The organism is Nitrobacter sp. CN101 (assembly GCF_055390255.1).
The window spans coordinates 3,141,542-3,199,212 of record NZ_AP038833.1; the positions used below are offsets into that span (position 1 = coordinate 3,141,542).

Sequence of the window (57,671 nt, forward strand, 5' to 3'; positions counted from 1 at the left end):
ACTGAACGTCTGTCTCAGGCAAGGTGAATGCACGGTTAATTCTTAGGTCAAAAACAAGTGTAACGGCCAACGCATTCTTTCGAATATTCCAAATAATCTCCACCTCCATGAACACCAAGGCGCCGCTGCGCGCTCACCTCATGGCCACCGCGAACGGGGATTGCGTACATGGTCGATATTGTTAACTGGGCTCCTGCTCGTGGTTTATCGAGGCGCGGGTTCACGGCACGTCCGTCTGCAAGCGCAACACGCCGCGGGGCCGCGGCCCTTGCAACGCTCGATCCCAGCCGTTGGCGATCACTTGCCGACCGTGCTGTCGAGCCCAACGGCTACTATCTCGCGGATTGGGAGCTGGCGCTCGACGCCTCGGCGCGCGACAGGACCAACGCGTCGGCGCTGACGGCGCGTTCGGACCTTTTATCTGGCAAATCGGGCTCGGAGACTCTCATCGGCCTGATCCCTGTTATCTCCGCCTGGCGAGCCTACCGGATTCCACTTCCCGTTCTGGTCAGCGCCGATCCTTACGGAACGCTTTGCACACCGCTGCTCGACCACGGCCTCGCGAATCAAGCCGCAGCAGCGCTGCTGCGCGAGGCACGTGCCCTCGGCCAACGCGCGCTGATTCTGCGCAACATCGCGCTCGACGGCGCCGCCATGAAAGCCATCACGACAGCCCTCGAACACGACGGCCTCAAGCCGCATAGGCTGCATGGCCATGTGCGCGCCTGCCTCGACGCCACCCGCGAGGCGGAAGAACTGCTGCGCGAGGCGCTGGGCGTCAAGAAGCTCAAGGAGCTGCGGCGCCAGCGCAATCGTCTTGCGGAGCATGGCCAAGTGTCATTTCAGGTCGCACGCTCTACCGCCGACGTCGCGCGAGCGCTTGAGACCTTCCTCGCGCTGGAGGCCAGCGGCTGGAAGGCACAGCGAGGGACCGCATTGATCCAGCATAGCGGCGATGCAGCCTTCATCCGCCGCGCCGCGCCGGCACTCGCCAAGCGAGGCCAGTGTGAAATCGTAACCCTGCACGCCGGTCCGACGCCTGTGGCAGCGGCGGTCGTGCTGCGCCACCAGGACCGCGCATTCTATTTCAAGCTCGGCGTTGACGAACGTTTCGCGAAATTTTCACCCGGCGTGCAGTTGACGCTCGATCTCACGCGCCATCTCTGCGCCGACCCCGCGATCACCCTGGCGGATTCCACCGCAAATCCGGGTCATCCGATGATCGACCCAATCTGGCGCGGGCGGCTTGCGATCGGCGATGTGCTGATCCCGCTTCGCCGCGGCGATCCCGCCGTTCCGCTCACAAAAGCGGCGATCTCGCTGCGCCGGCTACTACGCGAGCCCGCACGCCGCGTCGTCAACATCCTCCGCGAACGTCAAGAGAAAAAAGCATGAATGCTTCCGCACATGTGCCGGTCATCACCGCGGCCAACGATGCGCTTCGACGCGACTTCCCACTCAAGCCCTTCGCGATCCGGCACAAGCTTGTGGGACATCCGCTATTGACGCTACCGCGCATCGCGCAACTGGCTGCCGAGCTGCCGCGTGACCTGATCGAATACAATTCCGGCAACGTCGCAATCAGCCAGGATCCCGATGCGATCCCGACGGTAGACCTCGATCCGGTCGATGTGGTGAAGCGGATCGAAACCGCCGGTGCCTGGATGGTATTGAAACGCGTGGAAAACGCGCCGGAGTATCGCCGCTTGATCGAGGACGCACTGCTATCGGTCGCGCGCGCGCGCGGCTTCGACAGCTTGAGCGACGCCGGATTTGAACAGATCGAGGGCTTTCTGTTCGTCTCATCACCGAATTCGACGACGCCGTTTCATCTCGACAGCGAGGACAACTTCTTCGTCCAAATCCACGGCGAAAAATTCTTCACGATTTACGACAACACGGACCGCTGCCTCGTATCGGATGACGAGATCGAGCGTTCAATGACGAAACACCGCAATCTGAAATATGATGAGAGCTTCGCACCGCGCGGGATCGAATTCCACATGTTCGGCGGTGACGGCTGTTTCGTGCCTTATCAATGGCCGCATTGGGTACGCACCGCGGGATCGCACTCGATTTCGATGGCCATTACCTGGAAAACGCGCGAGGTCCGCCGCGCCAACGACCTGCACTTCCTCAATTCGATGCTGCGCGGTCTCGGCTGGCCACAAAAACCGCCGGGCATTCAGCCTGCATTCGATGGCGTGAAGTTGGCGTTCTATCGAGCGGGGACGACGGCGGTCCGCCCGTTGCGAACCTCGATGACGATGCGGCGAATCCTGCGTCGCATCGCGCTCGGCAAGCAAGCGAATTACTATCTGAAAGACGCTTAGGTGTTGTGATTAAACGTTGCTTCATTGCCCGGCAAAGCCGCCAAGCGAGCGCTTGAACCAGTCACTCTTCACAGACATATCCCGTTTGGTCGGAGAGATACACCCCTCCATGCCCCCTGACCTCTCTGTCATAGCCCTGGCGACCTATGATAGGGTTCGTTCCAGTCGCACCCGAACGAGGTCGTCGATTGTCGGGCATTTCACTCTACACGCTGTCGGTCTGGGTGCTGCCGCTGGTTATCGCCATCACCTTTCACGAGGCGGCGCACGGATTCGTCGCGTACCGGCTCGGCGATAACACCGCCTGGAAGCTCGGCCGCGTCAGCTTTAACCCGCTCAGGCACATTGATCCCTTCGGTACCGTGATATTGCCGGGCATTCTGTTGCTGTCGCACGCGCCTTTCCTGTTCGGCTACGCAAAACCGGTTCCGGTAAATTTCCGAAACTTGAACCACCCCCGCATGGACATGGTCTGGGTGGCGCTTGCCGGACCCGCCACCAACATCCTGCTGGCTCTCGTCGCGGCATCGGCATTTCACGGGCTCGGCCTGGTTCCCGGCAACAGCGCACAATGGGTGGCCGACAATCTGAAGAATGCGTTGATCATCAACGTCGTTCTCGCGGTCTTCAACATGCTGCCGATCCCACCACTCGACGGCGGACGGGTCGCGGTCGGCCTGCTGCCAAACGTTCTGGCTGCCCCGCTCTCCCGCCTGGAACCCTACGGGATGCTGATACTGATTGGGGCCCTCCTGCTGCTTCCGGTGCTCGGCAACCAGCTCGGTCTCAATCTTGACCTGATCTCCACCATCGTGAAAACAGTCACCGGTTATGTGATACAGCTTCTTTTGCTGGTCACCGGGAATATATAATAAAAGAGCGTTGCAAGGGGCGTAGTCAATTGATCAAAGCACAGGACAAAATGATTGCAAGACGTGCCGACACCAAGGCACGCGCCGACTTCGCAACCTGGAAAATGATGGTGAAGCTGAATGGCTCTTCGTCACTTCCGGCCGAAGCCCTGACATTCCTTTCGAGCTACAAGGGTTTGGTCGAAACGATGCCGGAGGCAGAGGCGAGCGAGGCAACCATCGACCTGATTTACAAGGCTTATTATGTCGACATGGGCGGCACCGGAACGGCGCCCGACATCAAGTCGATGCCAAAAGACCCGATCATCGATACCAGCAATGTCATGGCCTTCAAACGGCCCGCTCCGCAACCACTGCCGGCGGCCAATTCCGCGGCGAACACACGGCCGCGCGTGCCGGTTGCGCTGATCTTCATCTGTCTTGCGCTGATTTACGTCGGTATCCGGTATTTTCTTCTGCAATGATAGCGACTGTGCATCGCGATCCGGCTGGCTGTGACGCAGACGCCAGCGATCGCCGCCTTATCCTTTTCCTTTGAAGCGGAAGACGACGGGCAGCGTGAAGCTCAATCCTTCGTCCGCTATCAGCGGCGGGGGTGGCGGCACCGGATCGGACCGGTGCATCATGGCAAGTGCGGCGTTGTCGAAGACCGGATCACCCGATCCCTTCACGATGGTGGCCGACACGACATGGCCGAGGCGATCGAGCACGAAGTTGACGAGAATCTCGACGTTTTTCTGGATGTGTTCAGGCGGATAGCGCTTGTGCTTGTCGAGATGAGCCACCAATTCCTTCTGCCAGGTGGCCAGGATTCGGCGCGCGCTTGCGCCGGTGCCTTGCTGCGGCGCGACCGAACGCTCCGATTCCTGGGCATTCTCAACGCTCGGCATCGCGGTCGCTTCAGAGGCCGCCGATTCCTGCGAGGCCGTCGTCGGCTTCGCAGCCTTTTCGGGGTCGTCATCGACCGGCTTTTTTGAGTCGGTCTCGGTGACGATCCGATCCGGTTCAGCGGTCTCCGTCGGCGTGTCCTTGGGCAGATCGGTTTCCTTCTCGACCGCCTTCTGCTCGGCAAGCGCGGGCGAGGCGACGGATGCGTCGGTGTCCGGTCCGGGCGGAAGGTCGGTCGCCTCCCGATGCGGCGAGGACAGATCGAGTCCGATCTCGATCGCCGGCGCGCCGAGATCATCGTCCGACTCATCGGTTTGCATGTGAGCCACCGCCAGCGCCACGCAACCGAGATGGATCACGAGCGCGGCAGCCGCTGACAAAGCCCAAAGACGGCGGGACGGCGGTGGCTCTGCGATGATCTCAGACATGGTCAGGGCTTTGCGCTAGCCGCGGCCGGAACGGACTGGGCGTCCGGAACACCCTCGAGCGCAACCAGCTTGATTTTCGTGAAGCCGCCCACGCGCAGGATCTCCAGCACGTCCATCAGGTCGCCGTAAGGCACCGCGCGGTCTGCCCGCAGAAAGATGAAACTGTCCTTGGTTATGTTCGGCGTGCTGTCCAGCGTCCGCACCAGATCGACGCGCTTGACCATGGTCTCGCCGATGGCGACGGCAAGATCGGCCTTGATGCTGACATAGGTCGGCTTGTCAGGCTTCTTCTGCGGTGTCGCACTCGACGTCGGCAGGTTGACCGGAAGATCGACGGTCGACAGCGGCGCCGCCACCATGAAGATGATCAGAAGAACCAGAATGACGTCGATGAACGGCGTGACGTTGATCTCGTGCGCTTCAGCGTAATCCTCGTCGTCGTCGAGGCCGCCTTCTGCAATCGATGCGCCCATCGCCTACTCCGCCGCGCGCGACCGCGCCCCGCCGATCGAACCGACATGCGTGCGATCAAGATCGCGCGACAGCAACCGGCCGGCCGATCCCGATGCGCGGCTGACCAGCTCGACGTAGCCTTTCGTCAAGCGTGCGAAGTGATTGTAGATGATGACCGCGGGAATCGCCGCGACCAGACCGAGCGCCGTCGCGAGCAGGGCCTCGGCGATACCAGGCGCCACCACCGCGAGGTTCGTGGTCTGCGACTTCGAAATCCCGATGAAGCTGTTCATGATGCCCCATACGGTGCCGAACAGACCAACGAACGGGGACGTCGCGCCGATCGTCGCAAGCAGCCCCATGCCGAGCCGGATGTGGCGGGATTCAGCGCGGACGATTTCAGCGAAGTTCGACGCCGCTCTCTCCTTGATGCCGGCGTCGCTGGAAATTCCGGCCGACAGCCGCGCCTCGTGCATCGCCGACGCCAGCAACGACGCCAGCACGCCATCCTTTGCGCCAAGCGCCAGCTGCGCTTCCGCCAGCGAGCGTGACTCGCTGACCTCCGTCAGCGCCGCGCCCAGTTTGCGCCGCGCCAGCGACAGCTCCACCATTTTCGCGATGCAGATCGTCCACGTCACCAGCGAGGCAAACGCAAGACCGATCATCACCAGCTTGACCACAATATCGGCCGACATAAACATCGACCACGGAGACAGGTCGTGAGGTGACGCCTGCTCCAGCAGGTTAGCGCCGGCGTCACCGGCGGGGGACGGCGCGGCCTCAATGGAAGACGGTCCCGATGCGCTGGAGACCGACGAGGGCGCATGAACCGTCGTTGCCGGCGCAGACAATGCCGGCGTCTGCGCGGATGGTGCCGTCGGATGCGGCGCACTGGTCTGCTGCGCAATCGCGGGGGAAACCAGCGACAAGACAGTCAGCGTGACCGCAAGCGAAATCGTCCTCAGCGACGCTCTAAACATCACTGCGTTCACATCTCGGCTCAACAGAAAACAAGATCATAGATGCCGACCAATTTACCATTTCAGGGATCATCAGCCCAAAGCGTTCGACAAGGCTCTGTAGCGCCGTCCAGATCGAAAAAACAGGCTGCGTGTACGGGCACTCCTACCATGCTCCGCTATCAGAAAAAAGACGGAACACGGGCGCCACCACCTTCAAGGTTGGCGCGCCCTCGCGTAGGTCGACAGCGTCCAAAGCGTTCTGATTGCTCAGAACTTCAAGGGATGGTGTGTTTACACGCAATACGCATGGATATACCACGGCGGCGCGAGTATTTTTGAAAGCCTCTAAACTCCAAGGCGCGAGCATCATGTCCCGGTCGCGAATTGTCGGTTGGACGTCCCTCGTCGCGGTGATCGCTGTGATGGGCGGCTACGCGCTGTGGCACCACGGCGTGGGAAAGCACAACGAGCCTACCAGCAACGCTGCACAGGTTCCGCCGGTTCCGGTCAGGATCGCAACCGTACGCAAAGGTGATTTTCCAATCTATCTGACCGGACTTGGAACCGTGCAGGGATTCAACACCGTCGTGGTCCGCACGCGTGTCGATGGTCAGATCGACCGGATCGCCTTCAAGGAGGGCGAGCTGGTCGAAAAGAACGACCTGCTCGCCATGGTCGATCCGCGGTCGTACCGGGCCGCGCTCGACCAGGCCAAGGCCAAGAAAGCGCAAGATGAAGCCAATCTGGCCAATGCCGAACTCGACCTGCAGCGCTATACCAAGCTCGGCGAATTCGCGACGCGGAAGCAGACCGACACTCAGCGTTCGATGGTGCAGCAACTCACCGCACAGATCGCTGCGGACGAAGCCGCGATTGCCAATGCACAGACCCAGCTTGACTACACCGGCATCCGTGCGCCGATTGCGGGCGTCACCGGTTTCCGTCTTGTCGATCGGGGCAACATCGTCAATGCCTCAACCCAGACCGGCATCGTCACCATCGCGCAGATCGAGCCGATCGCCGTGATTTTTACCGCGCCGGAAGATCAACTGCCGCAAATCAAGGATGCCATCGCGGCCGGTTCGCCGAAGACGGTCGCGTACTCACCCGACGGCAAGAGGATGCTTTCCGAAGGAACGCTGACGCTAATTAACAATCAGGTCGACACCGCGAGCGGGACTATCCGCCTCAAGGCGGTTTTCGAGAACAAGGATCATATCCTGTGGCCCGGGCAATCGGTCTCGACCCGTCTGCTAGTGTCCACTACGAAGGATGCCGTCGTGGCTCCCGATGACGCGGTCAAGCATGGAACCGACGGACTTTATGCTTACGTAGTCAAGGAAGACAACAAAGCTGAGTTTCGCAAGATCAAGGTTGGCAAGTCGATCGACGGCGAAACCATCATCGAAAAAGGGCTCGCTCCGGGAGAGCGTGTTATTGTCGCCGGACAGTATCGGGTTCAACCAGGATCGGTCGTGACGGCGACACTCGCGAGCTCCGAGTCATCGGGCGACTAGGATGAACGACAGCATTTCTGCGCCGTTTATTCGCTATCCCATCGGAACATCGTTGCTGATGGCGGGCATTCTGTTTGTCGGTCTGGTAGCCTTCCCGCTGCTTCCGGTCGCGCCGTTGCCGCAGGTCGATTTCCCCACGATCCAGGTCCAGGCGAACCTGCCCGGCGCAAGTCCCGAAACCATGGCGTCGTCGGTGGCGCAGCCGCTCGAGCGGCAAATGGCGCAGATTCCCGGCATCGCGCAGATGACATCGACCAGTTCGATCGGGTCGACGTCGATCACGATCCAGTTCGATCTCAACCGCAACATCGACGGCGCGGCCAACGACATTCAGGGCGCAATCAACGCCACCAGCGGCCAGTTGCCGAAGAACCTTCCGAGTCCGCCGACCTACCGCAAGGTCAATCCCGCCGACTCGCCCATCATGTTGCTGTCGGCGACATCCGACACCCTGCCCCTGACGACGGTGAGCGACGACACAGACGCCCAGATGGCGCAGCAGATCAGCCAGATTTCCGGCGTCGCGCAGGTCTTCGTTGGCGGCCAGCAGAAACCGGCGATCCGCATCCAGATCGATCCGGCGAAGCTCGTGGCCAAGGGCCTGTCGCTCGAGGACATCCGCAGCCAGATCACCCTGACGACTGTCAACGCTCCCAAAGGCAGCATCGACGGCGGAACGCGCAGCTACACCATCTATGCCAACGATCAGCTGACCGCGTCGAAGGATTGGAACGACGTGATCATCGCCTATCGCAATGGAGCGCCGCTGCGCGTGCGCGACATCGGCCGGGCGGTGACAGGCCCCGAGGACAACAAGCAGGCAGCGTGGGCGAACGGCAAGCGCGGCGTATTCCTCATCATTTTCAAGCAACCGGGCGCCAACGTCATCGACACCGTCGACAGGATCAAAGCGGAGTTGCCCAGACTGATCGCGGCGATCCCGCCTGCGATCAAGATCAAGATCATCAGCGACCGCACCACCACCATTCGCGCCGCAATCGAAGACGTTCAGATCACCCTGCTCATCACCATCTGCCTCGTCATCATGGTGATCTTCCTTTTCTTGCGCAACTTCTGGGCGACCATCATCCCGAGCGTCACCGTTCCGCTGGCGCTGCTCGGCGCATGCGCCCTGATGTGGCCATTCGGCTATTCGCTCGACAACCTGTCGCTGATGGCGCTGACGATCTCGGTCGGCTTTGTCGTCGACGACGCTATCGTCGTGCTGGAAAACATCAGCCGCTATATCGAACAGGGCGAAAAGTCGATGGCGGCGGCGTTGAAAGGCGCGGGCGAGATCGGCTTCACCATCATGTCGATCAGCATTTCGCTGATTGCCGTGCTGATTCCGCTGCTGCTGATGGGCGGCATCATCGGGCGGCTGTTTCGTGAATTCGCGGTGACGCTGGCAATGGCGATTTTCGTGTCGCTCGTCGTATCGCTGACGCTGACCCCAATGATGGCGTCGCGTTTCCTGCGCAGTCATGACAGCGTGAAGCACGGTCGGCTCTACCAATTCAGCGAGCGCGGTTTCGATGCGCTGCTCAATGCCTATCGCCGCGGTCTCGATCTCGTGCTGCGCTGGCGACGCACCACGCTTCTCGTGTTCTTCGTGACGCTCGGCCTCTCGATCTACCTGTTCGTGATCATCCCGAAGGGGTTTTTCCCGCAGCAGGACAACGGCATGATCCTCGGCACCTCCGAGGCCGCGCAGGACATCTCGTTCGCGGAAATGAAGAAGAAGCAGGAGGAGCTCGGCGGGATCGTGCTGGCCGATCCCGCCGTGCACAGCATCGCCATGTTCATCGGCGGCGGCGGCAGCGCACTCAACAACGGCCGCATGTACGTCACGCTGAAGCCGCGGGAGGAGCGCGATGCGTCGGCGCAGCAAGTGATCGAGCGGCTACGGCCGAAGCTCGAGCAGGTGGAAGGCGCGCGACAGTTTCTTCAGGCCTCGCAGGACGTCCGGCTCGGCGGCCGCGCGACCCGCACCCAATTCGAATATACGCTTCAGGACGCCGATCTCGACGAGCTGAATGCCTGGGCGCCGAAGGTTCTGAAGAAGCTGCAGACGCTGCCGCAACTGCGCGATGTCGCCACCGACCAACAGACCAACGGCACCACGCTAACGTTCACAATCGACCGCGACGCGGCGTCCCGCTACGGTGTCACACCGCAGCTCATCGACGATACGCTCTACGACGCCTTCGGACAGCGGCAGGTCGCGCAATACTTCACGCAGCTCAACACCTATCGCGTGATTCTCGAAATCCTTCCCGACTTGCAGGGCAAGGTCGACACGCTGGACAAGATTTACGTCAAGTCGCCGCTCACCGGCGAACAGGTCCCACTCTCGGTTTTCGCCAAGTGGACGACAGTGCCGGTGCGGCCACTATCGATCAGCCATCAGGGCCAGTTCCCCGCCATCACCATCAGCTTCAACCTCGCGCAAGGCGTGGCGCTGGGACAAGCAACCGACGCGATACAGAATGCAATGCGAGAACTCGGTACGCCCGCCACCCTCAACGGCAGCTTCCAGGGCACCGCGCAAGCGTTTCAGCAGTCGCTCGGCACCGTTCCGCTGCTCATCCTGGCCGCGCTCATCGTCGTATATTTGATCCTTGGCATTCTTTACGAAAGCTACATCCATCCGATCACGATCCTGTCGACGCTGCCGTCGGCGGGTGTCGGCGCGCTCGCGACGCTGATGCTGTTCGGCTACGACTTCAGCCTGATCGCACTGATCGGGATCATCCTGCTGATCGGCATCGTCAAGAAGAACGGCATCATGATGGTTGACTTCGCGATCGCGGCCGAGCGCGAGGAGCATTTGTCACCGGAAGAGTCCATCCGCAAGGCCGCTCTGCTCCGCTTCCGGCCCATCATGATGACGACCATGGCCGCGATGCTCGGCGGCGTGCCGCTGATGTTGGGCACCGGAACTGGATCGGAGATTCGTCAACCGCTCGGCTATGCGATGGTCGGCGGGCTTCTGGTCAGTCAGGCGTTGACGCTTTTCACCACGCCGGTCGTCTATCTCTATCTTGATCAGTTCTCCAACTGGCTGTCCCGCTGGAGCCGTGGCGGTCGTAACCTATCGGGACACAACTCGATCAAGGAAGCGGCCGAATAGCGCGCGGGCCATGGCCGCAACCCCGTGCCGGCCGACCGAAATCCATTCCGGCCCCGGACCCGTTTGCCGAGAGTTGGCCTTGCCGGATCGAGACGCCACATTCCTAGCCTTAAGATCGGCCGATCAGTCTTCCGGCAACTCAGTTCGCTTTTGCTCGAAAACAGCCCGGTTTATCGCCATAAACCCCTGTTCAATGCAGGATCGTCCAATATCCAGCCAACGCTTATCCGTCTCTGGCGATGCCCCGTATCGATCAAGCAATCTGAGAAGACGTTCCTCGATTTTACGATGATCCTTGACCCGTAAGATTCCGAGCTTTTCTCGATCTCTGCAAGGTTTAGCCTTGGTTACGCGCTTCGACATCAAGTTACCCTTTGGACGAAAATAAACACTCTATCCCGCCAAAGCTTGACCAAAGATCGGCAGACTCCATCCCGCTTGCCCGGTGTTATTTGGGTGATCGAGCTTCGATAAATCAGCATTCACTGTGTTGTCCCAACAAAAAACCGCCCGCGGATTTCTCCGGAGCGGTGGATGCATAATTTCACTGTACACGTCTGTCTTTATGTCTGTCAGACAGTCAAGCTCCAGCCGCCAGCGTGCGACGCGTGGATGCGTTAGCGAAGGGCGGCGGCGAGAATATCAAATACGCCAAGCCGGGAACGAGCAATATTGTGCCGTAAAGAGGTTGGTAGAGAGAGAGAGAGAGAGCCGTCAGCGTCCGCGAGGGCCGTGCGGCTCAAGCTCATCTGTGCAGCTGAAAGTGAACAGCGGCATGCTGCTCGTGCCCGTGAGGCGTCGCATGGCCGCTGCGCCCGTTCGTGAGATACACGAGGCTCGCCATCAGCACGACGACCGCGGATGCCATAGCCCAACCGGCCGGGCTGTTATTCAGTCTCTTCGGAAAATTGTTGTCATTCGCGATTGACATGTGCGCTCCGTAGCGGCCTTTGTTTTACCAGCTAACCTTGACTGTCTGTTACCAGTCCGAAGGCGGCCGATCACAGGCACGTGATAGCTTCTAGAAAAAGAGCTGGAATCTCGTCGCCTTTCGGCTAAAGCCCGGCAAACGCATAACAGGAGTTCGAAGTCCTGCGCAGTGCAAAATCGGCATACCTGCAATACGGTGTCGACATGATGGCCCCGAAAACGTGACATTTGCGAGTCGATGAAATGGCGGTGCGCCCCGATTGGCTCGACCGTCCGCGCGAGGATTCACGAACACGCGCTGACTAAAGCCAATCGAGCGTTTCCAGGATGATCTCTACCTCTACTCGCCGAAGGGCTCGACCATACACGCCTGACCCGACGACGCCGACCATCCGACGATTCACGGCCTGCGTGGCACCGGCATCCTGGCGCGCACCGAGCAAGGCGATCGCCAACGGCATGTCACGGCAGAACGTCGAGCATTACATGTACTTCCGCGATCAAATGGGGGTCGGTGCCGACGGTCAGAAACGGCTGCAATTAATCGTAAATAGAGAGCCCATCTGAAGGGTGTCCCTACCCCTCTCGTGCTGTGGTAATAGTGGCGTCTCTTTCCGCCCTATGGGCTAGACCACGAACATTGAGGCGGCTATATCACGCGAGCAAATAGTCGGGCTTGCAAAACTTTTAAGCGACACTGCAAAACTTTCCGAAAAAAGAAAGTTAAAACAATCGCTTAATTGGGGAATGGTGTAACGGTAGCACAACAGACTCTGACTCTGTTTGTCTAGGTTCGAATCCTAGTTCCCCAGCCAGTTACCCAACCGGGATTGAATCCCGTTCGTCGCGGCGCGATAGCTCCGAGCGGCACAGATCGATCCGCGCGGCGAGGATGTGCCCGCGCTGGGATTCTATCGGCACCACCTTCAAGGTAAACGAACCTTTAAGTCCCAGAGCCCAGGGCGCCGCCTGCCGCCCTCACTGCCGAATTTCGCAATAAAAACAGCAAGAAGAAAAACAGGTCGCGCCCGATTGAGACAGTCGCCGCGCATGGCAGATCTGGGGACGTGATCGATACCTTCGGCTTAACAGTTTTTTGCAATAACCCATGCGAGCATTGAAGCTGCAGCAGCACACGACACAAGAAATGTGATCAGAAAAATGCTTCATTCGACTACCGCAAGCTCCTTCGGACGTGTCATTTCCGTACGGGGATCACAGGCGCGCGTGGGTATTTTGAGGACCGGCCGCATGTCGCCGGCAGCGACCCGCGCGACCGTCGGCCGGTTCATCAGCCTGCGCAGCATGACCTCCACGATCGTTGCGATGATTACGGAGGTCTCCTGCGAGAATCTGCCCTCTGATGAGTTCATGGCAAGCGCCTCGGTCGATCTGCTTGGCGAAATCCTTGACAGCTCCGGTCCCCGCCCGCGTTTCCAGCGCGGCGTCACCAACTATCCGGCGATCGATGATCTAGCGGACCTGATCACCAATCAGGAGCTCCGGACCATTTACGCGCCCAACGGAGCGGATCAGATCGATGTCGGTACGTTGCAGCAAGATCAATCCGTCAAAGCCTTTGTCGACGTCGAAGAAATGCTCAGCAAGCACTTCGCCGTGCTTGGCTCGACCGGCGTCGGCAAGTCGAGCGGCGTTTCGCTGCTCATCAACGAGATCGTGAGATCGCGCCCCGATCTCCGCATCTTCCTGCTCGACGTACACAATGAGTACGGCCGCTGTTTCGGCGATCACGCCCTCGTGCTGAACCCGCGCAATCTGAAATTGCCGTTCTGGCTGTTCAACTTCGAGGAAATCGTCGACGTTCTGTTTGGAGGCCGACCCGGCGTGCCGGAAGAGCTCGATGTTCTTGCGGAGGTGATCCCGATTGCGAAGGGAATCTATACGCAGTATCAGCACGCAGATCGTGCCAGCCTCAAACGTATCGATCCCAAGAGCGTCGGCTTCACGGCCGACACGCCGGTGCCTTATCGACTGGTCGACATGATGTCGTTGATCGACGAGCGCATGGGCAGACTGGAAAATCGCTCGTCGCGTATCGTCTACCACAAGCTCATCTCGCGCATCGAAACCGTACGCAACGATCCTCGCTATGCCTTCATGTTCGACAACGCCAACGTCGGCGGCGACACCATGGCCGAGGTTGTCAGCCTGTTGTTCCGTCTGCCTGCCAACGGCAAGCAAATGACGATCATGCAGCTTGCCGGCTTTCCCGCCGAGGTCGTTGACTCCGTGGTGTCGGTTCTCTGCCGCATGGCGTTTGACTTCGGTCTATGGAGCGATGGCGTCTCGCCGCTGCTGTTCGTTTGCGAGGAAGCGCACCGCTATGCGTCGGCCGACCGAAGTATCGGCTTCGGCCCCACGCGCAAGGCGATCTCCCGTATCGCCAAGGAAGGCCGCAAATACGGCGTTTATCTTGGTCTGGTCACGCAGCGCCCGGCCGAACTCGACGCCACCATCATTTCCCAGTGCAACACGCTATTCACGATGCGTCTTGCCAACGACCGCGACCAGTCGCTCTTGCGTTCGGCGGTCTCGGATGCGGCTGCTAACCTGCTCTCGTTCGTGCCGTCGCTCGGAACCCGCGAGGTGCTGGCTTTCGGCGAAGGCGTCGCGCTTCCCACCCGGCTGCGCTTCAAGGAAGTCCCGGCGCACCAGTTGCCCCGCAGCGAAGCCAAGATCTCGACGGTGCCGTCGGCCAGTCGCGGCCAGGATATGCAGTTCGTGGATGCCGTTCTGGAGCGCTGGCGCGGCGCGACCTCGCATCGCGATGCGCCCCATGATCCCGCCCCCATGGAACGACCCGCGTTACGCCCGCTGGACGCGCCGATGCTGCAACCGTCTCTCAGCCATGATCCCGACCGCTTCTCGCTACTGAAAAGGCCGTTGCGGTAGAACGTGTAGCGACATCGCCGCGCCCTTCGCGACGCCGTCACCAACATGCACCCGAACGACGGGCTTTTTCTGATGGGAGGTTGCCTAAACAGGAGCAGCCAGCGGCTACAGCGGGAGCGTCTGGTTCCTTGGTTTTCAGCCGCGGCCAAGACGACTTTCTGTGTCAGGATCGGACGCGACGTGATAAAATATATCGGAGCTTGTGGACCAAGCACCGATGAGAAAACAGCGGCCCAGGGTGTCGGAGGAAGAGCACGTGGTGCTCCAGTTCCGGCCGCGTGGCCGTGCAGGATTGCCGAGGCACCGCCCCCCGGCGGGGAATGCCGCAGACGCCCGCTCGCCGGACAAGGCTGACGATGCGTCGCCGCGTCGACCTTCTCGCGACCAACCCGACGACTTCAGCCACCGGATGCTGGCAAACGCGGCCGCAATGGCTTTCACGATTGCCTTGATCGCCATCGGGCTGTGGTTGGCCAAGAACATCGCCGATCTGCGCAACATTCAGGATTGCGCCCAGATGGGGCTCCGGGGTTGTGCACACATCTCAACACCCCCACCGTAGACACGGCAACGATAGGAAACATACTGATTCGGCTATGGAATACGGCGTCATCCAATGCCCGCCACCATTGAACTCGGGACAGCGCTCCGATATATGGGCTCGGCACGAAGGACCGGACCTTGCGGGGACGGCGTCGGCGTCGTACGCCTATGTGGCGTACCTACTCTTCAATGTATCAAAGGCTTAGCGATGTCTTCCACATTCGATCAGGTCGCCACCATTATTGCGGAAACCTGCGACATCCCACGCGATACAATTACGCCCGAGAGCCATGCCATTGATGATTTGGGGATCGACAGTCTGGACTTCCTCGATATTGCTTTTGCGATCGACAAGGCTTTCGGAATCAAGCTCCCGTTGGAGAAATGGACCCAGGAAGTCAACGACGGTAAGGCGACTACCGAACAATACTTCGTCCTGAAAAACCTCAGCGCGCGCATCGACGAGTTGGTCGCCGCCAAGGGCGCGTAATCACGCGGTCATGCACCTCGAATATTTCCATTTGATCGATCGCATCACCGACCTAAGGACGGAAGAGCGATCGATAACCGTCGAAGCGCAGGTTCCCCGGGAAAGCACCATCTTCGAGGGACACTTTCCGGGGCATCCCCTGATGCCCGGCGTGCTTCTGATCGAGTCGATGGCGCAAGCCTCCGGCTGGCTGTTGATCGCGCTGACCAAATTCGAGCGAATGCCCTTTCTGGCCGCGGTTAAGGAAGCCAAGATGAGGACGTTCGTGACACCTGGCGAATTGTTGACGATCGAGGCAGCCGTCGTTCACGAAGGCTCCGGTTTCACCATCACCAGTGCGAAAGTCAGCGTCGGCGGAAAGCCGAAATGCAATGCGACGCTGACGTTCCGTCAGGTGCCTTTTCCCAATGACGACTTGCGTGGCTACATGGAGACCATGGCCGGCCGCATCGGATTCCCGCAACAGATGATTGCGCATGGCTGAGATATCATCGCGTTCAGCACCGATTGAAGCCTGGATCACCGGCATCGGGCTTGCCACGTCACTCGGCGAGGGCCTTGATGCGCATTGGGACGCGCTGAATCAACGGCGTATCAACGCCGATGAGAAGAGCTTCGCGCCCCACATCGTTCATCCGCTGGCGCCCGTCAGCTTCGACGCGCAGATTCCAAAAAAAGGCGACCAGCGCCAGATGGAAGCCTGGCAGCGCATCGGCACATACGCCGCTGGACTGGCGCTCGATTCCGCCGGTGTCAAAGGCAACACGGATATACTGGGGCGGATGGACATGATCGTCGCCGCGGGTGGCGGCGAACGCGACCTTGTCGTCGACTCCGGAATTCTGAACGCCGAGGCAAAGGGCAACTCCGCTCCCGGCTTTCTCAACGAACGGCTGATGAACGACCTGCGGCCGACACTTTTCCTGGCGCAACTATCCAATCTTCTCGCCGGCAACATTGCCATCGTCCACGGCGTTACCGGCTCGTCGCGCACATTCATGGGCGAAGAGGCTGCCGGCGTCGATGCGGTGCGCATCGCGCTCGCACGAATTGCAGCCGGTCAAAGCGACATCGTTCTGGTCGGCGCTGCCCATAACGGCGAGCGCAAGGATATGCTGCTGCTCTACGAGTTCGGCGACTTCAACCTGAAAAACGAATACGCGCCGGTATGGGCGCGCGAGCACAACAGCGGTTTCGCGCTCGGGTCAGGCGGCGCTTTTCTGGTGATTGAATCCCGCCCCCATGCCGAGGCCCGCGGCGCCAAGCCGTTTGCGCGCCTGACCAATGTCGTCGCCGATCATTCACGGCGCAAAAGCTCCGGCGACACCGCATCAACGTTGGAATCGCTGTGGTCGAAACTTGGCGGCCGCACGAATGCCACCGCGATCATCACGGGCGCCACCGGCGCCGAGCCGGTCACGTCGGAAGAGCGTGCGTTCCTCCGTGCTCATCCGGACATCCCGGTCCGCGCGACCGGAACAATGTTCGGTCACACCATGGAAGCGCAGTTTCCGCTGGGTCTCGCCATCGCCGCGTTATCGCTGTCGCGCGGCGCGTTGTTCGCACCTGCCCATCCATCGGGCGAGGAGATTGATATGTCCAGGCCGCCGACCCAGATTGTCGTGATCGGAGCCGGACACTGGCGCGGCGAAGGCATGGCGCTGGTCGAGGCGATCGGCTGAGCCGACTTAAGGATTCGACGGGGGAACCATGACCGCAATGCGCGACAAATCCGGCAGGCCCGTCGTCGTGGTTACCGGCATGGGCGTCGTGACGTCTCTCGGCTCCGGCAAAACCGACAACTGGGCCAGACTTTGCGCGGGTGAATCCGGTATCAGGACAATCACACGTTTTCCGACCGACGGCCTGAGAACCACGATGGCGGGGACCATCGATTTCGTCCCGGTCGAGCCGTTCACGTCGACCGATCTCTCGGAACGGCTTGCGGATATCGCGACCGAAGAAGCCATCGCCCAGGCTGATATCGGCAGCGCCGGCGATTTTCCGGGCCCGCTGTTTCTCGCGGTCGCCCCGGTCGAACTCGAATGGCCGCAGCGTCACGAACTCGGCCGCCTCATCGGCTCGGATACCGAGATCGACTACGATCAAATACTGCGGGTCAGCGGCGGCGGCGCGTTCAAGCGGTATCACCGCCGCTTCCTGTTCGGCTCCGTTGCCGATCATCTCGCCGACACCTTCGGCACCAAGGGCTCGCCCATCTCGCTATCGACGGCCTGCGCATCGGGAGCAACCGCAATTCAACTCGGCGTCGAAGCGATCCGCCGCGGCGAGGCCGAGGCAGCGCTGTGCGTCGCGACCGATGGCTCGGTCAATCCCGAAGCGCTGATCCGGTTCTCACTGCTGTCGGCGCTCTCGACCCAGAACGATCCTCCGCAGGCCGCGGTACGGCCGTTTTCCAAGAACCGCGACGGCTTCGTGATGGCCGAGGGGGCAGGCGCGCTGGTACTCGAAAGCTTCGAGGCGGCGACCGCGCGAGGCGCGAGAATCCTCGGCATCGTGGCGGGATGCGGCGAGCTCGCCGATTCCTTCCACCGCACGCGTTCGAGCCCCGACGGCAAACCGATCATCGGATGCGTTCGCAACGCGCTGGCAGACGCCGGCGTGACCACCGAGCAGATCGATTACATCAATGCACACGGCACCGGCACGCCCGAAAACGACAAGATGGAATATCTCGGCATCTCAAGCGTTTTCGGCGAGCGCGCCAGGCAGATCCCGGTATCGTCAAACAAATCCATGGTCGGTCATACCCTCTCGGCGGCGGGGGCCGTCGAGGCGGTGTTTTCGCTCCTGACGCTCGAGCACCAACGCATACCGCCGACCATCAACTATGACGTACCGGACCCGGCGATCCCGTTCGATGTCGTTCCCAATACAGCTCGCGATGCGCGCATTACCACCGTGATGTCGAACTCGTTCGGATTCGGGGGTCAGAACGCGTCGCTAATCCTGGCGCGCGAACCGGTGTGACGGCCAGTTCTGATGCCCCCCCTCCTCCTTCAAACCCGCGCCCGACTGCGCGACGTGGTCAAACCCGTGAGTGGAGCCGCTATCGGCGCATTGACGATCGGATTGTTGCGAGCGACGCGCTATTTCGATCCGATCAAAACCGCAAATCTGTTCGGCCGGATCACGCAGAAGATCGGACCGATGCTGCGCGAACAGAAGATCGGTCGCGCTAACCTCACCGCGGCCTTTCCCGAAAAGTCATCAGACGAAATCGAGAGGATTCTGACCGGAGTATGGGACAACCTTGGCCGGATCGGCGCGGAGTTCGCTCATCTCGATCACGTCTGGGATCTTGATCCTGACTGTCTTGGAAACGGCCGCGTTGAAATCGAGCCAAAGAGCAGAAAGCTATTTGAGCGACTACGCGACGACGGCAAGCCGGCGCTGATTTTCGCAAGCCACCTCGGCAACTGGGAGCTACCCGCGGTCGCCGCCGTCGCGCATGGGCTCAATGCGGCAATTTTATATCGCCGGCCGAACATCGCATCGGCCGATCGCGCAATCGAACAATTGCGTTCTGTCAATATGGGGACGCTGATCCCGGCAGGTCGCGAGGCCCCGTTCAGATTAGCGCAAGCGCTGGAAAACGGTCAGCATGTCGCCATGCTGGTAGACCAGTATTTCACCAACGGCGTCGACGTCACGTTCTTCGGGCGAAAGACCAAGGCCAATCCCACGCTAGCGCGTCTCTTGCGGCAGATCGAATGCCCGATCCATGGCGTGCGGATCATCCGCCTGCCGGACCATCGCTTCCGTGCCGAATTGTCGGACGAGATTACACCGGCGCGGGATGCAAACGGGCAAATCGACGTGCAGGGAACGATGCAGGTCATCACCTCGGTGATCGAAGGCTGGATCCGCGAATACCCCGATCAATGGCTGTGGCTGCACCGCCGCTGGCGCTAGAGCATTTTCCGGCAAGGTGGAATCCGGTTAGCCGCAAGAAAGTGTCCTGCTACCACCCTGTCTTTGCGTGCGACCAGAGTCTGTTGATCGAACGTTGGGTTGCAGGATCGCGCGAAGTGATGACGAACAGCCGTTTCATCACGGCCTTGTCCGGATAGATCGTTTTGTCATTGAAGATTTTCGAATCGATCAGCTTCTGGCTGGCCAAATTGCCATTGGCGTAAGATAGGAAGTCGGAATTCTTCGCCGCGACGTCAGGTCGATAGAGATAATTGATCAATTCATAGGCTTCAGCGACGTTCTTGGCATCCGTGGGAATGGCCAGATTGTCGAAGAACATCTGCGCGCCTTCTTTCGGAATCGCATAGCCGATCTCGACACCGTTATGGCTCTCCGCCGCGCGGCTTCGGGCCTGCTTGATATCGCCGGACCAGCCGACGACCAGGCAGATCTCGCCAGTGGCAAGACCGTTCAAATACTCCGAGGAATGAAATTTTCGGACATAGGGCTTGATCTTACTAACGAGAGCCGCCGCCTGTTCGAGATCGTTCTTTTTTGTCGAATTCGGATCGAGGCCCAGAAAGTTGAGCGCCGCAGGCAAGATATCATCCGCGGAATCGAGCATCTGAATGCCGCAGTCCTTGAACTTTGCGAGCTTGTTCGGATCGAAGATGATATTCCAACTATCGATCTTGCCGTCGGGTCCAAGAATGCGCTGCACCGCTTTGACGTTGTAGCCGATGCCGGTCGTACCCCACATGTAGTTCGCGGCATACCGATTGTCGGGATCGTACACTGCGAGCTTCTTCGCCACCTCCGGCCAAGCGGAGGCCAGATTCGGCAGCTTCGACTTGTCTAATTTCCGAAAGGTATTCGCGCCGATCTGACGCTGTAGGAAGTATGCCGTTGGCACCACGACATCATATCCCGACTTGCCGGCAAGGAGCCGCGTTTCGAGCGTCTCATTGGCGTCGAAGGTGTCGTAGACCACCTCGATTCCGGTTTCCTTAGTAAAGGCCTCGAGCACGCCCGGCGCGATGTAGTTCGACCAATTGTAGAAATTGACGACTCGCGCGGCGGCATCGGCGCGCGGTGTCGACAACACGCCCAGGCCTAGCGCGAACGCGCCGATAACAGATATCCATGTGTATCGATTTTGAATCATCGCTTGCATCGTCCTAAAGAGCATGCATCGCGTCGGACAAGCGCTGCAGCGCGCTGTCGAGCGTGGCATCCTTCTTTGCGAAACAGAAACGCACGACCGAGGTGATCGCATCCCGTTCATAAAACGCGGAAACCGGGATCGCCGCGACCTTATAGTCCGTCACGATACGCCTGCAGAACGCCTGGTCGGTTTCATTGAGGCCGAGCGGCGCAAGGTCCACCGTCAAAAAATAGGTTCCCTGTGAGGGCAGTACGGGAAATCCAATGTCTTCAAGACCACGAGTGAGACGGTCCCGGCGTCGCGTCAGCTCGCGGCGCATCTCGAAAAAGAAATCGTCGGGCCTGGTGAGGCCGTAGGCAACCGCAGCCTGAAGATTGGGTGCCGTCGTGAAGGTGAGAAACTGATGCACCTTCGCGGTGACCCGCAGCAGCGGCGGCGCAGCGCAGACGAAGCCGATCTTCCAGCCGGTGAGCGAAAATATCTTCCCGGCCGAGCCAATCTTGATAGTGCGTTCGCGCATACCGGGAATGGTGATCAGCGGAATATGCTCGCGGCCATCGAAGACGACATGTTCCCAGACCTCATCGCAGATCGCGACCACATCGAACTCCTGGCAAAACCGCGCCAGCAACTCCAGATCCTCGCGCGGATAGACCACCGCGGCTGGATTGAGCGGATTGTTGAAAAGCACCGCCTTGGTCTTGCGCGTGAAAGCGCCGCGCAGCGCATCTTCCGTGATCCGCCAGTGCGGCGGCTCCAGACGAACCAAGCGCGGAATGCCGCCGGCCTGTCTGATGATCGGGAGATAGGAGTCGTAGACCGGCTGAAAAACAATGACCTCGTCGCCAGGCTCGACCATGGCAAGAATGGCGCTGGTCAACGCTTCCGTGCCGCCAGAGGTGACCATAACCTCGGTCGCCGGATCGACCGAGAGGCCATGCCAGTGGTGGTAGTGAGCGGCGATCGCCTGCCGCAACTCCGGAATTCCCATCATCGATGGATATTGATTGTAGCCCTCGAGAACGGCGTCTGCCGCCGCGCGCCGGATATCCTCCGGACCCGGATCGTCGGGGAAACCCTGCCCGAGATTGATGGCATCGTTATCACGCGCAAGCTGCGACATGGTCTCGAAAATGGTAACCGGCAGGTCGGCGAAGACCTTGTTCATCGAGAGCATCAACTCTCAGCCGCCAGGCCGCGTCGGCAATCCTGCCGCCTTCCATCCAAGAATCCCGCCGGCGAGATGCTTGTCGTAAGCAAGGCCTCCCTCCTGCGCCGCCAGCGAAGCAGTCACCGAGCGCTTGCCGGAGCGGCAGGCAAACACGACCTGCTTGCCTTGCGGGTCGGGAATCGCCGCAGGATCAAAGGCCGACAGAGCGACAACGACCGCGTCCGGAAAAGCCTCCGCCGCGATCTCGTTCGGCTCGCGCACGTCGACCAGCAGGTAGCGGCCGTCGGCAATGCCTTTCGACACCTCTTCCGGCGACAAATCGTGAACGACAAAACTCTGATCCGCCAACGCAGTCTCCCTTGCACTTTGCATTGGGCGTTCGCCCGCTGCTCGTCCGCTCTCCGGCAGCGCAAGGTCGCCCCTTGCGCCCATAAAATCAAGCGCCGCCAGACTCTAAATGATGACTTGTCTAAATGATGACTTGCGTTCCCACTTCGACAACGCGCCCGGTCGGAATCTGGAAATAATCCGTCGCATCGTTGGCCGATCGGCTCAGCGCGATGAACAGGCGATCCTGCCAGCGCGGCATTCCGGACTGCGCGGATGGTTTCAGCGACCGTCGCGACAGAAAAAACGACGTCGCCATGATATCGAACTGCCAACCGAGCTTTCGCGCGATGGCGAGCGATTTCGGGACGTTGGGACTTTCCATGAAACCGAACCGGAGCGTCACGCGCGAAAATGTAGCGCTGATCTCCTTCAGCCGCACCCGGTCGCCAGTCTCGATCCGCGGCGTCGGCGCGGTCTCGATGGTGAGAATAACGTTCTTCTCGTGAAGCACCTTGTAATGTTTCAGACTATGCATCAGCGCGGTCGGAGCGCAGTTCGGGTCGCTGGTCAGAAACACAGCGGTCCCAGGCACACGCTGCGGCGGCCGTTTTTCCAGCATCGTCACCAGATCGAGCAGCGGAAATTCGAGCTTGCGGGATTTTTCGAACAAAAGCCGGCTACCGCGACGCCACGTATACATCAGCAGCATCACGATCGCGCCAAGCGCCAGCGGCACCCAGCCGCCATCGAAGACCTTCAACAAATTTGCCGCGAGGAAAGTGAGATCAAGCAGCAGGAAGGGCGCAATCAGAGCGGCAGCTGCGACCGCCGGCCAGCGCCAAACCTTCCAGATGACGACAAATCCCATCATCGCGGTGACGACCATCGTTCCCGTAACGGAGATGCCGTATGCGGACGCCAGCGCGCTGGACGAACGGAACATCAGCACTAACAGCACAACGCTGATGACGAGCATCATATTGACGCGGGGCATGTAGATCTGGCCGGAATGCGCCTCCGAGGTGTGACGAATTTCAAATCGCGGCAGCAGTCCTAGCTGGATTGCCTGACGCGTCAGCGAATAGGCGCCGGTAATGACGGCTTGGCTTGCAATCACCGAGGCGACGGTCGCCATGACCACGACCGGAACGAGCGACCATGCAGGGAACAAGAGGAAGAACGGATTCTCGATCGCCTCCGGATGGGCAATCAGAAGCGCGCCTTGTCCGAGATAATTCAGCACAAGCGACGGCAGCACGATCGCGAGCCACGCGGTCTGAATCGGCCGCTTGCCGAAGTGACCGAGGTCGGCATAGAGCGCCTCGGCACCGGTCACCGCCAGAAACACGGCGCCAAGCGTGATGAATCCGACAACGCCGTGATGCATCATGAATGTGGTTGCGTAGAGCGGATTGAACGCCAGCCAGACTTCAGGATGCTGCATGATTTGTGGAATGCCCGCAGCGGCGATGACCGCAAACCAGACACACATCATAGGTCCGAAGAAAGTGGCGACGCGCGCCGTCCCGCGTGACTGGACTGCGAACAAGGCCAGCAGAATAATCACCGTGATCGGCACTACATACGGATCCAGTGCCGAGGTGGCCAGCTTGATACCTTCGATCGCCGACAGCACCGTCAGCGCCGGCGTGATGACGGCATCCCCATAGAACAGCGCACCGCCGATGATGCCGAGCAGCACGACAGTTGCCCCGCGCCGGCTCGCGGCGCGCTGCGCCAGCGCCATCAGCGCCAGGATTCCGCCCTCGCCGTGGTTGTCCGCCCGCAGCAGGATCAGGACGTATTTCAGCGTCACCACGACAATGAGCGCCCACAAGATCAGCGAGAGGACACCCAGCACCACTTGCGGACCCGCCGCGCTTCCTGTCGCGCCGGAGGCAACGACCGCCTCACGGAGCGCGTAAAGCGGGCTGGTGCCAATATCACCATAGACCACCCCGATGCTGCCGAGCGTCAACGCCTTGAAGCCGGCCGTGGAATGGGTTTCGCCAAATCCGTTCGCTGCCGGCGTCGCCGCGGCAGAAACTGCACTGTCACTCGTCATAGGATAAAAGCCTCGAAACGCTTCACCGCATAAGCAAAGCGCCGGGCTTATAGTCCCGCGCTTAACGCATGGCACGTCCTGATTTCAGGCCACAGTTATGCAAAATTGCATAACGACGGGGGCGAACCGTTAAATTATGACCTGCGTTCCTACCTCGACAACGCGCCCGGTCGGAATCTGGAAATAGTCGATGGCATCGTTGGCCGACCGGCTCAGCGCAATGAATAGCCGATCCTGCCAAGCAGGCATTCCCGAGTGCGCGGACGCCTTTAGCGACCGGCGCGAGACAAAAAACGAAGTCGACATGATATCGAACTGCCAACCAAGCTTGCGCGCGATCACCAAAGCTTTCGGAACATTCGGCGATTCCATGAAGCCGAAGCGGAGGGTGACGACCGAGAATTTTTCGCTGATGTTTTCCATGCGCACGCGCTCGGCGGGATCGACGCGGGGTGTTTGCGCGGTTTCGATCGTCAGGATGACGTTGTGCTCGTGAAGAACCTTGTTGTGCTTCAGATTGTGTAGAAGCGCAGTGGGCACGAAGTCGGGATCGCTGGTCAGAAACACCGCCGTGCCCTTGACGATGTGCGGCGGCCGCTTTTCGAGGCCTTGAATGAGATCCTGAAGCGGCACCTCAATGCGCCTGGTTTTTTTGATGAGAATCGCCACGCCACGGCGCCATGTCCATATCAGCACCACCATGGCGATGCCGAACAAAAGCGGCACCCATGCCCCATCAAACAGCTTGAGCAGATTGGCGCTGAAAAACATCATGTCGACAACGACAAGCGGGGCAACCAGCGCCGTCGCCGTCGCTGCCTGCCAGTTCCACAGCTTCCGGACAACAACAAAGCCCATGATGCCGTCGGCGACCATTGTGGTGGATACAGCTATCCCGTAGGCGGACGCGAGGCCGCTGGAGGTGCGGAATAACAGCACCAGCATCAGCACGCCGATCAGCAACAGCATGTTGACGCGCGGCAGGTAAATCTGACCAGCATGGGTCTCGGATGTGTAGCGCACCTCGAAGCGTGGCAGCAGGCCGAGTTGCACAGCCTGACGGATCAGCGAATAGGCGCCTGTAATGACTGCCTGACTGGCGATCACCGTGGCAGCGGTTGCCAGAATGACGAGCGGCAGGATCAACGGCGCGGGTGCCAGACGGTAGAAGGTGTTGTCGATGGCGTCGGGATGGGCGAGGACCAGCGCCCCCTGTCCGAAATAGTTCAGCAGCAGCGATGGCAACACCAGACAGAACCAGGCCACCTGAATTGGTTTGCGGCCGAAGTGGCCGAGATCGGCGTACAACGCCTCGCCGCCCGTGACCGACAGAAAAACCAGGCCCATGATGACGAGGCCGAGCACACCGTGATTAAGCAGGAAGTGAATGGCGTACCAGGGATTCACCGCCAACAGCACATTCGGATCCTCGTGAATGTGCAGAACGCCGAGGACTGCAATCGTCACGAACCACAGCGCCATCACCGGAGCAAACGCCGAAGCAACCCGCGCGGTGCCGTGACTCTGCACCGCGAACAGCATAATCAGAATCACCACTGTCAGTGGAACGACGTAATCCTGGAGCCCCGGCGCGGCGAGTTTTAATCCTTCGACAGCGGACAACACCGAGATAGCCGGCGTAATCATGGAATCGCCGATGAACATTGAGGCGCCGACCACGCCGAGCGCCAGCAGAAGCAAACTCCGCCGCCCCAGCGCTCGCTGCCCGAGTGCCATCAGCGACAGCGTTCCGCCCTCCCCGTTGTTGTCGGCACGCAGCAGCAGGAGAACGTATTTCGCAGTCACGACGATAAAGAGCGACCACAGGATCAGCGACAGCACACCGAGCACGATCGCAGGCGTCACCGCGCCTTGTTGCGCGGCGTGATCGACAGCCTCGCGGAAAGCGTACAGGGGCGACGTTCCGATATCGCCGAAGACCACGCCGATGCTTCCGAGCGTTAACGACCAAAGGCCGCTCGTCTTCGCCGGAGCTTCGCCTTTGGCTCCGGCAGTTGGATCGCTGACGGCCATGGTATCGTGCCAACGCTCTGATGATGGTTTTGATCCGGGCTATCGCGCACAAGCACCGGTCCGTCAATCATCGAATAACATTGACAGTCTGCCACCAACCTGCCCGGAGCCGACAACTTCGTCCGGTAACATAGTACTTGCGGCAAATCAGGGTTTCAAATTCGGCGGCAACGGAGGAGGCTCGCGCATCAAGGTAATGGTCACGCGCCGATTTGCCGCCAGTGACGGATCGTCCGGAAACAAAGGCATGCTGTCCGACTTGCCCGATACTGCGAAGACATGACTCGGAGGTAGCCCTTCCCGCTCAAGGATCTGACGAACAACGTTGGCGCGGTCCGCCGACAGGTCGAAGCCGTCATAATCGCTGCGCATTGCGATGAAGTTCGCAGCCGTATGGCCGGTAACTGAGATCCGAAACGGCGTCGCCGCGAGCGGAGCCGCAAGCTTACTGACCAGCATCCGCGTCCGCTCATAAGGTTGTTTTGAACCCTCCGCGAACATGGACCGACCATCCTGGTCAACGATTTCCAGGTTGAGGCCTTCCTTGGTTTCCTCGAACATGATGTGTTTGGAGAGCTCGGTCAGTTCCGGCATATCCTGCAGCGCCTGTCGCAGCGACGCGGACGCAAGCGCGAACTCGCGATCCGTCTTGAGGCGAGCGCCGGCAGTCTTGGAACGCTCCTGTTCATCGGGGGTCGGGGTCGTGGAGGTTTCATCCGGCGGGACGCGCGCGGCATTCTTCAGCTTGGGCCGCGTCGGCAGCCCATCCGATTCGATGATGCCGGAATATCGCACCTGGGTCTGGGAGCCGAAGGCATCGCGCATCGAGCCCGCGACGATCTTGAGCTTTTGATTATCCATCGTGGAGAATGCGACAAGCATCACAAAGAAGCTCATCATAAGGCCCATCAGATCCGCGAACGTGACGAACCAGCCGTGCCCTCCGCCATGCGCATCGCCGCGCTTCTTTTTGGCCATCGCTGGTTTCCCGACTAGAGCCTTGCCGCTTCTGAAAGAATCAGAGGCGTGGCTCTATGATTTTTGATCTGACGCGTTGTCTTCACGCGAACCGGTATCCATTCTTGAAAACGCCTAGGCCGGAACCGGCTCGCCTTCTTCGTGGCGATGCTTTTCCGGCAAATAGGCCAGCAGCATTTCGCGCACCAGCGCCGGGCTCTTCGAATCCCGGATCATCAGGATGCCGTCTATGATCAAGGTACGATTGGTTTCCTCGTCCAGCAGCTTGCCGTGGAGCTTATCCGCGATCGGCAGGCAGAACAGGTTGGCGACGAGCGCGCCGTAAAGCGTCGCGAGCAGCGCGGTCGCCATGAACGGCCCCAGCTTGGAAGGATCGGTCATGTTGGCGAACATCTGCACCATGCCGATCAGAGTGCCGATCATGCCGAACGCCGGCGCGCAATCGCCGATTGCGCGGTAGATCTTGCTTCCCTCATCGAGGTGCATGAGAAAATTGTCGCGGTCGCGCTCGAGATTGTCGCGGATGAATTCGAGGTCGTAGCCGTCGGCGACGAAGCGGATTCCCTTGGCGAGGAACGGCTCGTTGGTCTCGACTTTCTCCAGACCTACCGGTCCCTGCTTGCGGGCGATCTCCGCAATCCGCGCCAGTTCATCGACAAGGTCGCGCGCCGACAGCCTGCTCATGGTGAAGGCGAACTTGGCGCCGAGCGGCAGGCCGTGCAGAATCGCACCGAGCGGGAAGCGGATCATCGTCGCGGCGATCGAACCGCCGAAAATGATGATCATCGCATGTTCGCTGACGAACATGTGCAGATCGCCACCCATGAAGATCATCATAGCGACTACGATCATGCCGAAAGCAAGTCCGGCACCGGTCATGATATCCATGATGAACCCCACGCGTACTCGACCGGCCATCCTGGACGGCGGCGCGAACCGTTCTGAGTCACGCCTGAATACCCTAGCTTTTGCGCCATTAAAGACCCGTTACCGGAAAGGTAACTGTTGCCAATGTGTTAACGTCGAACCACAGCAGCTTTAGACAAGAGATCAACGATGCTGTGGTGTCTTGTGCGGTGGCGCGCAGCCGGTCGGGGAATAGCGCTGGGGACCTCTAGCGTTTTCGAGCGAAGCATGTCCTGGGGCTTGACCCGAGGATGGGCACCGGTTCGCGTGAAGTAAACGCGCTAGAGTTCCCGCATCCCATCTTCGATGGATAGATTGCCCGGTCGCCGCCGGCGACCAACGATCACTGAATATTTCCGCTCAAGCGCACAATGGTCCGGCTGCCCGGTTGCTTTCCGCAGGGGTCTCAATGCGGACGGGAAGACCGGTTGTCTGGCTTGCGCTGCCGGACCGGAATGGTGGGCGAGCCAGCCTCGGCGGATGGCGAGGCTGCTCCCGCGGATGACGGCGCATCGGGAAACGTTTCCTGCACGGCCGCCTTGAGATCCTGATCACGATAGGATTTCCAACCGATCGGAAGGGTCAACAGAAAAATAATCGAGCCGAAGGAAAGGACAACCCAAGGGTAACTGATCAAGAGCGCGATGAAGAATACCACCGACACGAATACCGGCAGCACGAGCTCCGGCTGCACGCGCATCCCGACCGCTTTGCCGGAAAAGACCGGCAGCCGCGACACCATGAGGATCGCGATTAGCAACGTGTAAAACGCCGTTAATACCGCGGGGGGCTGCGGTATGCCGAGAAACGAAAGATAGATCGGCAGAAGCACCGCGATCGCACCCGCCGGCGCAGGAACGCCGGTGAAGAAATTCGCAGCGAAGGCCGGTTTGTTTGGATCATTCATCGTCGCATTAAAGCGGGCGAGCCGCAGGCCGCCGCTGATCGCAAATATCATCGCCGCGATCCAGCCAACATTGCTGAGATCGTGCAGCTGCCAGAAATAGAGGATCAGGCCGGGCGCTACACCGAAATTGACGAAGTCGGCGAGACTGTCGAGTTCCGCGCCGAACTTCGACTGGCCCTTGATCATCCGAGCCACCCGTCCGTCGAGCCCGTCGAGCACGGCCGCGAATACGATGGCCGCGACCGCAAGCTCCATCCGTCCCTCGGTCGAGAGCCGGATCGCCGTTAGTCCCGCGCAAATCGCAAGCAGCGTGATGAAATTTGGCACCAGCATCCGTACCGGGATCGGACGAAACCGGCGGCGGCGCATCTCGGATGATTTCGGGTCGTATGACGTGTGCACGTCCCCCATATAGGAAGGCCTTGCCGGGGCTGCTATCCGCTAGGCACCCCGGCAAGGTACTCAACGGTCAACTGGTTCGAAAGGTCCGACTGCCGTCTGTTTGCTGGAAATCCGCCAACACCGTCTCGCCGGCGACCGCGGTCTGGCCTTCGGACACCAACAATTGCGTCCCCTCCGGCAGAAAGACGTCCAGCCGCGAGCCGAACCGGATCAGCCCGAAGCGTTCGCCCGCTTCGACCGTCTGTCCCTCATGCACGAAAGAGACGATACGGCGCGCAACCAGCCCCGCAATCTGGATCACGCCCACCGGCCCGTTATTCGGCGTTGAGATCACGAGTGCGTTGCGCTCGTTGTCCTCACTCGCTTTGTCGAGTTCGGCATTGATGAATTTGCCCGGGCGATAGGCAATCCGTTCGATCCGCCCCGCGACTGGACTGCGATTAACGTGGCAATTGAACACGCTCATGAAAATCGAAATGCGCTGCAGCGGCATCTCGCCAAGCTCGAGTTCGGCGGGCGGCACAACCGAAGCGATCATTGAGATTCGTCCGTCCGCGGGCGAGACGACAAGGCCCTCTCGGATTGGCGTCACACGGGCGGGATTGCGGAAGAAAAGCGCACACCAAATTGTCAGCAGCGTTCCGATCCAGCCCAGCGGGCTCCAGATCCAGAACAAGATGATGGTGGCCAATGCAAAGCCACCGACGAAGGGATACCCCTTCGGATGAATCGGCGAAATCTGCGCTCGCACGGATCTGGCGCTGGAGCGAACGGATTTCGCGATGGATAGGAGAGTCTGTCGATCTATGGGCATGAGCACCTAACGATATGGAATGAACCTGAGGTGAAGGTGACTTATGAAAACACGATCGACCCTCGATCAGCACCGTTAGGTCCGATGCCTGATTCGGGAGGGTCACCTTGGACCTATTCTACCCCGCCGCGGCGGTTGGCGCCACCAGGGGATCGTCCACAGGAGGTGGGGCGCGATTCGGGGTGCCCTCGTCCTCGCCGATCAGCGCAAGCCTCTCCCGCGCCTCCTCGGCCTCACGTTGCCTATTCCACATGCTCGCGTAAAGACCCTCCACCGCTAGAAGCTCGACATGGGTTCCCCGCTCGGCAATTCGCCCCCGATCAAGCACGATAATCTCGTCGGCGCCCACAATGGTGGAGAGGCGGTGCGCGATCACCAGCGAAGTTCGGTTGCGCGAGACCCGTTCGAGAGCCTCCTGGATTTCGTGCTCGGTGTGGCTATCGAGCGCCGACGTCGCCTCGTCCAATACGAGGATGGGGGGCGCCTTCAGCACCGTGCGCGCGATCGCCACGCGCTGTTTCTCGCCGCCTGACAATTTTAGTCCGCGCTCGCCGACCTCGGTCTCATAGCCTTTAGGCGACATCCTGATGAAGCCGTCGATTTGCGCCGTTCTGGCGGCCGCCTCGACCTCCTCGTCCGACGCGTCCCAGCGGCCATAGCGGATGTTGTAGCGGATGGTATCGTTGAACAGCACGGTGTCCTGCGGCACCATCCCGATCGCCGCGCGCAACGACTCCTGCGTCACGTCGCGGATATCCTGACCGTCGATCAGGATACGGCCGCCCGAAACGTCGTAAAGCCGGAACAGCAACCGCGACAGCGTCGATTTTCCAGCTCCCGAAGGCCCCACGATGGCCACCGTTTTTCCCGCAGGTACATCGAACGTCAAACCCTTGAGGATCGGGCGGTCCGGATCGTAGGCAAACCGCACATCCTCAAACCTCACCGACCCCCGCTCGATGCGTAGCGGTTGCGCACCCGCACGATCCTGCACCTCCGCACGGCGGGTCAGCACGGCGAACATCTTTTCGATATCGATGATCGCCTGCTTGATCTCGCGATAAACCATACCCATCAGGTTGAGCGGCTGGTAAAGCTGAATCATCATGGCATTGACCATGACGAAATCGCCCACCGTATGAGTGCCATTGCGCACGCCGAGCGCGCACATGATCATCACCGCCGTCAGCCCGGCCGTGTAGATCACCGCCTGCCCCGCGTTCAGGACCGCCAGCGACGTATAGGTCTGCACGCTTGCCGTCTCGAAGCGCTCCATCGACCGGTCATAGCGCTTTGCTTCACGCGTCTCGGCGCTGAAATACTTTACCGTCTCGTAGTTCAAAAGCGAATCGATCGCCTTGGTGTTGGCATCGGAATCGGAGTCGTTCATCCGGCGGCGGATTTCGATACGCCATTGCGTCGCCTTGTAGGTGAAGGCCATGTAGACCATGACAGTCACCAGCGTCACCAGAACGTAGCGCCAGTCGAATTGCCAAAGCAGTACGCCCGTGAGCAATCCGACTTCGACCGCCGTCGGAACGAGCTGAAGGATGACAAGCCGCACCATCTCTTCGATGCCGTTGCGACCCCGCTCGAGCACGCGCGTCAACCCGCCGGTCTTGCGTTCGAGATGAAACCGCAGCGACAGCTCGTGCATGTGGACGAACGTCCGATAAGCCAGCCTGCGCACCGCGTGCATCGCGACCTTGGCAAAGATGCCGTCGCGCCATTGGGTAAGCAGCGCCATCAGCACGCGGACGGAGCCGTAAGCCAGCGTCATCGCGAGCGGCGACACGATCAGCCACATCGCCCAATTTTCGGGCTGCACGGGCGCGCTCCCTGCGCCGTTCAGCGCATCGACCGCCCATTTGAACGTGAAAGGAACGACCAGGGTCGCGACTTTTGCCGCAAGCAACAGCGCCAACGACCAAACCACGCGCATCTTCAGGTCGGCGCGGTCTCCGGGCCACATATAGGGCCACAGATGCAAGAGCGCCCTGCCGAGGGTCGCGTTCCGGGTGGGATCCGCTGAAGGTTTCGCCGGCACGGTTGCTTGATGGAAAGCCGCCTCAGGCATCGCTTAGGCCTGAACCCGGAAATGGCGTCCGCAGCCGCAAATATCGTCTAGTCGAGGTCATATATCCAAGTCATATAGAGCGTTTGGATGCTGCATGCACCCTTACCCGGCAATTCTTTTCGCTACGGAGGCCACCCGCAGGCACTTGACCCCGTGCCGGCAATAGCCGAGCCTTGACGCTGCAATTGTTCTGGGCCACATCGATTCCATGAACACCATCAAAACGGTCTGCGTCTATTGCGGCTCAGGCCCCGGTACAAATCCCCAGTTTGTCGAAGCCGCCCTCGCTTTTGGTAGAGCGCTCGCCCGGAACAAGGTCGGGCTGGTCTATGGCGGCGGCTCGGTCGGCCTGATGGGCGCCATCGCGACCGCGACTCTCGATCACGGCGGATTCGTTACCGGCATTATTCCGGATTTCCTGACCGCACGCGAACATGCGCTGTCGCGCGTGCAGGAGATGATCGTCACCCGCGATATGCACGAACGCAAGCGCCTGATGTTCGAGCGCTCGGACGCGTTCGTCGCTCTGCCAGGCGGGGTCGGCACGCTAGAGGAACTGGTGGAGCAACTCACCTGGCAGCAGCTCGGACGACACAGCAAGCCGATCATGCTGGCAAATGTCGACGGTTTCTGGGAGCCGCTGCTCGCTCTGCTCGCTCATATGAGGGATACTGCCTTCATCCGACCCACGCTCGCAGTGAATGTCCTGCAGGCCGACCGCGTGGAGGACATCCTGCCGAAGCTCCGCATCGCCGCGAGCGGCACGCTGGACTCGAAACACATGCCGGCCGACGTCGCCGACCGACTATAACTAAACGGCAACGGGATCGTTTACGGTGGCGCGCCGGACTTCACCAGCTTGTAAAAAACCGAATCCATCAGGGCCTGAAACGACGCATCGATGATATTGGGCGACACGCCGATCGTGGTCCAGCGCTCGCCCTCCTCGTCCTCGCTCTCGAGCAGTACCCGCGTCACGGCTTCCGTGCCCCCGTTGAGGATACGCACGCGATAATCGATCAGCTTCAGCCCCTCGATGTATTTCTGATATTTGCCGAGATCCTTGCGCAAGGCGACATCGAGCGCGTTGACAGGACCGTTACCTTCGGCGGCCGAAATCAGGGGCTGGCCGTCGACCCTGACCTTCACGACCGCCATCGCAACAGTGATGCGCTGACCGTGGGAATTGTAACGCTGCTCGACGTTGACATCGAACTGCTCGACGTCGAAATACTCCGGCACGCGGCCGAGCGTGCGCCGCGCCAAGAGGTCGAACGACGCGTTCGCGGATTCGTAGGCGTAGCCCGCCGCCTCGCGCTCCTTCATCTCCTGGATCAGCCGCCCGAGCTTCGGATCGTTCCTGTCGAACGCGATGTTGGCGCGCTCAAGTTCGGCAAGCACGTTTGAGCGGCCGGCCTGATCCGATACCAGCACCTTGCGGCGGTTGCCGACCGATTCCGGCGGGACATGCTCGTACGTCGTAGGATCCTTGAGGATCGCAGACGCATGAATGCCGGTCTTAGTAACGAACGCGCTTTCGCCGACGTAGGGCGCATGCCGATTCGGCGCGCGGTTGAGCATGTTGTCGAGCGTGCGCGACGCCTGCGTCAGAGCCGCAAGCCGATCCTCGGTTACCCCGATCTCGAAGAGGTCGGCGAATTCTTTCTTTAACTTCAGCGTCGGGATCAACGAACAGAGATTGGCATTGCCGCAACGTTCGCCGAGGCCATTCAGGGTGCCCTGAATTTGCCGCGCCCCTGCGCGCACCGCGGCAAGGGAATTGGCGACCGCCTGCTCGGTGTCATTATGGGCATGGATGCCGAGATGGCTGCCGGGGACGTACCTCGTCACCTCGCGAACCGTCGCCTCGATCTCGTTCGGCATGGTGCCGCCATTGGTGTCGCACAGCACCACCCACCGCGCGCCGGACTCGTAAGCCGCCATGGCACAGGCCAGCGCGAACACCGGGTCTTCCCTGTAGCCGTCAAAAAAATGCTCGCAGTCCACCATGACCTCGCGGCCAACTGCTGTGGCTGCCTTCACGCTGTCGCGGATCGACGCGAGATTTTCGTCGTTCGTGGTTTCGAGCGCGACCCTGACCTGATAGGCGGACGATTTCGCGACAAAGCAGATTGCATCCGCCTCGGCCGCGATCAGCGCGGCCAACCCGGGATCGTTGGAGGCCGATCGGCCAGGACGACGCGTCATACCGAAAGCGGTGAACCGCGCATGGCGAAGCGTTGGCTTCTGCGAAAAAAACTCGGTATCGGTCGGATTGGCGCCGGGATAGCCGCCCTCGACATAGTCGATGCCGAGATCGTCCAGCATCTTCGCGATCACCTGCTTGTCCTGCAAGGTGAAGTCGACGCCGTTGGTCTGGGCGCCATCCCGCAACGTGGTGTCGAACAGATAGAGGCGTTCGCGGCTCATGCCGCCCCTCCCTCCGCCAGCGTCTTTTTCATCGTGGTATTGGCCAGCCACTCGTCGCCGATTGTCACCGAATTGCGTTGCATCGCGACGTAGCCGCGCTTGGCGAAGAATCGCTCCGCCGTATCGCTGGCTTCCACGGTCAGCGCCTTGGCGCCGCGCGCGCCTGCAAGCTTCTCAAGCGCATCGCACAGGGCGGTCGCGACCCCATGCCTCGCTGCGCCCGGATGCACATAAAGCATGTCGATATGATCGGCGCCCTTGAGCGACGCAAAGCCAACCAGCGAACTCTGAAGCGTCGCCACCAGCGTCAGTTCGCGCGCGAGCCGCGCGCCGAATTTGTCCTCATCGTCAGCAGCGGCGGCCCAGGCGATCTGCTGCGCCTCGCTATAGTCGTCGCCGGTCAGTTCCTCCACACTGGCGACAAAGATCGCCGCCAGCACGGGAACATCGGCAGGCAGCATCGGCCGCAGCGCAGGTTTGGGAAGCGCCTGTCCCATCGCGTCAAAACACTCCGAATAGACGGGCGACCAGCACGACCGCCGCGACAATCACCGCCCACTTGATAAAAATGTAATAGCGCCAGTGTTTCGGAAACGGCGTCTCCGGCTTGGTCATCGCGCGATCTCCCATGTCGTCACCGGCTTGCCGTCGGCGTCCTTACCGTCCTTCAGGACAACGCCCATGGCGGCGAGTTCGTCGCGGATGCGGTCGGATTCCTTGAAGTCCTTTCGCGCGCGGGCGGCAGCGCGCTCCCGAATGAACGCCTCGACGGCGTCGTTATCAACGCCATGCCCCTCGGTTCGACGTAAGCGCCATTGCGTGGCTGTTTGTGTCAAAAGGCCGAGGATGTTCGCCGACGCCTTCAACATTTCAGGGGCGGGCGATTGCCCCATCGATGTCAGACCCGCCATCATCTCACCGGCGACAGCCGGATGGGCCAGTCGATGCAATTCCGAAATCGCCTTCGGTGTATTCATATCATCGCCGAACGCATCGAGAGCCTCAGCGGATATCTGGCCTGCCTCGACATCGCCGATCGCGTCATACCAGCGATCCAGCATCTTTTCGGCTTCCTGAAGTCCCTGAACGGTCCAGTCGAGCGGCGATCTGTAATGGGTCTTCAGCATCGCAAGCCGCAACACCTCACCCGGCCACTTCCGTCCACCAAATTTCTCCGTGGTCAGCAACTCATTGATCGTCACGAAGTTGCCGAGACTCTTCGACATCTTCTCGCCTTCGACCTGCAGGAAGCCGTTGTGCATCCAATAGTTCGCCATGGCGTGCGCGCCGTGCGCGCAGCGCGACTGCGCGATCTCGTTTTCGTGATGCGGGAAGATCAGGTCGAGGCCGCCGCCGTGGATATCGAAGACGTCGCCGAGATAGGCCGCGCTCATGGCCGAGCATTCGATGTGCCAGCCCGGCCGTCCCCTTCCCCACGGGCTTTCCCAGCCCGGCTCGTCATCCGACGACAGTTTCCACAGCACGAAATCGGCCGGGTTCTTCTTCTGCGCGTCCACCGCGACCCGCGCGCCGGCCTTCTGCTCATCCAGCCTGCGGCCTGACAGCAGCCCGTAGTCCGGCATCGACTGCACGTCGAACAGCACCTCGCCGCCGGCCTCATAAGCATGGCCGCGCGCGATCAGCTGCTTGATCAGCGTCACCATGTCAGCCTTGCCGTCGGAGCGCGGAGCCACGAATTCGGTGGCGCGCGGCTGATGCGTCGGCGGCAGGCAGCCGAGCGCCGCGACATCGGCCTGAAACTGCGCGGCCGTCTTTTCGGTGACCTTGCGGATCGCCTCGTTCAGCGGCAGGCCCGGAAAATCCCGCCCCGCGCGGTCGTTGATCTTGTCGTCGACGTCGGTGATGTTGCGGACGTAGGTGACATGGTCGGCGCCGTAGACATGTCGCAGCAACCGGAACAGCACGTCGAACACGATGACCGGCCGCGCATTGCCGATATGGGCAAAGTCGTAGACGGTCGGACCGCAGACATACATCCGCACGTTCGACGGATCGATCGGCGTGAAAACACGCTTTTCCTTCGTCAGCGTATCGTAAAGACGCAGTTCCATAGAATCCCGCTCCAAACCGCCGGGCGTCCAGTGCTCTATTGTGAGAAAAGACGGCCTCGGCCAGCGAATCGCTAGCCCGTAATCTCGCGGCAAATGCCACAAATGGCGAGGAAACCGTTCATTTCGGTCAACATGGAACAGCCGGGGTACATCGTCAAGTTGCGCCCCATAAACGCCTTATTTCGCCGCGAAATCGCCCCGTATTCTCCGTGGCGAACTCCGCCATCACCTTCTCCTTTTCCCGGCCCATCATGCATATTCTCCCCGCAGTTCGGGTTTTTCCCGTCGTTCTGGCAGGCGTAGCTCTCTTTGCAGCCACCGCATGCGCCGACAGCCGCATCTTCATCATTGCCAACCACGCCGACGGGTATGGCGTTGACCAGTGCCTTGCCCAAGGCGAAAGCTGCGGAGCCCACGCCGCGCATTCCTACTGCCGGTCACGCGATTTTGCACAGGCCATCGCTTACAGACGCGTCCGGCCTGACGAGATGACGGATTCGATTCGAGGGTCCACAAATTCCTGCCGGCACAGCGGCTGCAACGAGTACGTCGCAATTACCTGTCAACGTTGATGCGCCGATTCATAGCAGGAAAACCTGTGTTGCACCCAAGGCCGCCACACTCGTGCCCCGGAAACGACGTGACGCTGCCGCGAGAAGCGGATAAGACACGGCCACGCTGGCGAACGGCCATCTGAGTAACGCATCCAGCCTGCACCATCAGCGTGTCGCAACGCAATCAGGCTCGCTGGTTGCTGAAAAGATCATCGCGATGGACTCGTTGTGCGGAAGACAGTTCCTCTTCGTAGAGCAAATTTGCAGAATCGCTCCGGGATCGCTCTGATGGCGGATCATGCCTGACCTTTCCTTTGCCCGCACGATAAGAATATTGGCTTGCGCCGTCGGCATTGCGGGCGCGGCCGCCGATGCCTTGGCGCAAGGCGTTCCGCCAGGGGTCAATCCGATTTGTCCGCGGCTCGAGGCGCAGCTCGCAAGCATCGACCGTGGCGGCACCGATCCTGCGCGAGCCGGACAGATCCGGCGCTATGAGGAGGCAGCAGGCCGGCAACAGGCCGAGCTCGAACACGTCATCGCGCAAGCGCGGAGCACGGGCTGCGACAGTTCAGGATTCTTTCAGCTCTTTAACGCCCAGTCGGCACAGTGCGGACCGGTCACCCACCAGATCCAGCGCATGCGGACCAACCTCCAGCAGATTACCACCAACCTGGAGCGGCTGCGGGCCGGCAACGGCGCCAGCCCCGAGCGCGACAGTCAGCGCCGTTCCGTGCTGATTGCACTGGCCCAGAACAATTGCGGCCCGCAATATGCGGCAGCCGTGCGGAACCAGGGCTCCTTCTTCGACGACCTGTTCGGCAACCACTCCGACAATCAGACGATCCTGCCGCCAGTCGATTCGGGCGCGCAATCCGGAACCTATCGGACCGTCTGCGTACGTTCGTGCGACGGTTTTTACTTTCCGATCTCGTTCGCCACCACTCCGAGCCGGTTTTCCGACGACGAGCGGACCTGCAAGAATCTTTGTCCTGCGGCAGACGCCGCGCTGTACGCGTATCGCAATCCCGGCGAAGACATGAATCAGGCAGTCTCTACCAGCGGGCAACCTTATTCGTCGTCGCCGAACGCATTTCGATACCGCCAGGAGTTCAATCCGTCGTGCTCGTGCAAGGCTGCGGGCCAGACATGGGCGGAAGCGTTGAAGGGACTCGACGACAAGGCGACGGCCGCCCAGCAGGGCGACATCATCGTCACGGAAGACGGCGCGCGGAAGATCTCACAGCCGACCGGCGACAAAGGTTCGCAAAAGAAAAACTCAGCGGCGAAAGCCGATGCACCCCAGACCAGCCCCGCAGATACTGCGCCGACCGCCTCCACACCCTCGAACAAGCCGATCCGGTCGGTGGGGCCAACGTTCATACCCGCGCATTAGAGCGGGATGAAAATTGGATGGCGGTTTGCCATTTGCGCTGGCGCGGCCCTTCGGGGCGGGGTCATACTCTGATTTCAGCCGTCATCCCTCGAAGGCTTCCGCCGAAACCGTCCCCGACCGCGAGACGAGATTCTCATCCGGTACTGGCAATGGTTTACCGGAATCGCGAAACCGGTTGGTGATCGGATAGCGCCGGTCGCGACCGAAATTTCGGCGCGTGACCTTGACGCCCGGCGCCGCCTGGCGACGCTTGTATTCGGCGGCGGTCAGCAAGCGGTCGACTCGCACGACCACATCGCGGTCAAACCCGTCCGCGACGATCGACGCCAGCGGCTCCTCCCGCTCGACCAGCCGCTCGAGAATCGCGTCGAGTAGCTCATAGGGCGGCAGCGAATCCTGATCTAGCTGACTCTCTCGCAACTCGGCCGTCGGCGGCCTCGCGATGATGCTGGGCGGGATCACCTCGCCCGATGGACCAAGCGCGCCGTCCGGCTTCCACGCGTTGCGCAGGCTTGCCAGCCGGAACACCTCGGTCTTGTAGATATCCTTGATCGGATTGAAGCCGCCGTTCATGTCACCGTACAGCGTGGCATAACCCACCGACATTTCCGATTTGTTGCCGGTGGTTACCACCATCGCACCCAGCTTGTTGGACATCGCCATCAGAAGCGTGCCGCGGGCGCGAGACTGCAAGTTCTCCTCCGTGATATCGCGGGGGAATCCCGCGAACGTGCTTGAGAGAATCTCCTCGAAACCATTCACTGCCGGCGCGATCGGCAGCACGTCGTAGCGAATGCCGAGCGCCTTTGCGAGCGTCGCAGCATCGTCGAGCGAGACCTGCTCGGTAAAGCGGAACGGCAGCATGACGCCGTGGACGCACTCCGCTCCAAGAGCATCGACGGCGATGGCCGCGCACAAGGCCGAGTCGATGCCGCCCGATACGCCGAGCAGCACGCCGGGAAATCCGTTCTTCCGCACATAGTCGCGCAAGCCCAACACACACGCGGCATAGTCGGCTTCGTCACCGTCGATCTGGGGGGCGACAGGTCCGTTGCAGTGCCATCCTGCCGCGGACCTGATCCATTGCAGGGTGATAATGCTTTCTTCGAAGGCTGGAAGCTGGGCCGCCAACGAGCGATCAGCATTCAGCACAAAAGATGCACCGTCAAACACCAACTCATCCTGACCGCCGACCTGATTGAGGTAGACCAGCGGCAGATCGCTTTCGGTCACGCGCGCGACCGAGATCGACAGCCTGATGTCGCTCTTGCCTTTTGCATAGGGCGAGCCGTTGGGAACGACGAGAATTTCCGCGCCGGTCTCCGCCAGGCACTCGACGACGTTCTCGTACTCGGCGGATTCCTCGACCCACGTATCTTCGCAAATCGGCACGCCGATCCGCACGCCCCGAATTTTCAGGGGCCCCCCGACCGGTCCCCGCGCGAATACGCGCTTTTCATCGAACACGCCGTAGTTCGGCAGATTGACCTTGAAGCGGATCGCCGCGACCCGCCCCTCGTCCAGCAACGCATACGCATTATAGAGTTTGCCGCCATCGACCCATGGCGTACCGATCAGCATGGCCGGGCCGCCGTCGGAGGTCTCCCGCGCGAGACCTTCGATCGCCTCGCGGCAGGCAGCCTGGAACGCTGGCCTCAGAACCAGATCTTCGGGCGGATAGCCGGCAATGAACAGCTCCGGAAGCGCCACCAGCGCGGCTCCGTCGGCCTTGGCCTGGGCGCGCGCCGCGCGAGCCTTGGCGGCATTGCCGGCAATGTCTCCAATCGTCGGATTCAATTGGCCGAGCGTGATCTTGAAGGTTGTTTCGGTCATGGACGCTGTACCCGCAGGCCTCGCCTTACTGCAATTTGGCGCGCTTATAGCGGTTTCCCGCGAAGTGGACACCGGTTGGGGACGAGAAAACACATCCGATCAAAACCTAAAGGAGGCCCATGCGTTCGGCGATGGCACTGCTCCAGGCCAGACCTATGATGAGCAGCACTACGCCAACAGCAGCCGAACCCATATCCTTGACGCGCCCGATCTGTGGATCATGATCGGTCGTCAATCGGTCCGCCAGTTTTTCGATCGCGGTATTCAAAAGCTCAACCACCAGAAGCAGCAGAACCACCGCAACGAGTTCAGCACGGCGGGCCGCCGTCGTTCCGACAAGCCACGCCAGCGGCAGGGCCAGCAATAGCGCGGACAATTCCTGTCGGATGGCCTGCTCGGAACGGGTGGCAAAGATCAATCCGTTCCAGCTATTGATGGTAGCCCGCCATAAGCGCAACACCTCAGAGACCTGCTACCGCGGGGATTGGCTTCGCCTTTCCGTTCCGATCGTGCCTCAGCAACTCGGCAATCAGAAACGCCATGTCGATCGACTGCTCGGCATTCAGGCGCGGATCACAGACGGTGTGATAGCGGTCGTTAAGATCCTCGTCCGTGATGGCGCGCGCGCCGCCGATGCACTCGGTGACGTTCTGCCCGGTCATCTCCAGATGAACGCCGCCGGCGTGCGTGCCCTCCGCGGCGTGAATACTAAAGAACGACTTGACCTCCGACAGGATGCGGTCGAACGGACGGGTCTTGTAGCCGCTCGTCGACGTGATGGTGTTGCCGTGCATCGGATCGCATGACCACACGACAGCACGGCCCTCGCGCTTCACCGTGCGGATCAGTTGCGGCAGATAATCGGCCACCTTGTCCGAGCCGAAGCGGCCGATGAGCGTCAAGCGCCCCGGTTCATTCTCAGGATTTAGCACGTCGATCAGCTTCAAAAGTTCGTCCGGCTTGAGCGACGGGCCGCACTTCAGCCCGATCGGATTCTTGATGCCGCGGAAATACTCGATGTGGCCATGATCAAGCTGGCGGGTGCGATCGCCGACCCAGATCATGTGGCCTGACGTCGCGTACCAGTCGCCGGTCGTGGAGTCGATCCGCGTCAAGGCCTGCTCGTAACCGAGCAGCAGCGCCTCGTGACTGGTATAAATGTCGGTCGACCGCAGTTCCGGATGACTCTCAAGATTGAGCCCGCAGGCACGCATGAAATTGAGCGCGTCGAAAATACGATCGGCCAATTCCTTGTAGCGGCGCGACTGCTGGGAGTCCTTCAGAAAACCAAGCATCCATTGATGCACGCTGCCAAGATTGGCAAACCCCCCAGTCGCGAAGGCACGCAGCAGGTTTAGCGTCGCCGCCGACTGCCGATAAGCCATGATCTGACGGTGTGGATCGGGTATTCGCGACTGTGCGTTGAACGTAATGTCGTTCACGATGTCGCCGCGGTAGCTCGGCAATTCGACGCCGTCGATCTTCTCCATCGGAGACGAGCGCGGCTTGGCAAACTGGCCGGCAATCCGGCCGACCTTCACAACCGGCAACGCGCCGGCATAAGTCAGAACCACCGCCATCTGTAGCAGCACGCGGAAGAAGTCGCGGATGTTGTTGGCGCCGTGCTCGGCGAAGCTCTCGGCGCAGTCTCCGCCCTGCAGTAAAAATGCCTCGCCGTTTGCGACTCGGGCCAAGGCTTTCTTCAGGTTGCGCGCCTCACCCGCAAACACCAGCGGCGGAAACGTAGCAAGCTGCGCTTCGACTTCGCCCAATGCCTTCGTGTCCGGATAAACCGGAACCTGCTGCACGGGCTTGGTGCGCCAGCTATCGGGTGCCCAGCGCTCGGACATAAGGTCAACTCCTGAGCAAAAACCGTCACTTAACGGGGATGAAGACCGGTATATACACTCACCGGCCGGGCCGCGCCAGTTGGCATTAAGTTTTGCCGTATAAGGCGTTGTGATAAAAGGAATACTTTCTTCCGACTTATCGAGAAAGACCCCGATCCTGATAGGCGTCGGACAACAGCTGCTTTCAGGTATGTCGCCGGATCAAAGTCCTCAATACCCACCGGGTTCGGCTCGAACGTTCACTCGCTGCCTGTACGCACATGGCGTTCAGTGGGCGTCCGCATCGTCACGAGTTCTTCGGCCGCCGTGGGATGCAAGGCCATGGTGGCGTCGAAATCGGATTTGGTCGCCTTCATTTTGATCGCAATGCCGAGAACCTGCACCATCTCGGCCGCGCTATCGCCGACAATGTGGCAACCCAGCACGCGATCCGTCGTCGCATCCACGACAAGCTTCATCAGGATACGGGTATCGCGACCAGACAATGTCGCTTTCATCGGACGGAAGGTCGTCTTGTAGATATCGACGTGGGTAAACTGCGCGCGAGCCTGCGTCTCGGTCAAACCTACCGTGCCGACCTCGGGCTGGGAAAAGACCGCAGTCGGCACATCCGCATGATCCACGCGTGTGGGCTTGCTCCCGAACACCGTATCCGCAAACGCGTGCCCTTCCCGGATGGCAACTGGCGTCAGGTTGAAGCGATGCGTGACATCGCCGACCGCATGGATATGCGGCACGTTCGTTTGCGAAAAGCCGTCAACGGCAATGCCGCCGTTCTCCGGGTTGATGGCAACGCCTGCCTTCTCGAGGCCGAGATTTGCAACGTTTGGATGCCGGCCGATCGCAAACAGCACCTGATCGGAGGCAATGCTCGACTCGTTCGATAAATGAGACGTGAACTCGTCGCCGTGCCGATCGACCCTTTCGACGACGCAACCCGTCAGGATCGTGATGCCGTTCTTTTCCATTTCGGCGCGGACATGAGCGCGGACGTCATGGTCGAAGCCGCGCAGGATATTATCGCCGCGATAGATCAGGGTCACATCGCTACCGAACCCGGCAAAGATGCAGGCGAACTCGAGAGCGATATATCCGCCGCCCTGAATCGCAATTCGCTTCGGCAGCTCCGCGAGATGAAACACCTCGTTGGAAGAGATCACGTGCTCGATGCCGGGAATGGCACGTCCGTGGTTGGGCGCGCCCCCTGTTGCGATCAACACATGCTTCGAACGGATCGTCTCACCAGTCGTTAGTCGGAGCGTGTGCGCATCCTCAAAGACCACCCTCGTCTTGACGACCCGCACGCCCGCCTTCTCGAGGGTAGACGTGTAAGCCGCCTCGAGCCGGGCGATCTCCTTGTCCTTGTTAGCGATCAGCGTCGGCCAATCGAACGTTGCGGACGAAATCGACCAGCCAAAACCGGCGGCATCCTCGATGTCGTGGCGGATATGAGAGCCGTAGACCAATAGCTTCTTCGGCACGCACCCCCGGATGACGCAGGTACCGCCCATCCGGTATTCTTCCGCAATCACGACGCGCGCGCCATACCCGGCGGCGATGCGCGCGGCGCGAACGCCGCCCGACCCACCGCCTATGACGATCAGATCGACGTCGAAATCAGCCATGCTGAGGAGCTAGCCGAACTCAGATTTCCTTGCCGCGCTTGCGCATTTCCGCGCGGAATTCGCCATTGACGACATCGGCGAACTGCTGCGCCCATTCGTTCATGTATTTCATGCTCGCCTCGATCGCCTTGGGCTCCTCTGTGATCAGCTTTTGCCCCAGCGCAGACTTGTAGAACGTGACAAGGTCCTTCAACTCCTGCTCCGTGAAATGACTGGCATAAATCTTTGCCATGCCGTCGCCGATCTCCTTCTCACGGCCCGCCAGCGACTTGGCAACGATCAGGGCAACCTCGTTGAGATCCTTCTGATAGTTCAGGTTGGCTTGAAGCAGCGTGGTCTTGGTCCGCTCGACCATGCCCGGAATGGCATTTGCGTATATCGCCCCCGCGTGCTTCAGCGTCAGAAGTTCCTTGGCCGAAGCGACGGCGGCGGCCGTCGGCTGGCTGGCTTGCTGAGCTTGTGCAAGGGCTGGGAACGCGAGCGCCACGGCAAGACAAGCTGCTGGCAGAAACTTTGAAAGACACCTCATCTCAATTCTCCTTATTGCGGCGCTATCACCGCTCGACAATGCGAATTCCCTGCGCACCCGCCAGCATCGCCACGCCTGCCAGGCCAATGAAAAGGCCGTGTTCGACGACGCCAGGTATCGGATTCAACAGTCCGGCCAGATAGGATGCATCGGGTATTTGCCCAAGATGGGCATCAAAAATCCAGTGGCCGCCATCAGTGACGAAAGCATGACCATCCGGTCCCTTTCTGATGACCAGTTCACCCGAAACGCCGGCTTTTGCAAACACCTCCGTAATCGCACGTCGCGTTGCGGCGAGCCCGAACGGAATGACTTCGATCGGCAGGGGAAAGCGGCCCAGCCGCGCCACCCACTTTGTCTCATCTGCGATTACGATCATGCGGTCCGACGCTGCAGCCACGATCTTCTCGCGCAGAAGCGCCCCGCCGCCGCCCTTCACCAGATTTAGATCGGGGTCGATTTCGTCGGCGCCATCAACCGTCAGATCGAGCCTGTCGAGGTCGTCCAGGGTGGTCAGGGGAATGCCGCACCGCTCCGCGTCGGCTCGCGTGACCTCTGATGTCGGCACGCCCACAACTTTCAACCCGTCGCGCACGCGCTCGCCCAAAAGCTCGACAAAGTGCTTGGCGGTAGATCCCGTTCCGAGACCCAGTCTCATGCCGTCCTCGACATATTCAAGGGCACGCGCCGCAGCCTGTCTTTTCAATGCATCCAACGTCATGAGGACCTCGATCTTGCGCGGCCTCGCCCTGGCTGCGAGGCATTTCCAGGATGGTTACTAGCGGCGTTTGGCCGGAAGGAACAGGGCGTCGGGTGTTTTTCGTCGCCTTCCGAGAGCCGAGGCCAGCCGCACTTCACCCTTGCATGTCCGGCGGGAGGCGGATACCGATCCACCATCATGACATCTTCCTCTCCTCCCATGGTCGTGTTCGACCTCGACGGGACGCTGGTTGATACCGCGCCCGATCTCGCCGCCGCGCTCAACTTCGTCCTGGACCGCGAGGGCCTGCGCACGGTGTCGTTGCCGACAGCCCGCTCGATGATTGGCGCAGGGGTTCGCCGCATGATCGAACGTGGCCTTGAGCATGAGGATCGCTCGGCGACACCCGATGAGGTCACGCGGATGATGGGCGACTTCATCGACTACTATACGGCGCATATCGCTGACGCATCGCGTCCGTTTGAGGGACTTATCGAGGCGCTCGACGAGTTGTCGGCGCGAGGATATCGTTTCGCCGTCTGCACCAACAAGCTGGAAGCGCTTGCCAAGCTGCTGCTGGACCAACTGGGGTTGAGTTCGCGTTTTTCTGCAATCTGTGGCGGTGACACCTTCGGCGTGTCCAAACCGGATCCCGCGATCTTGCGGCAAACGATCGCCCGTGCGGGGGGCAACCCCCAAACCACCATTATGGTTGGTGACGCAGGTCCCGACATAGGTGTGGCGCGCCGAGCTGGAATCCCCGTTATCGGGGTCACATTCGGCTATACCGAAGTCCCGGTCGCAGAACTCAAACCCGACCGTGTTATCAGCCACATGAGGGAACTGCCGGACGCGGTCGCCGCACTGCAAGCTGCGACTCTGAACGTAACCGGCTGATCAATCGGTCCGGTCGATCTGGTCTGAGATATTATCGCGATTGAGGCCGTAGCGGGCGATCTTCCCCGCTACACGGTCCAGCCGGCGATGGTGGGACGGTTCGCCGCCTCGAGGGATCACGCGCCGTCTCGGCCTGCTCCGGTGCGTTAATCTCAATGGATTTCTTGCGCACTGCAGCAGAGCCGGTACATTGTGCCCCGGCCAGAACACGCTTACATTAGAAAAGAAACAAATACCTCCTACGCCGTTGCAACAAGGCAAATGAAATGACCGGTTGTTCTGCCCCCGCCGAGACTTCGGGCTCCCGGAAAATGGTCGACCCGTTCGGCCGAAACATCAGCTATTTGCGCGTGTCGGTCACGGATCGCTGCGACCTTCGCTGCTTTTATTGCATGTCCGAGGATATGACTTTTCTGCCCAAGGCGGATCTGCTCACGCTGGAGGAGCTTGATCGTCTGTGCTCCGCTTTCATCGCCAAGGGCGTGCGCAAGCTGCGGCTGACAGGTGGGGAGCCTCTGGTTCGCCGCAACGTGATGTCGCTGATCCGCTCCTTGTCTCGCCATCTCGGGACAGGGGCGCTGAAGGAACTGACGCTCACGACAAACGGATCGCAATTGGCCCGTTTCGCGAACGAGCTTAAGGATTGCGGCGTGCGACGGATCAACGTGTCGCTCGATACGCTTGACCCTGCCAGATTTCGTGAGATCACACGCTGGGGCGACATCCAGAAAGTCATGGCAGGCATTGACGCTGCACAAGCCGCGGGCCTCGCGGTCAAGATCAATGCGGTTGCGCTCAAACACCTGAACGAGGACGAAATTCCATCTCTGATGGAATGGGCGCACAGTCGAGACATGGCACTGACTCTCATCGAAGTCATGCCGATGGGCGATATCGGCGCGTCCCGCGCCGATCAGTACCTGCCGCTATCCATGCTGCGCGCTCGGCTCGAAGGTCAATACACCCTCACAGACCTCGATGACAGTACAGGCGGTCCCGCCCGCTACGTTCGGGTCAGTGAGACCGGCGGCAAACTTGGCTTCATCACGCCGATGACCCACAATTTCTGCGAATCCTGCAACCGCGTCCGTATCACCTGCACGGGCACCCTGCATACCTGCCTCGGACACGAAGACGCCTCCGATCTGCGCCGGCCGCTCCGCGCATCACCCACCGACGATCTGCTGTACGAAACGATCGATCGCGCCATCGGCCTCAAACCGAAAGGCCACGATTTTATTATCGACCGTCACAACCGTCCGAGTGTAAGCCGTCACATGAGTGTAACCGGCGGGTAGCGGATTTAGGTATCCACCCGTCTGGCCGTATCCCGAGGCGAAGGTTGGCGGACCTGCCTTGACGGTATCGGTGATCCATTATGCGTGGGACTTGATCCGAAACCCCAAAGGCTTCTATCCAAGTCGTGATTTCCTGGAGCCTAACGCTATAACCGCTCAGCGGTCCGCCACCCCCCAAAACCATCAACGGCCCGGTTGACTGCGGCAACGTAGCATTGGAATGGTGCGGCGCCCTTCATAGCCAGCATCCGACAGGCCGCCGTATTCCACAATCTGGCACAAACAACCGCCGTTGCGGCTTCGGAGAGATGCCTTCTGAAGTCCGGCTTCAGTGATCGCGGTCGACAGCCGCCAGGAGGAATTGATGCGTCCGTTACTGGCGCTTAGCACAGCTATCGACCAGCTCAATGAAAAGGTTGGGTACGTATGCAATATCCTTGTGCTGCTTGCCGTGCTGGTGAGTGCCGGGAATGCGATGATCCGATATGCCTTCGACTACAGCTCAAACAGCTGGCTCGAATTGCAGTGGTACATGTTCGCCATCCTCGTAATGTTCGGTGCATCTTTTACCTTCAAACGCAACGAACACGTCCGCGTCGAGATCTTCTATCTGCTCCTGTCCGAGCGCGGCAAGCTCTGGCTTGATCTCATCGGGACCCTTTTTCTTCTCATTCCGGCCTGCCTGTTGCTCAGCTACCTGTCCTGGCCTTTCTTCATGCAGTCTTATGCGATCGGCGAAATGTCGGGAAATGCCGGTGGTCTTGTCCGCTGGCCGATCAAGCTCGTCGTTCCCCTCGGATTCGTCATGCTCGCGCTTCAAGGTGTCTCGGAAGTGATCAAGCGGGTCGCGGCGCTACTCGGCGTCGTCACGATCGATGCGACATACGAGAGGCCGACTCAATGATCACGCTGGAAATGATGCCGCCGATGATGTTCGGCGGCCTGGTTCTGGCGATGTTGATCGGCTTTCCGGTCGCCTTCACACTGGCTGCGGTGGGGCTCTCATTCGGATTCCTTGCGATCCATCTTGGCTTCTTCGATCTGAATTTCCTTCAGGCCATACCGGGGCGCGTGTTCGGGAGCGTGCTGTCTAACGAGTTGTTGCTCGCGATTCCTTTTTTTACGTTCATGGGATCGGTGCTTGAGCGCTGCGGCCTCGCGGAGGACATGCTCGACTCGATGGGCCAACTGTTTGGACCAATCCGCGGTGGCCTTGGCTATTCGGTCATACTTGTCGGGTTAATCCTCGGCGCCATCACCGGCACGGTCGCTGCTCAGGTGATCGCCATGGCGCTCATCTCGATGCCCGTGATGATGCGGTACGGCTACAACATTCGCTACATCACGGGCGTGCTGGCAGCATCCGGCACCATCACTCAACTCGTTCCGCCTTCCCTGGTGCTGATCGTCCTAGCCGATCAACTCGGAAAATCAGTCGGCGACATGTATCTCGGCGCGTGGGGCCCTTCGCTGTTTCAGATCGTGCTGTTCGCTGGCTACACTTTCCTGCTTGGTCTCTTCAAGCCCGATCACGTCCCCCCGGTGCCACAGGAATCCCGCACGCTCGCCGGCTGGCCGCTTTGGCGCAAGTGCCTGATGGGCATCATTCCTTCCGCCGTCCTGATCTTCGTCGTGCTCGGCACCATGATGTTGGGCCTTGCGACTCCGACGGAAGCAGGTGCGATGGGCGCTGTCGGCGCTATCGTGCTGGCAACCATTCACCACAAAGATTTCAGCAGTACCGGCCAAAAACTCCTGATCATCGGCGCGATCACCGGAGGCATCGGAACACTCGTCGGAATTTTCGTGGCCAAAGGATTGATCTTCAAGATCGCGTTCGCTGTTACCTATCTCGCAGTCGTGTGGATTTGTCTGGAAGCTGTCCGCATCCCGGGACTTCGTGACCTCATCAAACAGGGTTATCAATCGACGATGCGCCTCACGACCATGGTGACGTTCATTTTGATTGGATCGACCTGTTTTTCGGTGGTGTTTCTTGGGGTATCCGGCGGTGAGTGGCTCGAACACCTGCTGACATCGCTGCCAGGTGGCGTATGGGGCTTTCTCATCTTCATCAACGTCTTCATCTTCTTCCTGGCGTTTTTCCTCGATTTCTTCGAGATCGCCTTCATCATCCTGCCAATGATCGCTCCGGTGGCCCAGAAACTTCTCGCTCCCATCGTCGGTGCGGACGCGGCCTTGATCTGGTTCGGCGTTATGATCTGCGTCAATATGCAGACCTCGTTCCTCCACCCGCCATTCGGTTTTGCACTGTTTTACCTGCGCGGCGTCGCCCCACGAGAGGTAAAGAGCTCAGACATCTACTGGGGTGCGGTGCCCTGGATTGGACTGCAGATCATCATGGTCGTTCTTGTGATCGCGGTCCCCGCGAGCGTGACAAGCCTGCTCGGAAAATCGGCAACCGTCGATCTCAACAAGATCAAGATCGAGGTTCCGATTATCGATGTAGCGCCGCTCGATTTGAGTCCAGCACCAACAAACCGACAATAGATGCAATCTCAGGATTCGTTCCTAGAGCCTTATCGCTTCCGATAGCGTCAGAAGCGAAGCTCTAGATTATTGTTTTGACGCGTTCTCTTCACGCGAACCGGCATCCACTTCGCTCGAAAACACCATAGCGAACTCCACTCGCTCAAGCGATTACAGCGAGCCTGAATATCGGACAAAAGGACACCGGCCTTCGCGCGAAATAGGACGCTAAACGACGCTCGATGTCCGAATGTTATCAGCCTCGCGTCCGCGATCGGATCATAAAAGTGTCGTAGGTATACTCGGCCACCTGCCACCACAAATACTGGTCCGATCGATAAGCTTGCATCGCGTCGATCGCCTTCTTGAAGTCCGGATTGTTGGCTGAAATCTCATCCCACAATTCGTTCGTGGCTTTCAGGCAGGCGTCGAGAACATCGTTACTGAACGGCCGAAGTTGGGCGCCACCTGCAACGAGCCGCTTGAGGGCGGCAGGATTTTGCATGTCATAGCGAGCTGCCATCCAGGTGTTGGCCGTCGCCGCCGCATTCATCAATATCGCCTGATAGGTCTTTGGCAACGTGTTCCACTTCTCGAGATTGCAGAACGCATGGATTGTCGGTCCGCCTTCCCAGAAACCCGGATAGTAATAGTATTTGGCGACTTTCTGAAAACCCAGCTTTTCATCGTCGTAGGGGCCAACCCATTCGGCCGCGTCGATCGCACCCTTCTCAAGCGAAGGATAAACGTTACCCCCGGCAAGCTGCTGCGGTACCACACCGACCTTCTGCAACACCTGACCGGCAATGCCGCCGATCCGCATCTTCAGGCCAGACAAATCAGCTACGGTCTTGATCTCCTTGCGGAACCAACCGCCCATCTGCGTACCGGTGTTGCCGCAAGGAAACCCGATGACGCCGAACTTCTTGAAGAATTCGTTTGCAAGCTCATTGCCGCCGCCCTGAACCAGCCAGGAATTCTGCTGGCGCCCATTGAGCCCGAACGGGACCGACGCGAAAACCGCGAAGGTGGGATCCTTTCCGACATAATAATACGAAACGGTATGACTCATCTCGACCGTCTTGTTGGCCGTCGCATCGAGCGCCTGCAATCCAGGAGCGACCTCCTCGGCCGGGAAAACCTGGATCTGGAACTTGTTGTCGGTCATTTCCGCAACTTGCTTGGTAAAGACCTCGGCAGTGCCATAGATCGTGTCGAGCGATTTGGGGAAGCTCGACGTCATGCGCCACTTGATCTCAGGTGCCGATTGCGCAATCGCCGGTGAGGCAACGGCCGAGACAGCGGCACCCGCGGCCGAACCTTTCAAGAAATCACGACGTTTCATTAGATACCCCTTTGACGATAGTTCTTGAGATTCCAGCGAAGACACGAACTTGACCCTCGCTGATCGCGTTGCAGCGAACCCCGCAAGCGAATCTCAAACTCGAAACTTGAAACTCGAAACTGTTGCTAGTGGTACTCTGATTCTGAAATTTGCAAGCCTTCTGCCGTGACGGAAATGCAAATCTTAGAATCGGATCACCGGGCTACGGCGACCGCGTCGTGGAGCCGGTCACGAATATTTTCGGCGATGGCACGATAGATCGCCGCATGGGAGCCGTCAGGCTGACTCTCGACTACCGGATGACCGGAATCGGAAGTCTCGCGAATCGACATATGAAGCGGGATTTCACCAAGGAACGGTACTCCCAGCCGTTCCGCCTCGTGTCGCGCGCCCCCATGGCCAAAGATATCGCTTCGCCCCCCGCAATGCGGACACTGAAAGAAACTCATGTTTTCGATAATGCCGAAAACCGGCACGTTGACTTTTCTGAACATGGCAAGTCCGCGCCGTGCGTCGATCAGTGACAAATCCTGCGGTGTCGAAATGATGACGGCGCCCTTAAGCGGCACATTCTGAGCCAGCGTCAGCTGAGCATCGCCGGTCCCGGGCGGCATGTCCACGACCAGAACGTCGAGCTGGCCCCAAGCCACATCTCGCAGCATTTGCCTGATCGCCGAGGCCACCATCGGACCGCGCCAGATCATCGCACTTTCTTCCTCGATCAGAAAGCCGACCGACATGATGGCAAGGCCAAAACGCCCGATGGGCACTATCTTCTTGTCATCCGTCAATTGCGGCTTTTCACGAATACCGGTCAATCTCGGAATCGATGGCCCATAAATATCGGCATCGAGCAGACCGACACGCAAGCCAAGATCCCGTAGCCCCAGCGCGAGATTGAGCGCGGTGGTCGACTTGCCGACACCGCCCTTGCCGGAAGCAACGGCAACAATAGCAGCGACTCCGGGAATATCCGCCTGTCGCGCCATCGGTGAAGTTGATGCCGGATTTTGCGGCAACCGACGTGTTGACACGTGCGGAATCCCTTGCTCCGACCGCGACGATAAACTTGGCGTCGTGCTGTCCGGCTTGCGTTCGGCTGTCAAAGCCACCATCGCGACCGACACTCCCGGAATCGCGCGCACGGCCGCTTCGGCGTTGGCGCGAACCTCCTCCCAGACCTTGATTTCCGGCGCCTCGACGTTGATAGAGAAAAATACCTTGTCGCCGTTGACAGCGATCTCCGACAGCACATTGGCGACGGTCAGCGCCACGCCACGGGGAGAGAGCACACCGGCCAGCCGGTCGAGAACTTGCTGCGGTGTTACATTCAAGTCGTCTCTCCTGAGTCGGCGCTCTCTGCTTCGAAAGCATGGTCTACATGGCTACCCGCCGCAGCCGGGTCAACGCCTGTACCGTGGCTAATCGAGAAGGGGCGAACGAACGGCCGCAGCCCGCCTCATCCCGTCGAAGTCGGAAAAATCAGACCCGTTCAGCCACAGCGTCATAGTTGAGTTCGATCAACACGCCATTCGGGTCGCTGACGAAAATCTGCCAGATGGCTCCGCCGGGGACTTCGCGAGACCTGAACGTGAACCCTTTCGACTGAAGGCGCTGTTTCATGCCCCTGAAATCGCGGCTTGCGAAGGCGATATGATGGACAACACCGGAATCCGGCTTTTGGGGTTCGGAGGTCGGCGCGATGTCGACGAGGTGAACCACAGGCTTGCCCTCGCTGTAGAGCCACGCGCCCGGAAACGCGAAATCTGGTCGATCCCCGTTCGTCAGACCGAGAATCTCCTCGTAAAACCGTACCGTCTCGGCAAGTTTGCGGGTCCGGATATTGAAATGATCGAGCATTCCAACGCTCATGCGCGCTCCCTTGTCCGGCCCGGAAATGATGTCCTATTCCACTCTAACGCGTTTTGAATCGCGTTGGAATTCGTTCGTCACAATACCCGTCGCCTCCAGACTCCTTCAGGCTTTCCGACCTTTGCCGCTGCGATCTCAAGAGCTATGCTGATGATGGCGAGATTTCGCAGCTCGAGCTTTCCGCTTCTGATGAATCAGAAGCGGTGCTCTATGGTTTTGATTTGACGCGTTTTCTTCACGCGAACCGGTGCCCGCTTCGCTCGAAAACGCTATAGTTCATCGCAACGCGCTCATCACTCAGTGAAACCTCAGGATTTTGAACAAGGCTCGGTCATGGCTAAAGTCGCATTTCTCGGTCTCGGCGTCATGGGGTTCCCCATGGCAGGACATCTCGTCGCAAAGGGCGGCCACGAGGTGACCGTGTTCAATCGAACGCCGACCAAAGCCAAGGCATGGGCCGAAAAATTTGGCGGGAAAACCGCAGCGACGCCGGAAGCGGCCGCCGGAGGTCAGGATTTCGTCATGGCGTGCGTCGGCAACGACGACGACCTGCGTGAGATCACAATCGGCGCAGGCGGTGCCTTTGCCGGAATGAAGCCAGGATCAATCTTCGTCGATCATACGACGGCATCCGCTCAGGTCGCACGCGAACTTGATGCCGAAGCAGCCAGGCACGGTTTCGGCTTTGTGGACGCACCGGTCTCCGGGGGTCAGGCCGGCGCCGAAAACGGCTTTTTGACCGTGATGTGCGGCGGAACAGAGGACGCTTACACTCGCGCCGAACCGATCATTGCGGCCTATGCCAGGATGTGCAAACGGCTCGGCCCAGCGGGCGCCGGTCAATTGACTAAGATGGTCAATCAGATCTGCATTGCCGGTCTCGTGGAGGGATTGTCGGAAGGTATCCATTTCGCCAAAAAGGCAGGACTTGACGTCAATGCGGTTGTCGACGTGATTTCGAAGGGCGCCGCGCAATCCTGGCAGATGGAGAACCGTTCCAAGACGATGAATGAAGGCAGGTTCGATTTCGGCTTCGCCGTCGAATGGATGCGCAAGGACCTTTCAATCTGCATCTCCGAGGCCCGTCGCAACGGCGCAAGCCTGCCGGTCACAAGCCTTGTGGACGCCTTTTACTCGGAAGTCGAAAAGATGGGCGGCCGCCGCTGGGACACGTCCAGCCTTCTGGCGCGACTCGAACGTTAACGGCTGTCCGATTCACGACGCTCCCCCTGCCCCGGTCGATCGCCGTCGAAAGCAGTGACGAAAGCGTTGTCGGAAGCAATTAACGTCCCGTTAACCGGAATGTCCTGCTTTTTAAGGCCGCCTTTAAGGATTTGGCGCGAGAAATGGATCAGTAACGACTCGCGCGGCCGCGTACAGGATTTGTGTCTGGTTGATGAGTACTCCTGCCGATAAACCTGAAGTCGTCCAGCTTCCGGTCGCTCCCGCGATTGTACCGTCCGCACGTCATCGCCGCGCCACCACGCAGCGCGTCCGCGAAGCGCGCGACCGCCTGACTTCGACCAGCGGAACACGGCCGGCGTTCGATCACGAACTGCTCCGGCAATATGCGCAAACACGACTGTCGGCATCGTTTGTCGTGATGCTGCTCTTGGTTGCAACTGGCGTGCTCTTCGGTTTCTGGATAGCGCCCACCGCCGCCGCGGCGTGGACGTTCGGAATGCTCTGCCTCCACACAGTCATCATCTACAACTGCAAGAATTATCTCAAGGCACCATCATCGGCCAATAGCACACGCAAATGGCGCGCGCGTTTCATTTTGCTCGATCTTCTGTACGGCCTGTGTTGGACGACGATTCTGGTGCATCCTGCCGGCTCGGATCAGGTCACAAATACCCTGATGATGTTTCTGATGCTGCTGGTCGTGGCGGTATCGAGTATGCTCTCGGCCAGTCTGCCGATTGCCGCCCTTGCCGCAACCACCCCCGTAACCTCGGCAATCGCGCTGAAGTTCGCGACTGCCGGCAGCTTCAACAACTACATCCTTGCCATTCTCGCGCTGACTGCGGAGGGCTTCTTCGCCCTGCTCGCGCATCGTTTGCATTCCACGACGCTGGCGACGCTCGAAGCGCGGGCGGAGAAGGACGCCCTAATCGGCGAACTTGAGCAGGCGAAGGCTATTTCGGACGAAGCGCGGCATCGCGCAGAATCGGCCAACGTCGCAAAATCACGGTTTCTGGCTCAAATGAGTCACGAATTGCGGACGCCCTTGAATGCCATTCTCGGATTTTCCGAGGTCATGAAGAGTGAAATTTTCGGCGAGCACGCAGTTGCAGTTTACAAGACCTATTCGGCCGACATTCATAACTCCGGCGTTCACCTCCTGAATTTGATCAATGAGATTCTTGATCTATCGCGGATCGAGGCCGGCCGTTATGAACTCAACGAAGAGGCCGTATCTCTGGTCCATGTCGTGACCGAATGTCACCATCTGTTGAAGTTACGGGCCTCAAACCGCGGCATCACAATCTACGACGTGTTCGAACAAGATATGCCTCGCATCTGGGGTGACGAGCGCGCCACGCGCCAGATCGTGCTCAATCTGTTGTCGAATTCAATCAAGTTCACGCCACAAGGCGGAGAGATATTGCTGAAGGTCGGATGGACTGCTTCAGGCGGGCAATACCTCAGTGTCAAGGACAACGGCTCCGGGATCGCGGAAGACGAAATCCCGATTGTGCTTGCCTCGTTCGGACAGGGATCGAATTCGATCAAATCCGCAGAGCAAGGCGCGGGTCTTGGTTTGCCGATCGCTAAGAGCCTGATCGACATGCACGGCGGTACGTTCACGCTGAAATCCAAGCTTCGCGTTGGCACGGAGGTCATCGTTACCTTTCCGCCAGAACGCGTGATGTCTGCTCTGGCGCCCATGGCGGAGGAAAGTCCGCGGCTTCAACCTGGGCAAGCGGACGATCACATAGCCGACGAAAGACGCCGCCTGCGGAACACGCCGATCATGAACGCTGGAACAGGTCTCAGAGCATGATGGCGACTCGCACTCCAGGTCTGGTCGAAAACGCGATAGGTGCGTTATGATCCGCATCCTGCTCGTGATCGGAATGCTGGTGGCAACCGCCGGAGCGGTGGTCGCCTATGGGGATCCTGCACGAATATCGGCTGCGGGAAAACTGGTCTCGACGATGCTGCACAAGGCCGCCGCGAGCCCCCCACGGAGCGTCCAGATTCCTCGGACAGAGAACGGCGATTTTACACTTCACGCAAAGATCAACGGCGTGAAGACGCCAATGATCATTGACACCGGCGCAACGTCCGTCGTCCTCACCTACGAAACGGCGAAGGCTGCCGGATTGCCGCTGGAATTGCTGAACTACGATGTCGATGTCGAGACCGCCGGCGGGCGAGCACGCGCCGCTCGCCTGACGCTCGACAGGCTCGCAGTTGGGAAACTTGTGGAGCGATCCGTGCCTGCGCTCGTCGTGCCGCGCGGCCAGATGAAAGCCAACCTTTTGGGGATGAGCTTCCTCAATCGACTCGAGAGCTGGGAAGTTCGCGCGGACCGGTTGATGCTGCGCGGCTATCCCTGAACCGCTCTGACTGCGTCCTTATAGTTACGGCTCTAAGCTCACCCGTTCCTGACAGTCCATTCTTTAGCTGATAAGTCGTAGCCGCCCTAGCACATTGAGCATCGGGATTATCCTAAGCGCTGTTTCAGCGATCACGGAGCGCGTGTCGGAGCGCATCGAGGTCGATGCGTCGGTCCAGATCCTCCAACTTGACTAGAATTCGTCTCCGCCAGTTGGGATGCTCATCCACCGTACCTGGAATATTCGGCTGATCCGTCAATCCGATCAGATCGTCGAGCGCGATCGCTAAAATGCGAGACGGCGTGCGCGCGAGAAATTCAACGGCCCCGATAAAATTCTTCGCTGCGATATGTTCTTCGCCGAGCTTCCATTCGAACGCATGGCGCGCATTCGTCCGCTCCGCGTCGGTTTCGCCGGGATCGATCCCAAGCTCCAGCTTGACCCTGAGATCGGAATGCGATTGCCAGCCGGCGAAGGACGCAAGATCATGCGTCGTGAAGGTGACAAGCGCATTCGCGGCATATTTCGACGACTCAATAAAAGCACCATCATTGCCGCGTTCGAACATCATCACCTTGTAGGACCACACACCCCATGCCGCGAGACTGTCGCGAAAACCCTCCAGTACCGTTCCAAGATCCTCGCCGATGACGATACAACGCTGGCCGACGCTCTCTTGCGCGATAACGCCGAGCATCGCCTGCAACGGCATCTCCACATATGCTCCCTGTAGAGGCGATGCCCCAGCCGGTATCAAGTAAAGCCGGCTGAGACCGAGCACATGATCCAACCGTATGGCTCCCGCAAAACGCATCGAAGCGCGCAGCAACTCCCGAAACGGTGCAAAGTCGCTCGCCTCAAGGCCAGCGGCATGGAATCCCGCCAATCCCCAATCCTGCCCCGACGTGTTGAGTTGATCGGGCGGCGCTCCAACTGAAAGCGCGCGCGAGATGGCATTCTGCTCATTCCA

52 protein-coding genes and 1 tRNA gene (2 of these 53 running past the window's edge) are annotated in these 57,671 nt (G+C 59.9%); 25 read left to right on the forward strand and 28 right to left on the reverse strand.

Going from position 1 to position 57,671, the window contains the following annotated elements:
• From ACZ5IL_RS15910 to ACZ5IL_RS15930, 5 genes are all read left to right on the forward strand, one after another.
• Positions 1–27 carry the final stretch of a hypothetical protein gene (locus ACZ5IL_RS15910; RefSeq protein WP_464592977.1) on the forward strand. 120 nt of this gene lie to the left of the window's left edge, so 27 of the gene's 147 nt are visible here — the last part of the coding sequence; the start codon falls outside the window, past its left edge; it ends in the stop codon at positions 25–27.
• A 141-nt stretch (positions 28–168) separates the two neighbouring features.
• The gene (locus ACZ5IL_RS15915) at positions 169–1,395 is read left to right on the forward strand and encodes a GNAT family N-acetyltransferase (protein WP_464592979.1); all 1,227 of its coding nucleotides are present in this window, start codon (positions 169–171) and stop codon (positions 1,393–1,395) included.
• Positions 1,392–2,333: a JmjC domain-containing protein gene (locus ACZ5IL_RS15920; protein WP_464592981.1), complete on the forward strand. Its 942-nt coding sequence runs from the start codon at positions 1,392–1,394 to the stop codon at positions 2,331–2,333. The genes ACZ5IL_RS15915 and ACZ5IL_RS15920 overlap by 4 nt, the downstream gene beginning before the upstream one ends.
• Positions 2,334–2,479: 146 nt before the next feature.
• The gene (locus tag ACZ5IL_RS15925) at positions 2,480–3,205 is read left to right on the forward strand and encodes a site-2 protease family protein (RefSeq protein ID WP_464592983.1); all 726 of its coding nucleotides are present in this window, start codon (positions 2,480–2,482) and stop codon (positions 3,203–3,205) included.
• A gap of 29 nt (positions 3,206–3,234) precedes the next feature.
• Positions 3,235–3,669, forward strand: coding sequence for a hypothetical protein (locus tag ACZ5IL_RS15930; protein ID WP_079446425.1), 435 nt, complete (start codon positions 3,235–3,237; stop codon positions 3,667–3,669).
• A gap of 57 nt (positions 3,670–3,726) precedes the next feature.
• Here ACZ5IL_RS15930 and ACZ5IL_RS15935 read toward each other — a convergent pair whose 3' ends face one another.
• From ACZ5IL_RS15935 to exbB, 3 genes are read right to left on the reverse strand one after another with little or no spacing between them, the layout of a single operon-like run.
• Positions 3,727–4,521, reverse strand: coding sequence for a TonB family protein (locus tag ACZ5IL_RS15935; protein WP_464592985.1), 795 nt, complete (start codon positions 4,519–4,521; stop codon positions 3,727–3,729).
• A gap of 2 nt (positions 4,522–4,523) precedes the next feature.
• Positions 4,524–4,994, reverse strand: coding sequence for a TonB system transport protein ExbD (gene exbD / locus ACZ5IL_RS15940; protein WP_464592987.1), 471 nt, complete (start codon positions 4,992–4,994; stop codon positions 4,524–4,526).
• 3 nt (positions 4,995–4,997) lie between these two features.
• Positions 4,998–5,954, reverse strand: a complete 957-nt coding sequence (gene exbB / locus ACZ5IL_RS15945) for a tonB-system energizer ExbB (protein ID WP_464592989.1) — start codon at positions 5,952–5,954, stop codon at positions 4,998–5,000.
• A 350-nt stretch (positions 5,955–6,304) separates the two neighbouring features.
• Here exbB and ACZ5IL_RS15950 point away from each other — a divergent pair, with 350 nt between their 5' ends.
• The gene (locus ACZ5IL_RS15950) at positions 6,305–7,453 is read left to right on the forward strand and encodes an efflux RND transporter periplasmic adaptor subunit (RefSeq protein ID WP_464592990.1); all 1,149 of its coding nucleotides are present in this window, start codon (positions 6,305–6,307) and stop codon (positions 7,451–7,453) included.
• A 1-nt stretch (position 7,454) separates the two neighbouring features.
• Positions 7,455–10,586, forward strand: a complete 3,132-nt coding sequence (locus ACZ5IL_RS15955; protein WP_464592992.1) for a multidrug efflux RND transporter permease subunit — start codon at positions 7,455–7,457, stop codon at positions 10,584–10,586.
• Between the two features lie 745 nt (positions 10,587–11,331).
• Here ACZ5IL_RS15955 and ACZ5IL_RS15960 read toward each other — a convergent pair.
• On the reverse strand, positions 11,332–11,517 hold the full coding sequence (locus ACZ5IL_RS15960) for a hypothetical protein (RefSeq protein WP_464592994.1): 186 nt from the start codon (positions 11,515–11,517) through the stop codon (positions 11,332–11,334).
• A gap of 740 nt (positions 11,518–12,257) precedes the next feature.
• Here ACZ5IL_RS15960 and ACZ5IL_RS15965 point away from each other — a divergent pair.
• The 8 genes from ACZ5IL_RS15965 (at position 12,258) to ACZ5IL_RS16000 (ending at position 19,398) form a co-directional block, all read left to right on the forward strand.
• Positions 12,258–12,331 (forward strand) — tRNA-Gln (locus ACZ5IL_RS15965).
• A gap of 346 nt (positions 12,332–12,677) precedes the next feature.
• Entirely contained in the window at positions 12,678–14,429 is a 1,752-nt protein-coding gene (locus tag ACZ5IL_RS15970) for an ATP-binding protein (protein ID WP_464592996.1), read from the forward strand.
• Between the two features lie 217 nt (positions 14,430–14,646).
• Entirely contained in the window at positions 14,647–14,991 is a 345-nt protein-coding gene (locus ACZ5IL_RS15975; RefSeq protein ID WP_464592998.1) for a hypothetical protein, read from the forward strand.
• Positions 14,992–15,180: 189 nt separating this feature from the next.
• Entirely contained in the window at positions 15,181–15,462 is a 282-nt protein-coding gene (locus ACZ5IL_RS15980) for an acyl carrier protein (protein ID WP_002711294.1), read from the forward strand.
• Between the two features lie 10 nt (positions 15,463–15,472).
• On the forward strand, positions 15,473–15,946 hold the full coding sequence (locus ACZ5IL_RS15985; protein WP_464593001.1) for a 3-hydroxyacyl-ACP dehydratase FabZ family protein: 474 nt from the start codon (positions 15,473–15,475) through the stop codon (positions 15,944–15,946).
• On the forward strand, positions 15,939–17,144 hold the full coding sequence (locus ACZ5IL_RS15990) for a beta-ketoacyl-ACP synthase (RefSeq protein ID WP_464593002.1): 1,206 nt from the start codon (positions 15,939–15,941) through the stop codon (positions 17,142–17,144). Before ACZ5IL_RS15985 ends, ACZ5IL_RS15990 begins: the two co-directional genes overlap by 8 nt.
• Positions 17,145–17,172: 28 nt before the next feature.
• The gene (locus ACZ5IL_RS15995; RefSeq protein ID WP_309775372.1) at positions 17,173–18,453 is read left to right on the forward strand and encodes a beta-ketoacyl-ACP synthase; all 1,281 of its coding nucleotides are present in this window, start codon (positions 17,173–17,175) and stop codon (positions 18,451–18,453) included.
• A gap of 12 nt (positions 18,454–18,465) precedes the next feature.
• A complete protein-coding gene (locus tag ACZ5IL_RS16000) occupies positions 18,466–19,398 on the forward strand; it encodes a lipid A biosynthesis lauroyl acyltransferase (protein ID WP_464593004.1) in 933 nt (310 codons plus the stop codon).
• A gap of 49 nt (positions 19,399–19,447) precedes the next feature.
• Here the strand turns inward: ACZ5IL_RS16000 and ACZ5IL_RS16005 are convergent, their stop codons facing one another.
• The 10 genes from ACZ5IL_RS16005 to ACZ5IL_RS16050 all read right to left on the reverse strand — a co-directional run bounded on the left by ACZ5IL_RS16005 (position 19,448) and on the right by ACZ5IL_RS16050 (position 32,247).
• The gene (locus ACZ5IL_RS16005) at positions 19,448–20,563 is read right to left on the reverse strand and encodes a polyamine ABC transporter substrate-binding protein (protein ID WP_464593006.1); all 1,116 of its coding nucleotides are present in this window, start codon (positions 20,561–20,563) and stop codon (positions 19,448–19,450) included.
• A 13-nt stretch (positions 20,564–20,576) separates the two neighbouring features.
• A complete protein-coding gene (locus tag ACZ5IL_RS16010; RefSeq protein ID WP_464593008.1) occupies positions 20,577–21,740 on the reverse strand; it encodes an aminotransferase in 1,164 nt (387 codons plus the stop codon).
• A 6-nt stretch (positions 21,741–21,746) separates the two neighbouring features.
• On the reverse strand, positions 21,747–22,106 hold the full coding sequence (locus tag ACZ5IL_RS16015) for a rhodanese-like domain-containing protein (protein ID WP_464593010.1): 360 nt from the start codon (positions 22,104–22,106) through the stop codon (positions 21,747–21,749).
• Positions 22,107–22,203: 97 nt separating this feature from the next.
• A complete protein-coding gene (locus ACZ5IL_RS16020; RefSeq protein ID WP_464593011.1) occupies positions 22,204–24,129 on the reverse strand; it encodes a potassium transporter Kup in 1,926 nt (641 codons plus the stop codon).
• A gap of 129 nt (positions 24,130–24,258) precedes the next feature.
• The gene (locus ACZ5IL_RS16025; RefSeq protein ID WP_464593013.1) at positions 24,259–26,163 is read right to left on the reverse strand and encodes a potassium transporter Kup; all 1,905 of its coding nucleotides are present in this window, start codon (positions 26,161–26,163) and stop codon (positions 24,259–24,261) included.
• Positions 26,164–26,310: 147 nt separating this feature from the next.
• The gene (locus ACZ5IL_RS16030; protein WP_464593015.1) at positions 26,311–27,141 is read right to left on the reverse strand and encodes a flagellar motor protein MotB; all 831 of its coding nucleotides are present in this window, start codon (positions 27,139–27,141) and stop codon (positions 26,311–26,313) included.
• Positions 27,142–27,255: 114 nt separating this feature from the next.
• Positions 27,256–28,029 (reverse strand): motility protein A, encoded by a 774-nt coding sequence (locus tag ACZ5IL_RS16035; protein WP_425908923.1) that lies wholly within the window; start codon positions 28,027–28,029, stop codon positions 27,256–27,258.
• A gap of 424 nt (positions 28,030–28,453) precedes the next feature.
• Positions 28,454–29,323, reverse strand: a complete 870-nt coding sequence (gene pssA, locus ACZ5IL_RS16040) for a CDP-diacylglycerol--serine O-phosphatidyltransferase (RefSeq protein WP_464596917.1) — start codon at positions 29,321–29,323, stop codon at positions 28,454–28,456.
• A 100-nt stretch (positions 29,324–29,423) separates the two neighbouring features.
• A complete protein-coding gene (locus ACZ5IL_RS16045; protein ID WP_079446277.1) occupies positions 29,424–30,170 on the reverse strand; it encodes a phosphatidylserine decarboxylase in 747 nt (248 codons plus the stop codon).
• Between the two features lie 118 nt (positions 30,171–30,288).
• Positions 30,289–32,247: an ABCB family ABC transporter ATP-binding protein/permease gene (locus ACZ5IL_RS16050; protein ID WP_464593018.1), complete on the reverse strand. Its 1,959-nt coding sequence runs from the start codon at positions 32,245–32,247 to the stop codon at positions 30,289–30,291.
• Between the two features lie 208 nt (positions 32,248–32,455).
• Between ACZ5IL_RS16050 and ACZ5IL_RS16055 the strand changes: the two genes are divergently transcribed.
• On the forward strand, positions 32,456–33,058 hold the full coding sequence (locus tag ACZ5IL_RS16055; protein ID WP_464593020.1) for an LOG family protein: 603 nt from the start codon (positions 32,456–32,458) through the stop codon (positions 33,056–33,058).
• Between the two features lie 20 nt (positions 33,059–33,078).
• On the opposite strand, the gene cimA is transcribed toward ACZ5IL_RS16055, so the two are convergent.
• The 4 genes from cimA to ACZ5IL_RS16075 form a co-directional block, all read right to left on the reverse strand.
• Positions 33,079–34,677: a citramalate synthase gene (cimA, locus tag ACZ5IL_RS16060; protein WP_464593022.1), complete on the reverse strand. Its 1,599-nt coding sequence runs from the start codon at positions 34,675–34,677 to the stop codon at positions 33,079–33,081.
• Entirely contained in the window at positions 34,674–35,174 is a 501-nt protein-coding gene (locus tag ACZ5IL_RS16065; RefSeq protein ID WP_464593024.1) for a GNAT family N-acetyltransferase, read from the reverse strand. The genes cimA and ACZ5IL_RS16065 overlap by 4 nt, the downstream gene beginning before the upstream one ends.
• Positions 35,175–35,288: 114 nt before the next feature.
• Positions 35,289–36,749 carry a cysteine--tRNA ligase gene (cysS, locus tag ACZ5IL_RS16070; protein ID WP_464593026.1) on the reverse strand — a complete coding sequence of 487 codons (1,461 nt, stop codon included), beginning with the start codon at positions 36,747–36,749 and terminating at the stop codon, positions 35,289–35,291.
• Positions 36,750–36,820: 71 nt separating this feature from the next.
• Positions 36,821–37,144, reverse strand: a complete 324-nt coding sequence (locus ACZ5IL_RS16075) for a hypothetical protein (RefSeq protein WP_464596984.1) — start codon at positions 37,142–37,144, stop codon at positions 36,821–36,823.
• On the opposite strand from ACZ5IL_RS16075, the gene ACZ5IL_RS16080 reads away from it, so the two are divergent.
• On the forward strand, positions 37,040–37,321 hold the full coding sequence (locus tag ACZ5IL_RS16080) for a hypothetical protein (RefSeq protein WP_464596918.1): 282 nt from the start codon (positions 37,040–37,042) through the stop codon (positions 37,319–37,321). The genes ACZ5IL_RS16075 and ACZ5IL_RS16080 overlap by 105 nt on opposite strands.
• Before the next feature lie 280 nt (positions 37,322–37,601).
• A complete protein-coding gene (locus ACZ5IL_RS16085) occupies positions 37,602–38,696 on the forward strand; it encodes a DUF2865 domain-containing protein (protein WP_464593028.1) in 1,095 nt (364 codons plus the stop codon).
• A gap of 81 nt (positions 38,697–38,777) precedes the next feature.
• Here ACZ5IL_RS16085 and ACZ5IL_RS16090 read toward each other — a convergent pair whose 3' ends face one another.
• From ACZ5IL_RS16090 to rpiA, 6 genes are all read right to left on the reverse strand, one after another.
• Positions 38,778–40,529 carry an NAD+ synthase gene (locus ACZ5IL_RS16090; RefSeq protein ID WP_464593030.1) on the reverse strand — a complete coding sequence of 584 codons (1,752 nt, stop codon included), beginning with the start codon at positions 40,527–40,529 and terminating at the stop codon, positions 38,778–38,780.
• Between the two features lie 106 nt (positions 40,530–40,635).
• On the reverse strand, positions 40,636–40,989 hold the full coding sequence (locus tag ACZ5IL_RS16095; protein WP_464593032.1) for a diacylglycerol kinase: 354 nt from the start codon (positions 40,987–40,989) through the stop codon (positions 40,636–40,638).
• Between the two features lies 1 nt (position 40,990).
• Complete coding sequence (locus ACZ5IL_RS16100; protein WP_464593034.1) at positions 40,991–42,379, reverse strand: class II 3-deoxy-7-phosphoheptulonate synthase; 1,389 nt, start codon at positions 42,377–42,379, stop codon at positions 40,991–40,993.
• Positions 42,380–42,618: 239 nt separating this feature from the next.
• Positions 42,619–44,004, reverse strand: coding sequence for a glutathione-disulfide reductase (gor, locus tag ACZ5IL_RS16105; RefSeq protein WP_464593036.1), 1,386 nt, complete (start codon positions 44,002–44,004; stop codon positions 42,619–42,621).
• A gap of 19 nt (positions 44,005–44,023) precedes the next feature.
• Positions 44,024–44,533 (reverse strand): DUF2059 domain-containing protein, encoded by a 510-nt coding sequence (locus ACZ5IL_RS16110; RefSeq protein ID WP_079446267.1) that lies wholly within the window; start codon positions 44,531–44,533, stop codon positions 44,024–44,026.
• Positions 44,534–44,558: 25 nt separating this feature from the next.
• A complete protein-coding gene (rpiA, locus tag ACZ5IL_RS16115; RefSeq protein WP_464593038.1) occupies positions 44,559–45,254 on the reverse strand; it encodes a ribose-5-phosphate isomerase RpiA in 696 nt (231 codons plus the stop codon).
• Positions 45,255–45,431: 177 nt separating this feature from the next.
• Here rpiA and gph point away from each other — a divergent pair, with 177 nt between their 5' ends.
• The 4 genes from gph to ACZ5IL_RS16135 all read left to right on the forward strand — a co-directional run bounded on the left by gph (position 45,432) and on the right by ACZ5IL_RS16135 (position 49,939).
• Entirely contained in the window at positions 45,432–46,130 is a 699-nt protein-coding gene (gph, locus tag ACZ5IL_RS16120; protein ID WP_464593040.1) for a phosphoglycolate phosphatase, read from the forward strand.
• A 266-nt stretch (positions 46,131–46,396) separates the two neighbouring features.
• On the forward strand, positions 46,397–47,428 hold the full coding sequence (moaA, locus tag ACZ5IL_RS16125; RefSeq protein WP_079446264.1) for a GTP 3',8-cyclase MoaA: 1,032 nt from the start codon (positions 46,397–46,399) through the stop codon (positions 47,426–47,428).
• A 364-nt stretch (positions 47,429–47,792) separates the two neighbouring features.
• Complete coding sequence (locus ACZ5IL_RS16130; protein ID WP_464593042.1) at positions 47,793–48,332, forward strand: TRAP transporter small permease subunit; 540 nt, start codon at positions 47,793–47,795, stop codon at positions 48,330–48,332.
• On the forward strand, positions 48,329–49,939 hold the full coding sequence (locus tag ACZ5IL_RS16135; protein WP_464593044.1) for a TRAP transporter large permease: 1,611 nt from the start codon (positions 48,329–48,331) through the stop codon (positions 49,937–49,939). Before ACZ5IL_RS16130 ends, ACZ5IL_RS16135 begins: the two co-directional genes overlap by 4 nt.
• Before the next feature lie 235 nt (positions 49,940–50,174).
• Here the strand turns inward: ACZ5IL_RS16135 and ACZ5IL_RS16140 are convergent, their stop codons facing one another.
• The 3 genes from ACZ5IL_RS16140 to ACZ5IL_RS16150 all read right to left on the reverse strand — a co-directional run bounded on the left by ACZ5IL_RS16140 (position 50,175) and on the right by ACZ5IL_RS16150 (position 53,135).
• Complete coding sequence (locus tag ACZ5IL_RS16140) at positions 50,175–51,263, reverse strand: TRAP transporter substrate-binding protein (protein WP_464593046.1); 1,089 nt, start codon at positions 51,261–51,263, stop codon at positions 50,175–50,177.
• Between the two features lie 194 nt (positions 51,264–51,457).
• A complete protein-coding gene (locus ACZ5IL_RS16145) occupies positions 51,458–52,597 on the reverse strand; it encodes an Mrp/NBP35 family ATP-binding protein (RefSeq protein ID WP_464593047.1) in 1,140 nt (379 codons plus the stop codon).
• 148 nt (positions 52,598–52,745) lie between these two features.
• Positions 52,746–53,135: a VOC family protein gene (locus tag ACZ5IL_RS16150; RefSeq protein ID WP_464593049.1), complete on the reverse strand. Its 390-nt coding sequence runs from the start codon at positions 53,133–53,135 to the stop codon at positions 52,746–52,748.
• Between the two features lie 333 nt (positions 53,136–53,468).
• Here ACZ5IL_RS16150 and ACZ5IL_RS16155 point away from each other — a divergent pair, with 333 nt between their 5' ends.
• The 3 genes from ACZ5IL_RS16155 (at position 53,469) to ACZ5IL_RS16165 (ending at position 56,701) form a co-directional block, all read left to right on the forward strand.
• The gene (locus ACZ5IL_RS16155; protein WP_464593051.1) at positions 53,469–54,338 is read left to right on the forward strand and encodes an NAD(P)-dependent oxidoreductase; all 870 of its coding nucleotides are present in this window, start codon (positions 53,469–53,471) and stop codon (positions 54,336–54,338) included.
• A 193-nt stretch (positions 54,339–54,531) separates the two neighbouring features.
• Positions 54,532–56,142: a sensor histidine kinase gene (locus ACZ5IL_RS16160; protein WP_464593053.1), complete on the forward strand. Its 1,611-nt coding sequence runs from the start codon at positions 54,532–54,534 to the stop codon at positions 56,140–56,142.
• A gap of 46 nt (positions 56,143–56,188) precedes the next feature.
• Positions 56,189–56,701, forward strand: a complete 513-nt coding sequence (locus ACZ5IL_RS16165) for a TIGR02281 family clan AA aspartic protease (protein ID WP_079446256.1) — start codon at positions 56,189–56,191, stop codon at positions 56,699–56,701.
• A 124-nt stretch (positions 56,702–56,825) separates the two neighbouring features.
• Here ACZ5IL_RS16165 and malQ read toward each other — a convergent pair whose 3' ends face one another.
• Positions 56,826–57,671, reverse strand: the 3' end of a protein-coding gene (malQ, locus tag ACZ5IL_RS16170) for a 4-alpha-glucanotransferase (RefSeq protein ID WP_464593056.1). It continues 1,098 nt past the right edge of the window; the window shows 846 of its 1,944 coding nt (coding positions 1,099–1,944); its start codon lies off the right edge, out of view; the stop codon is at positions 56,826–56,828.

Excerpts from the sequence above, each read along its gene's own strand:
- ACZ5IL_RS16045 (WP_079446277.1), bottom strand. The coding sequence starts at position 30,170 with ATGCCCATAGATCGACAGACTCTCCTATCCATCGCGAAATCCGTTCGC.
- gor (WP_464593036.1), bottom strand. The coding sequence starts at position 44,004 with ATGGCTGATTTCGACGTCGATCTGATCGTCATAGGCGGTGGGTCGGGC.
- ACZ5IL_RS16160 (WP_464593053.1), top strand. The coding sequence starts at position 54,532 with ATGAGTACTCCTGCCGATAAACCTGAAGTCGTCCAGCTTCCGGTCGCT.
- ACZ5IL_RS15935 (WP_464592985.1), bottom strand. The coding sequence starts at position 4,521 with ATGTCTGAGATCATCGCAGAGCCACCGCCGTCCCGCCGTCTTTGGGCT.
- ACZ5IL_RS16025 (WP_464593013.1), bottom strand. The coding sequence starts at position 26,163 with ATGGCCGTCAGCGATCCAACTGCCGGAGCCAAAGGCGAAGCTCCGGCG.
- ACZ5IL_RS16010 (WP_464593008.1), bottom strand. The coding sequence starts at position 21,740 with ATGCTCTCGATGAACAAGGTCTTCGCCGACCTGCCGGTTACCATTTTC.
- ACZ5IL_RS15975 (WP_464592998.1), top strand. The coding sequence starts at position 14,647 with ATGAGAAAACAGCGGCCCAGGGTGTCGGAGGAAGAGCACGTGGTGCTC.
- ACZ5IL_RS16065 (WP_464593024.1), bottom strand. The coding sequence starts at position 35,174 with ATGGGACAGGCGCTTCCCAAACCTGCGCTGCGGCCGATGCTGCCTGCC.
- ACZ5IL_RS16150 (WP_464593049.1), bottom strand. The coding sequence starts at position 53,135 with ATGAGCGTTGGAATGCTCGATCATTTCAATATCCGGACCCGCAAACTT.
- ACZ5IL_RS16130 (WP_464593042.1), top strand. The coding sequence starts at position 47,793 with ATGCGTCCGTTACTGGCGCTTAGCACAGCTATCGACCAGCTCAATGAA.
- gph (WP_464593040.1), top strand. The coding sequence starts at position 45,432 with ATGACATCTTCCTCTCCTCCCATGGTCGTGTTCGACCTCGACGGGACG.
- ACZ5IL_RS16100 (WP_464593034.1), bottom strand. The coding sequence starts at position 42,379 with ATGTCCGAGCGCTGGGCACCCGATAGCTGGCGCACCAAGCCCGTGCAG.
- exbD (WP_464592987.1), bottom strand. The coding sequence starts at position 4,994 with ATGGGCGCATCGATTGCAGAAGGCGGCCTCGACGACGACGAGGATTAC.
- ACZ5IL_RS16000 (WP_464593004.1), top strand. The coding sequence starts at position 18,466 with ATGCCCCCCCTCCTCCTTCAAACCCGCGCCCGACTGCGCGACGTGGTC.
- rpiA (WP_464593038.1), bottom strand. The coding sequence starts at position 45,254 with ATGACGTTGGATGCATTGAAAAGACAGGCTGCGGCGCGTGCCCTTGAA.
- ACZ5IL_RS16110 (WP_079446267.1), bottom strand. The coding sequence starts at position 44,533 with ATGAGGTGTCTTTCAAAGTTTCTGCCAGCAGCTTGTCTTGCCGTGGCG.
- ACZ5IL_RS15990 (WP_464593002.1), top strand. The coding sequence starts at position 15,939 with ATGGCTGAGATATCATCGCGTTCAGCACCGATTGAAGCCTGGATCACC.
- ACZ5IL_RS16030 (WP_464593015.1), bottom strand. The coding sequence starts at position 27,141 with ATGGCCAAAAAGAAGCGCGGCGATGCGCATGGCGGAGGGCACGGCTGG.
- ACZ5IL_RS16015 (WP_464593010.1), bottom strand. The coding sequence starts at position 22,106 with ATGCAAAGTGCAAGGGAGACTGCGTTGGCGGATCAGAGTTTTGTCGTT.
- ACZ5IL_RS16085 (WP_464593028.1), top strand. The coding sequence starts at position 37,602 with ATGCCTGACCTTTCCTTTGCCCGCACGATAAGAATATTGGCTTGCGCC.
- ACZ5IL_RS15955 (WP_464592992.1), top strand. The coding sequence starts at position 7,455 with ATGAACGACAGCATTTCTGCGCCGTTTATTCGCTATCCCATCGGAACA.
- ACZ5IL_RS15985 (WP_464593001.1), top strand. The coding sequence starts at position 15,473 with ATGCACCTCGAATATTTCCATTTGATCGATCGCATCACCGACCTAAGG.
- ACZ5IL_RS15960 (WP_464592994.1), bottom strand. The coding sequence starts at position 11,517 with ATGTCAATCGCGAATGACAACAATTTTCCGAAGAGACTGAATAACAGC.
- ACZ5IL_RS16155 (WP_464593051.1), top strand. The coding sequence starts at position 53,469 with ATGGCTAAAGTCGCATTTCTCGGTCTCGGCGTCATGGGGTTCCCCATG.
- ACZ5IL_RS16020 (WP_464593011.1), bottom strand. The coding sequence starts at position 24,129 with ATGACGAGTGACAGTGCAGTTTCTGCCGCGGCGACGCCGGCAGCGAAC.
- ACZ5IL_RS16090 (WP_464593030.1), bottom strand. The coding sequence starts at position 40,529 with ATGACCGAAACAACCTTCAAGATCACGCTCGGCCAATTGAATCCGACG.
- ACZ5IL_RS16055 (WP_464593020.1), top strand. The coding sequence starts at position 32,456 with ATGAACACCATCAAAACGGTCTGCGTCTATTGCGGCTCAGGCCCCGGT.
- ACZ5IL_RS15915 (WP_464592979.1), top strand. The coding sequence starts at position 169 with ATGGTCGATATTGTTAACTGGGCTCCTGCTCGTGGTTTATCGAGGCGC.
- ACZ5IL_RS16050 (WP_464593018.1), bottom strand. The coding sequence starts at position 32,247 with ATGCCTGAGGCGGCTTTCCATCAAGCAACCGTGCCGGCGAAACCTTCA.
- exbB (WP_464592989.1), bottom strand. The coding sequence starts at position 5,954 with ATGTTTAGAGCGTCGCTGAGGACGATTTCGCTTGCGGTCACGCTGACT.
- ACZ5IL_RS16135 (WP_464593044.1), top strand. The coding sequence starts at position 48,329 with ATGATCACGCTGGAAATGATGCCGCCGATGATGTTCGGCGGCCTGGTT.
- pssA (WP_464596917.1), bottom strand. The coding sequence starts at position 29,323 with ATGCGCCGCCGCCGGTTTCGTCCGATCCCGGTACGGATGCTGGTGCCA.
- ACZ5IL_RS16140 (WP_464593046.1), bottom strand. The coding sequence starts at position 51,263 with ATGAAACGTCGTGATTTCTTGAAAGGTTCGGCCGCGGGTGCCGCTGTC.
- ACZ5IL_RS16005 (WP_464593006.1), bottom strand. The coding sequence starts at position 20,563 with ATGATTCAAAATCGATACACATGGATATCTGTTATCGGCGCGTTCGCG.
- ACZ5IL_RS15950 (WP_464592990.1), top strand. The coding sequence starts at position 6,305 with ATGTCCCGGTCGCGAATTGTCGGTTGGACGTCCCTCGTCGCGGTGATC.
- ACZ5IL_RS15980 (WP_002711294.1), top strand. The coding sequence starts at position 15,181 with ATGTCTTCCACATTCGATCAGGTCGCCACCATTATTGCGGAAACCTGC.
- ACZ5IL_RS15920 (WP_464592981.1), top strand. The coding sequence starts at position 1,392 with ATGAATGCTTCCGCACATGTGCCGGTCATCACCGCGGCCAACGATGCG.
- ACZ5IL_RS15995 (WP_309775372.1), top strand. The coding sequence starts at position 17,173 with ATGACCGCAATGCGCGACAAATCCGGCAGGCCCGTCGTCGTGGTTACC.
- cimA (WP_464593022.1), bottom strand. The coding sequence starts at position 34,677 with ATGAGCCGCGAACGCCTCTATCTGTTCGACACCACGTTGCGGGATGGC.
- cysS (WP_464593026.1), bottom strand. The coding sequence starts at position 36,749 with ATGGAACTGCGTCTTTACGATACGCTGACGAAGGAAAAGCGTGTTTTC.
- ACZ5IL_RS16165 (WP_079446256.1), top strand. The coding sequence starts at position 56,189 with ATGATCCGCATCCTGCTCGTGATCGGAATGCTGGTGGCAACCGCCGGA.
- moaA (WP_079446264.1), top strand. The coding sequence starts at position 46,397 with ATGACCGGTTGTTCTGCCCCCGCCGAGACTTCGGGCTCCCGGAAAATG.
- ACZ5IL_RS15970 (WP_464592996.1), top strand. The coding sequence starts at position 12,678 with ATGCTTCATTCGACTACCGCAAGCTCCTTCGGACGTGTCATTTCCGTA.
- ACZ5IL_RS16035 (WP_425908923.1), bottom strand. The coding sequence starts at position 28,029 with ATGGATATCATGACCGGTGCCGGACTTGCTTTCGGCATGATCGTAGTC.
- ACZ5IL_RS15925 (WP_464592983.1), top strand. The coding sequence starts at position 2,480 with ATGATAGGGTTCGTTCCAGTCGCACCCGAACGAGGTCGTCGATTGTCG.